We start from the raw sequence: 48,512 nt of genomic DNA, 5'->3' as shown, positions 1-48,512 counted from the left end.
TGAAACCACGGGCTATGTTTGATTATAATTGAATATAAAATAAACAATATTCAAAAAAAGTTCCCGCGCAATTATAACCAAAGACTTTTTCAAATCTTAGAACCTTAGCATCTCAGAATCTCAGAACCTTCAAAAACTGATTGTAAATATCTCATTTTAAGTCCGTATTTTTATATTATCATACAAAACCTGCCAAATTTGTTAAGAAATCCTTTTTTGTTTCATAAAATGCATTATTTTTTTTGGTGCGGTAAAAATAATTTATACATTCGCAGAGAATTTAAATAATAACACAAACAAAATGGCATCTAACCGTTTTTATTTTAGCAACAATTTTTATTTCTTCTTTAGTAGAAGTCAGGATTGTGCTATGGTTATTTGAGAAATATAAAGACAAATAAAACTAATATACAATCCTGATGAAAATCAGGATTTTTTTTTGAATATATGACAACGAAAATTGCAATACAAGGTATAAAAGGTTCTTTTCATCATCAGGTTGTGAAAGAGTATTTCTCTGAAAACGTGGAAATTGATGAATGTCTGTCTTTTGAAGAATTGATTGACAGCCTTATTACCGGAAAATCGGATCAGGCAGTTATGGCGATTGAAAATTCGATAGCAGGACCGATTATTCCGAATTATGCTTTGATTGACAAGAATAATTTGCATATTATTGGCGAGCATTATTTAAGCATCCACCAAAATTTAATGACTTTGAAAGGTCAGAAAATTGAAGACATAAAAGAAGTTCATTCTCACCCAATGGCAATTTTGCAATGTATGGATTTCCTGAAAAAATATCCGAACATTAAATTGGTTGAAGACAAAGATACAGCTGAAACAGCGCGAAGAATTCAGGAAAAACAATTGACAGGAATTGCAGCAATTGCAAGTAAAACAGCTTCTGAAATGTATGATTTAGAAATCATCGCGCCAGAAATTCAAACGATCAAAAACAATATGACTCGTTTTGTGATTATCAAAAAGCAAAATTCATTTTTGCCAGAAAACGAAATCAACAGAGCTTCAATCAAATTTGAATTGGATCATAAAAGAGGAAGTTTAGCGGCGGTTTTAAATGTAATGAGCGACTGCAAATTGAATTTAACAAAAATTCAATCGCTTCCGAAAATTGAAACACCTTGGAAATATTCATTTTTCGTAGACGTGACATTCGAGAAATACGAAGATTTCGCAAAAGCAAAATCGTTATTAAATATAATGGCAGAATATTTAAAAGTTCTGGGAGAATATAAGAATACAAAACCTTTGAGTGAGTCTTAGATTAGTCTTAAAGTTGAAAAGTCGAAAGTCATAAAGTCAAAAAAGCGTAATGCTTAAGGCGTAAAGTCTAGAGCAAAAATAAAAGTAAAAAGAGCATAAAGCTTACGGCCTAAAGCCTAAAGCAAAAAATAGAAAAAAATGATTACAACAGCAAAAAGATTAGATACAGTTGAAGAATACTACTTCTCATCAAAATTGAGAGAAGTTCGTCAACTAATGTCTGAAGGGAAACCGATCATCAATATGGGAATTGGAAGCCCTGATTTGAGTCCGTCAAAAGAAGTTATTGAAGCAGTCGCTGCAGCAATTTTAGATGAAAACGGACATGGTTATCAAAGCTATCAGGGATTACCGGAATTGAGAAAAGGGATGGCCGATTTTTATCAGAATCAATTTGGTGTTGCGTTAAATCCTAATAATGAGATTTTGCCTTTGATGGGTTCGAAAGAAGGAATTATGCACATTTCGTTAGCCTTTTTAAATGAAGGCGATCATGTTTTGATTCCGAATCCAGGTTATCCGACTTATACTTCGGTAACTAATTTGGTTGGAGCAGTTCCGGTTTATTACGATTTGAAAGAAGAAAATAAATGGGAACCGGATTTTGAAGCTTTAGAAAAACTGGATCTTTCGAAAGTAAAAATTATGTGGCTGGGATATCCGCACATGCCGACAGGAGCGAGAGGAAGTTTAGCGTTATTTGAAAAATTGGTTGCTTTTGCTAAAAAACACAATATATTATTGATCAACGACAATCCGTATAGTTTTGTTTTGAATGATAATCCGATGAGTTTATTACAGGTTGAAGGCGCAAAAGAAGTGGCTTTAGAATTGAATTCACTTAGTAAAACGTTCAACATGGCTGGCTGGAGAGTCGGAATGGTTTTAGGAAATCCTGAAATTATCGATGCAGTCCTAAAAGTTAAAAGCAATATGGACAGCGGTATGTTTTACGGAATTCAAAAAGGTGCAATCGCAGCGTTGAATTGTGATAAATCATGGTTCGAAGATCAAAATAAAATTTACAGACGCCGAAGAGAATTAACAGAAAAACTAGCAGAGAAATTAGGATGCGAAGTTTATAAAGAAGGCGTTGGACTTTTTGTCTGGGCGAAACTTCCGGCAGGAATCGAATCTTCAGAAAAATTCATTGACGAAATATTATATGAGAAACACATCTTCATCACGCCGGGAACTATTTTCGGGAGCAACGGTGAAGGATATATCAGATTTTCATTGTGTGTGAAAGAAGAAAAAGTACAGGAAGCTATAGATAGATTTTAGAAGCAAGAGCCAAGACTTTTTTAAAACTTGGATTTAAAAAGATATGAAAGTATACGTAATAGGAATAGGATTAATTGGAGGGTCGATGGTGCTGGACATCAAGGAGAAGCATCCGAAAGCAACTATTTTTGGAATTGACAGTAATGAGAATCATTTGCAGGAAGCAATTGATTTAGGCGTTATCGACGAAGCAGGAAAATTTGAAGATCTTGCAGAAGCCGATTTTGTCATTGTTTCGGTTCCTGTAGATGTGGCGATGACACTTTTGCCAAAAGTTCTTGATGCAGCGGGTGATAAAACAATTGTTTTTGAAGTGGGATCAACCAAAAAACCAATTTGTGAAGCAGTTGCAAGTCATCCGAAAAGGAGAAATTTTATTGCAACACACCCCATTGCGGGAACGGAGTTTTCAGGACCTTCGGCGGCGATAAAAGGTTTGTTTCAAGGGAAAACGAATATTATCTGCGAAGTAGAGAAAACTACCTTTAAACTTCAGGAAAAAGCATTAAAACTTTTCGCAGAAATCGGAATGAGAATTCGATACATGGATCCGACTTCACACGACAAACATATTGCTTACGTTTCGCATTTGTCACACATTAGTTCGTTTATGCTCGGAAAAACAGTCATGAATAAAGAAAAAGACGAACAGGATATTTTTGATATGGCGGGAAGTGGATTTGAAAGTACGGTTCGTCTGGCAAAAAGTTCGCCCGCAATGTGGACACCAATTTTTAAGCAAAACAAAGAGCATGTTATTGAAACATTAGAAGAATACATTTCAAATCTCAGTCGGTTTAGGGATTTGTTGAAAGATGAAAATTACGACGCCATTTTTGAAGAAATGGAAAGTACCAATAAAATTAAGGAAATATTAAACGGATTAACAATTAAAAAGTAAACTATAATAAAGATGGAAAATAAGAAAGAAATGAGAAAGTGGTTAGAAGATTTCAATTTAAATCACCCACTTGTGATAGCTGGACCTTGTAGTGCAGAAACGGAAGATCAAGTATTGAAAATTGCTCACGAATTAAAAGATTCAAAAGTTAGTGTATTCAGAGCTGGAATCTGGAAACCAAGAACGCGTCCGGGAGGATTTGAAGGTGTTGGTGAAATTGGTTTAAAATGGTTGCAAAAAGCAAAAGCAGAAACTGGTTTATTAATGGGTACTGAAGTTGCGACTGCAGCGCACTGTAAACTGGCTTTAGAACATGATATCGACGTTTTATGGGTTGGTGCTCGTACAACTGCAAATCCTTTTGCGGTTCAGGAAATTGCGGACACATTAAAAGGAACTGATAAAATCGTTTTGGTTAAAAACCCTGTAAACCCGGATTTGGCTTTATGGTTAGGCGGTGTTGAGCGTTTACACATGGCTGGAATCGAAAAATTAGGAGTTATTCACAGAGGTTTTTCTACTTACGAAAAAACAAAATACAGAAATATTCCAGAGTGGCAGATTGCTATCGAATTACAAAATAAATTCCCTGATTTACCATTAATTATCGATCCATCTCACATTACAGGAGATCGTAAAATGATTTTTGAAGTAACGCAAGAGGCTTTAGATTTGAACTACGACGGTATGATTATCGAAACGCACTACGATCCGGACAACGCTTGGTCTGATGCTGCGCAGCAAGTTACTCCAGACGTTTTGAAACAAATCATTAAAGATTTGACGATCAGAAAAACAGATGATACTACAGATCAGTACACTCAAAAAATGACTAAACTTAGAGCTAACATCGATGTTTTGGATGCTAACTTATTAGAGTTGTTAGGAAAACGTATGAAAGTGGCTGACGAAATTGGTCAGGTGAAAAAAGATGCAAACGTAGCGATTCTTCAAAACAACCGTTGGAACGAAATCTTAGGGAAAATGATTTTGGAAGGTGAGAAAAAAGGTCTTACTGAAGAGTTTGTTTTGAGAATGTTTAAAGCAATTCACCAGGAAAGTATTGGTCACCAAGAGAAAATTTTCAACGCATAATTTCTTCTAAACCATATAAGTGATATAAGTATTATAAGTTTTCTTTATACGTAGAACTTAAATTTTCTTATATCATTGATGTGATAAAATTTTTAAATCTCCATTGCTGTAAGGCTTTGGAGGTTTTTTTTAAAATAAAGTTTTTTCTTCCCAACCTTTTTGTTTCTTTTGATCTCTATAAAGATATACAATCTTAACTTTCGAGTCATGAAACCAAAAATGTTTAAGCCAGAGAATTTTCAAATCCGTTTGGGATTATTATTTTATGTTCTGCTTTGTTTAGGAACAAAAACTTTTGCACAAAGTCCAGAATTAACCGTAAAAGGTGATCAGGCTGAAAAAGTCAGAATGAGCCAGCTTATTGTTAATGTAAAAGTGGTCGGAAATATTGCTTATACTACTGCCGAAATGCATTTTTTTAATTCTAGTGATCGTCAGATGGAAGCAGAACTTATTTTTCCGCTGCCAGAAAATGTTTCGGTTTCGCGATATGCAATTGATATCAACGGTAAAATGCGAGAAGCTGTTCCTGTAGACAAAAACAAAGGGAAACAGGTTTTTGAAGCTATTGAACATCGTCGTGTTGATCCGGGACTGCTGGAAAAAGTCGACGGGAATAATTTTAGAACGAGAATTTATCCATTATTGCCAAATGGCGAACGTATCGTAATTATTGGTTATGAGGAAGAACTTGGTGCATCTGATAAAAATAATCTGGCGTATCAGTTGGTCAGCCGTTATCCTAAAAAGCTGGATAAATTTGATTTGAATGTTTCGGTTTTGGGAATTCAAGAAAAACCGGCCGTAACGGGTGATTCTGAAAAAGAAATTGTTTTTTCAAAATGGGATCAGACGTTTCAGGCCTCATTAAAAAAAGAAAATTATCAGCCTTCTGAGAAATTACTTTTTAAAATTCCGATACAGCAAAATGTTTCAAGTGTTGTAACTCAGAATGTGGGCGGGCAATATTATTTTTACGGAAATGCTTTTGTGGATGGAGTTAAAACAGCTAAGAAATTACCAAATTCAATTGGTTTGATCTGGGATAATTCATTAAGCTGTCAAACCCGCGATTTGAAAAAGGAATTGGATTTGCTGGATTCCTATCTTCAAAAAATAAAAAATACAAAAGTTACTTTATACTTTCTTAATTACACTTTTCAGAAACAAAGAGAATTTGTGATTGCTGATGGAAATTGGGCCGAATTAAAAGCAGTTTTAGAAAAAGTAAAATACGATGGAGGAACTCGTTTTTCGCAATTGAATTTTGACAATCAAGATGAATATTTATTTTTCACTGATGGATTATCTTCTTTGAGCGAGAATGTTTTACCAAAAACGAAAAGGCCGGTTTATGCCATTACATCTTCGGTTTCTGCAGATTTTGCTTTTCTGAATTTTTCATCAACGAAAACTGGCGGTAATTTTATCAATCTAAATCAGACCAATCCTAAAACCGCTTTGGATAAACTGACAAATACTAATTTGAAATTTTTAGGCATAAAAGAGAATTTAACTGTAACCGATTTGTTTCCGATGGAAGGAAGTTCCGTTTCAGGAAATTTTAGTTTTTCCGGAATTTCATTAAATCCAAAAAATGAAATTACATTGTTATTTGGTTATAATAATGAAGTCGTTTTAGAACGTAAAATCTCTCTGGATGCTGTTTCTCAAAATACAACTGATATCAATATCGAAAAACTTTGGGCACAGAAAAAAATAGCCAATCTGGAATTGCAGTATGATAAAAATGCAGATGAAATTGAAGTTTTAGGAAAGAAATACGGAATCGTAACCAAAAATACTTCGCTGATTGTTTTAGAAAGTCTTCTGGATTATATCTCGTATGACATTGTACCGCCGGCAGAATTAAGAGCAGAGTTTGATCGAATTAGAAAACAAGAACAAGACATTAATCTGGCTAAGCAAACCAATAATTGGGAGAATATTGATAGTTATTTTCAAGAATTAAGCGGATGGTGGAAAAGAAATGTGAAATATGCCGGTCAGAAAATTTCATCTAAATATAAGCACACAAGATACGCTCCGGCGCCACGAGGTAGAGGTGAAGCTGTAGAAACGATTAAAGGAGATCCTGATGCAATTGTAACAGTAGACGTGCTCGTTCATTCAGTAGCAGCGAATATGGTTATGGAAGACAACAATGTATATCAAGAGGCAACACCGCCACAAGCTCCGCAAGCAGATCAGGTTAAATATGTGAAACCTGTAGTGGCTAATTCTTCAGAGAACCAAACTTTTAGAGATGGAGATAAAAAATCTGATGATTTAAAAGAAGTTGTCATCGTAGGATATGCAACAAAAAAACGAGAAGTGCAGACCTCTGCTATGCAGACTATCTCGTCTCGAAGTCTTTCAGAAAAAGAAGATGTATCCCAAGCGCTTAAAGATAAAACTGAAGGTAAAATTGAAAATAAAACTGAAACTGTTTCATTTGGTCGCGATGACGATAGAATGAGTGAAATAATTGTTCGGGCAGAGCATGTTGCAGATACTGTACATGTTGACAATAATGAATCTCAAGCGGAAACGAAAATCTGGAACCCGGACCGATTGTATTTAAAAGCATTAGCCAAAGCTCCAAAAGAAAAACAATATGATTTGTATTTTGAGTTAAGAAAATCACAGGAACAAAATCCTAGTTTTTATTTTGATGTAGCGCACTTTTTCTACAACCAGGGAGATGTGAAAAAAGCATTGCAAATCATTAGTAATATTGCCGATTTGGGATTAGAAAATCACCAGCTTTACAAAACGCTGACTTATACTTTACGTCAATGGAAAAGTTATGAAGATGCATTGTACACAGCAGAACAGGTTGCAAAATGGAGAGCACACGAACCGCAGAGTCTGAGAGATTATGCATTGGCTCTTGAAGATTCTGGAAAACATCAGGAAGCTTTTGATGAGTTAATTGAAGCGCTGGAAGTAAATTATTACGGTGAAATGAGCGGACAGTACGAAGGGGTTGAAGATATTATTTTGATGGATATGAACCGCATTATGGCATCGCACAGCAGTATTAAAACCGGAAAATTAGCCAAAAAATATCTTCAGAAAATGCCAGTTGATATTAGAATTATCCTGAACTGGAATTTGATGGATGTTGATTTAGATCTCCATGTTATTGAGCCAACAGGAGAAGAATGTTATTACAGTCACAAAACAACAAGAGCAGGCGCAAGATTTTCTAAAGATTTTACTGAAGGTTATGGCCCAGAGCAGTATTTAATTCGAAACGCAGTAAAAGGTAAATATTTGATTAAAACCAATTATTTTGGTGAAACCGAATTGACAGAAAGCGGTCCTGCCACATTAATGGTCGAAATTTATACGACCAAAGCAGGTAAAACTTCCAGAATTCTAAAAACAATTCAGTTAGGCAAAATAAAAGAAAATGGAATTTTGGCTCAAATTGTTTGGTAAGGGTAAGAAATTCAAAAGATAGATTTTAATTTTAAAAGGCGAAGTTGCGTTGTTCAATTCTAAAAACGTAATTTTGCCTTTTATTTTTTAGTCTTCTAAAGAATGAGAATCTAATCCCGTACCGAAGCTTCGGTATCGGGACTAAAATCAGAAATCTAAAATTAAAGAATGACAGGACTCGTATATAAATCTACAGGAAGCTGGTACACTGTAAAATCTGAAAAAGGCGATTTTATAGAATGCCGTATGAAAGGGAAGTTTAGGATGAAGGGTATAAAAAGTACCAATCCTATCGCTGTGGGCGATATTGTAGATTACGATTTAGAAGAAACTTCGGATGCTGTTACGGGAACGATTCATACTATTCACGAAAGAAAAAATTACATCGTTCGTAAATCGGTAAATTTATCGCATCAAATGCATATTATTGCTTCCAATATTGATCGCGTTTTTTTATTGATTACAATTAATAATCCTCCAACTACTTTTAATTTTATTGATCGTTTTTTGGTTACTGCCGAAGCTTATAATATTGAAACAATTTTGGTTTTTAATAAAATAGACACTTTTGACGAGCCAACTCTTGAAGATCAGTTGTATATGCAGTATGTATATCAGCAAATTGGTTATAAATGTCTGCGTGTTTCTTCAACAGAAATGAAAGGTGTTGACGAATTAAAAGAAATGATGATCGGAAAAGTAAGTATGTTTTCGGGACATTCTGGTGTTGGTAAATCTACTTTGGTAAATGCCATGGAACCTTCTCTGCATCTTAAAACCAAAAACATTTCAGAAGCCAGCAAGCAAGGTCAGCACACCACCACTTTTGCAGAAATGTATGATTTATCATTTAATGCAAAAATTATCGATACGCCGGGAATCAAAGGTTTCGGAATTGTTGATATGGAAAAAGAAGAAATCAGCGGTTATTTTCCTGAATTCTTTAAACTAAAAGATCAATGTAAATTCAATAACTGCCTCCATAAAGAAGAACCTCACTGTGCCATAAAAGCAGCTTTAGAAAAAGACGAGATCGCTTGGTCGCGATATAACAGTTATTTAAAAATCTTAGAAGGTGATGACGAAAATTACCGTACAGATTCTTACGATGAAGATCGAAAAGCAAGTGATGAAATGAGGAAATAATTGTGAATTGTAAATGGTTAATTGTAAATTATGACTGAGAATGTAATTAAAGTAAAATCGTTCAGTTTTGCATTGCGGATTATCAAATTATTTCAATTTTTAAATGTCGAAAAAAAAGAGTTTATTCTGAGTAAACAATTACTTAGGAGCGGAACAGCAATTGGAGCATTGGTTAGAGAATCGGAACAAGCAGAAAGTAAAAAAGACTTTATTCATAAACTTGCAATTGCTCAAAAAGAAGCTAATGAAACAGATTATTGGTTAGAATTATTATTTCAATCTGATTACTTGAATCAAATCCAGTTTCAATCTATAAAATCTGATATTATAGAAATAAATAAAATTTTGGCATCGATAATAATTACCACAAAGCAAAAACTCGTAGTAAAATAAATTCACAATTCACAATTTACAATTCACCATTACTATGAAAATAGTTCTTCAAAGAGTTTCTCAGGCATCAGTAACAATTGATTTTAAAATTGTTGCAGACATTCAAAAAGGATTATTGGTTTTAGTCGGAATTGAAGATGCCGACACTCCCGAAGATATTGACTGGCTTGTTGGGAAAATCATTAAAATGAGAATTTTTGGTGACGAGAATGATGTTATGAACTGCTCTGTTCAGGATGTCGACGGCGATATTATTGTGGTAAGTCAATTTACACTTCATGCTTCTGCTAAAAAAGGGAATCGTCCGTCTTACCTAAAAGCTTCAAAACCAGAATTTGCAATTCCGATGTATGAGAATTTTGTAAAGTCTTTAGAAAAAGAGTTCAATAAAAAAGTGCAAACTGGAGTTTTTGGTGCGGATATGAAAGTTAATCTGTTAAATGACGGTCCTGTAACAATTTTGATAGACAGCAAAAACAGGGAATAAAATTTAATAAACATTTGTTAAGGATTTCTAAAAATAAATATATATTTGACGAAAATACTTACTAATGAAAAACCTTTACTCTGCGTTATTTTTTCTTTTAATTTCCTTAATTTCTTCCGCTCAAAAAAACAATTATTCGAGTCTTATAATTTCGGACAGCCTTAAAGACAATGCTAATGCTGTAGTTCGTCTCAATCAAATTGATATTGTTATTTCATCTCAGCGAGATATGAATATCAAAACACAACGAGTAGTTACGGTTTTAAATGAAAAAGGAATAGGCGAGATGGATGCTTTTCAGCATTATGATAAAACAACTTCGGTGAGAGGAATTGAGGCTGTTATTTATGACTCCTTTGGAAATGAAATCAAGAAAATCAAAAGAAAAGATTTTAGAGATCAGAGCGCGGTAAGCGGCAGTACACTTTTTTCAGACAATCGTGTTATTTATTTAGATTACACTCCTATTGCATATCCTTTTACAATAGTTTATAATTGCGAAGTTCAAACTTCAAATACAGCATTTATTCCGCAATGGTATCCGTTAAGTGGATATTATTTAAGTGTTGAAAAAAGTGTTTTAAATGTGACTTTCCCAAACAATCTCGGATTCAAAAAGAAAGAATTTCAATTTGCCAATTTCAATATAAAAAGAACATTAGACACAGATACCAAACTCTCTTATGAAGTTTTAAATATTCTGGCACAAAAACAAGAGGATTACAGTCCTTCTTATTCTGATCTTTTTCCGAAAGTAATGATGGGTCTGGAAAGTTTTCATCTTGAAGGCGTTGACGGAACTGCCACAACTTGGGAAGCATTTGGTAAATGGTACGGCGATAAAATATTAACCGGAACTACAATTCTGCCCGAAGAAACCAAAACGAAGATAAAAGCACTTGTAGGAAATGAAAAAGATCCTGTAAAGAAAGCAAAAATCATTTACGATTATGTGCAGAAAAAATCAAGATATGTAAACATTGCTGTGGGTATAGGAGGATGGAAACCTATGCAGGCTTCAGATGTGGATCGTTTGGGGTATGGAGATTGTAAAGCATTATCAAATTATACAAAAGCACTTTTGCAGGCAGTTGATGTTCCTTCTTACAATACTATTTTATACGGAGATCGTTACAAATCGGATATTCAGTCTGATTTTGTTTCCATGCAGGGAAATCATATGATCTTGGCAATACCAACAGGCAATACTTATACATGGCTGGAATGTACAAGTCAAGATGATCCGTTTGGATATCAAGGCACTTTTACAGATGATAGATACGTTTTGGTTGTTAAGCCAGAAGGAGGAGAAATTGTGAGAACAAAGATTTATGAAGATTCTGGAAATACACAAAAAGACAAAGGAGTATACACAATCGACGAAAACGGAAATTTTTCAGGTTCTATAGCCATAATTTCAGAAGGAAGTCAATACAGTTCAAAATCAAGAGTAGAAGCGTTACAGCCAACAGAAAAAGAAACACATTATAAAGAATATTGGGATAATATCAATAATCTTAAACTGGGAAAAATAACCTTTACCAATGACAAAGAGAATGTCCGTTTTACAGAAGAGATTCAGGTTAATGCAATAAATTACGGAACAATTTCGGCCAATAAAATGATTTTTGTATTAGATGCTTTCAATCAAAACAATCAAAGTGCAAAACGTATCAGAAACAGAAAAAATCCATTTCAAATTCAGCGCGGTTATTTGGATACTGATGAAATTGAAATAAATCTGCCGGCAGGTTTTTCAATAGAGTTTCTGCCTTCAAATTTTGAAGTAAAAAACAAGTTTGGAGAATATAAAACAGAAGTCATTAAAAGAGAAAATAATAAACTAACCTATAAGAGATCTATGTTTCTTAATAAAGGAAAATATTCTAATAAAGAATATGATGAATACCGCCTTTTTTTGGAGCAGATTTCTAAAAATGATAACGCCAAAATTATACTAACCAAGAATTAACAAAATGGAAACCATCAAAAATTTTAGCCTGCTAATCCTGCTGTTGCTTGCTTCAGAAATTACAGCTCAGGAATTCAAATTAGGAAAAGTATCTATTGCCGAATTGGAGCAGAAAGTACATCCTAAAGATTCTGCTGCACCCGCGGCAATTTTGTACAAAAAAGGAAAAGCAAAAATCGAATATGATACGAATGATGGCTTTATAACGGTGACAGAAGTAGAAGCCAGAATAAAAATTTACAAGAAAGAAGGTTATAACTGGGCAAACGAAAGAGTTTGGTACTACAGCGCTTCTGGATCTTCTGAGAAAGTTTCGTTTACTGATGCTGTAACCTATAATCTGGTAGATGGTAAAATTGAAAAAACCAAACTGAAATCAGAAGGAACATTTGATGAGGTTATAAGTAAATACAGATCGCAGAAAAAAATCACCATGCCCAATGTAAAAGAAGGTTCTGTGATAGAATTCAGATATATAATCAGAAATCCTAACGGAAATGTAATTAGAGAGTGGGATTTTCAGACCAGTATTCCTGTAAATTATTCAGAATTTAAAACTTATGTTCCAGAATATTATGTCTTTAATCCAAGGCAGAAAGGATATATTTTTCCTAAAATGACCTCAGAAAAAGCAGAAAGATCGATAACATTTACAACCAAAGAACGATCTGGTGGCGGCTGGACATCTAGTCAAACTAGTTACAGTTCAAATAAAGTGGACTATTCTGAAACTCAGACAACCTACGTTGGAGAAAATTTTCCAGCGATGAAAGAAGAAGCGTATGTGAATAATATTGACAATTATACTTCTAGTGTTCAGCATGAGCTGGCAATGGTGAAATTTCCGAATGAGCCGATGAAACCACTTTCTACAGATTGGAATTCTGTAGTTAAAACGATTTATAATTATGAAGATTTTGGTCCGGAATTAAACAAAACAGGCTATTTTGAAAATGATTTAAAAGCTTTGCTGCAAGGTAAAAATTCAGACGACGAGAAAATACTGGCCATTTTAAATCACGTTAAAAATAATGTTAAGTGGAATGATTACACAGGTTACAGCTGCGACAATGGTGTGAAAAAAGCATATAAAGAAAAAACGGGAAATATTGCCGACATTAATTTAATGCTTACTGCAATGCTTCGTTATGCAGGTTTAACTGCAAATCCGGTTTTAGTAAGTACGCGCTCAAACGGAATCGCATTATTCCCTAACAGAACTGCTTTTAATTATGTAATTGCAGCTGTTGAAACTCCTAATGGGAATGTATTATTGGATGCATCAGATAAGTTTTCGTCACCAAATATTCTTCCATTTAGAGCTTTAAACTGGCAGGGAAGACTGATTAGAAAAGACGGAACTTCTGACGAAGTTGATTTGATGCCGAAAAAACTTTCTACAGATACCGTTTTTTTAACCTACAGTATAGATGCTGACGGAAAAGTAAATGGTAAAACCAGAAGACAATGTACAGATTATAATGCCATGATTACCAGAGATAATATTAGTTCTGTTAAAGAAGAAGAGTATCTGGAAAAACTCGAAAACAGAAATAATAAAATAGAAATCAGCGATTATGGCAGAACCAACGAAAAAGATATTTTGCTTCCAATTGTAGAAACGTACTCTTTTACAGGAAGCAATTTATGCGAACTTATTGGCGGAAAGATTTATGTAAATCCGATGTTGTTTTTTACAAACAGTAAAAATCCGTTTACGCAGGATGTTAGAGAATATCCGGTAGATTTTGGTTTTCCATTTTTAGATAAATACAACATTACAATTCAAATTCCTGAAGGGTTTTCTGTAGAAACACTGCCTCAGCCTGCGGTTTTGGTTATGGAGGATAATCTGGGAACATTTAAGTTTAACTGTGCTGCAACCGAAAGTAATCTGCAGATTATTATCAGCCACCAGATAAATGAGGGAATCGTAAATATAAGCCAATACGAAATGCTGAAAGAATATTACAAAACCATGATTGCAAAAGAGACAGAAAAAATAGTTTTAAAGAGGATATAATATGATCTTACGTTCAATTCTGCTTTCTTGTATGCTGGTTTTTACTTTTGTAAAAGCAAATGCTCAAACTTATGAATTAGGAAAGGTAACTGTTGCGGAACTTCAGGAAAAAACGTTTCCGAAAGATACGAGCGCACCGGCTGTTATTCTGTATAAAAAGGGAAGAACTTTTTTTACCTATAACAAAGATGCTGGTTTTGCCGCAAACCATGTTTACGAATTTAAAATTAAAATTTATAAAAAAGAAGGATTGCAGTGGGCCGACCAAAAAGTACGATTTTATGTCGGTTACGAAAATATGAACGAAGAACGTGTAGAGTTTTCTGATGCAGTTACATATAACTTGGAAAATGGTAAAATTATAAAGACAAAACTCGAAAACCAAGGTCTTTTTAAAAAGAAAATAAATAAATACTGGAACGAGAAAGTCATAACGCTGCCCAATGTAAAAGCAGGTTCTATCATTGAATATAAGTATGTTTTAAAGTCTGAAAATCTGGTGCGATTTCCCGATTTTGAAATGCAGTATGCTATACCCGTAAATTATTTTGAATATAAAACAGAGATTCCGGAAGTCTATATTTATAAACCAATACTAATCGGGCAATATCCTATAAGTACAGATGCAAAGTTAGGAAACGGAAGTCAGACCTATGAGAATGAACACAATCAGACTAGTTCCCTTACCTACAGACAGATTAACACGACATACAAAGGAAAAGATATTCCAGCGCTTATAAATGAGCCTTATATAAATAATTTGGATAATTATAAAGGCACAATTCAGCACGAACTCGAAAGAATCCGATATCCAGATAAGCCGGACAAAGATTTTACCATTAGTTGGGAAGGAGTGGCATTTAATATTTTTAAAAGCGAAAAATTCGGAAAAGAACTAAACGAAAAGAATTTTTTACTCGAAGATTTAAGGCTGATTCTTAATAATGTAGAGTCTCAAACTGATCGAATGAATGTTATCTTTAAATTCGTTCAGAATAAAATGAATTGGAATGAAGTAAACGATTGCTACACCGATAAAGGAATTAAAAAAGCATATACAGAACAAACGGGCAATGTCGCAGAAATCAATTTTATTTTAATAAATATGCTGAAGCTTGCCGGAATAGAAGCAAATCCGGTTTTGGTAAGTACTATCGATAATGGAATTCCTGCTTATCCAACAAGAACAGGATTTAACTATGTAATTGCAGCAGTAGAAATTGACGGAAAAGAAATTTTGTTAGATGCATCGCATAAATTTACATCACCTGACGTTCTGCCGCTAAATGTCTTAAACTGGAAAGGCAGATTGATCACAAATATCGGAACTTCAAAAGAAATTGATTTAATGCCAAAAGCGGTATCAAGAGATTATTCAAATTTAATGATCAAAATAGATGCTTTGGGTAAAATGGACGGTCAGGCCAGAATTCAAAAATCATATTATGATGCTTATAGTTTCAGAATCAATAATGCAGGAAAAAATGAAGAGAGCTATCTGGAGAAATTAGAACAGCAGTTAGGAGATTTGAAGATTTCAGATTATCATGTCGAAAACAAAAAAACGAATTTAACCGATCCTATTTTAGAAACATTTTCTTTTAAATCAGAAAATCAATCAGAAATTATTGGAGATAAGATTTTTATAAACCCGTTGTTGTTTTTTACAAGATCAAAGAATCCATTTAATCAGGAAAAACGGCAGAATCCCATTTATTTTGGATATCCGTCACAAGAAAAACACAATATTATAATAGATATTCCCGAAGGATATAAAGTGGAGTCTACTCCAAATCCGATCAAAATAGTATCCGAAAGTAAAGACATAATTTATGTTCTAAATATTGTAAAGGACGAAAACAAAATTCAAATTAGTTGTTCAAGAGAGATTAACAATTGTATTTTTGCGGCAGATCAGTACGGAGGATTAAAAGATCTTTTCCAGAAAGTGATTGCGAGTCAAAACGAAAAAATTGTCCTTAAAAAAATATAATCATGGATTTGAAAAATGCACAGCTGGATGTTGATACCTGGATAAAAGAACACGGAGTTCGTTATTTTAATGAATTAACCAATATGGCACAGCTTACGGAAGAAGTGGGTGAAGTTGCCAGAATTATTGCCCGCCGTTACGGTGAACAGTCTGAAAAAGAAAGTGATAAAAATAAAGATTTGGGTGAAGAACTTGCCGATGTAGTTTTTGTGGTGCTCTGCCTTGCCAACCAAACCGGAATTGATTTACAAGCTGCTTTTGACAAAAAAATGGATTTAAAATCGGTTAGAGATAAAGATCGTCATAAAAACAATGATAAATTGAAATAATTGTGAAATATTAAATGCTGATTTTGAATTATGAATGAGGAGTGGTAAATTGCGCGTTCGAATTATGTTACTCGTAATTTGCAACACATAACTAATATCATGAATTTAAAATTAAGCACGAATTCGCAATACATTATTGATGATTCACAACTAAATATTACAGGATCAAAAAGCGAAACCAATCGTTTATTGTTACTAAAAGCATTATTTCCAAATATTACTTTAGCAAATACTTCAAACTCAGATGACAGCGAAGTCATGCAAAAAGCTCTTGCAGGAAATGACGAAATTGTAGACATACATCATGCGGGAACTGCAATGCGTTTCTTAACAGCTTATTTTGCTGTAAACGAAGGCCGAGATGTTGTTTTGACCGGTTCAAGCAGAATGCAGGAACGTCCGATTAAAATTTTGGTTGAGGCTTTGGCACAATTAGGCATTGAGATTTCATACCAAAAAGAAGAAGGTTATCCTCCTATAAAAATTAAAGGAAAAAAAGTTACGGCTTCAAAAGTAACTTTGGCAGCAAATGTAAGCAGTCAGTATATTTCGGCACTTTTATTAGTGGCTTCAAAACTAGAAAATGGTTTAGAATTGACCTTAGAAGGAGAAATTACTTCAATTCCTTACATTAAAATGACTTTGGCTCTTTTGAAAGATTTAGATATTTCGACAAGTTTTGAAGGAAATGTAATCAAAGTTTATCCAAAAGAAACTGTTGAGTCAAAAGAAATGGTTGTAGAATCAGATTGGAGTTCAGCTTCTTATTTCTTTAGTCTTGTCGCGCTTGCCGATGCAGCAAAAATAACATTGAGCAGTTACAAAGAAAACAGTCTGCAGGGAGATTCAGAATTAGTTTCTCTTTATGAAAAAATGGGAGTGAAAACAATTTTCCAAAACAATAAAATGACTTTGGAAAAACAAGCCGGATTTAAGTATCAGGATGTAAATTTTGAATTGAACAATACGCCGGATATTGCTCAGACCATTGTAGTTACTTGTTTAGGTTTAGGAATTGGATGTCATTTGACGGGACTTCATACTTTAAAAATTAAAGAAACAGACCGATTGGAAGCCTTAAGAATTGAGCTTACAAAATTAGGAGCTAATATTTCGGTAACTAATGACAGCCTGACTTTACTGCCTTCTTCAACTATTAATCACGATGTGCATATCGCTACATACAACGATCATCGTATGGCAATGGCATTTGCGCCTTTGGCAATTAAAGTTCCAATTATTATTGATGATGCCGAAGTAGTTTCAAAATCATACCCAGATTTTTGGAATGACTTAAAAGAATTGAATTTCGAAGTTTCAGAATTATAATTTTTTTTGAAACCATATAAGTTATATAAGTTCATTTAAATAAAATGAGCGTAATTGTATAGCCTCCAGTTTTAACTGGAGGTTTTTTTGTGCTTTTTTTGGCTTTAGCCAAATAAAAACACTATCAATTTTAGAAGAATCCAAATTAAAATGAACTTATATAACTTATATGATGAAAAAAATTGCCCAAACTTCATTTTTAAACAACTCTAAACGTTAGCAAATCAACGACTTTTGAAAATAAACAGCAAAACACTTGACAACGCCTATCTCACAATCGTATATTTGCACACGATTTACAATTTTAGATAAAAAAATCTAAAATTGACATTTTAAAATCTTACACTTCAATATGAAATTATCACACTTCAATTTCAATTTACCGAAAGAACTTTTGGCTGAATTTCCAGCAGAGAACAGAGACGAGTCTCGTTTAATGGTAATTGATCGTCAAAAACAAACTATAGAGCATAAAATGTTTAAAGATGTTATCAACTATTTTGATGACGGAGACGTTTTAATTCTTAACAATACTAAAGTTTTTCCTGCACGTTTGTATGGAAATAAAGAAAAAACAGGAGCAAGAATTGAAGTTTTCTTATTAAGAGAATTAAATTCTGAGCAGCGTCTTTGGGATGTTTTAGTTGATCCGGCTAGAAAAATCCGTATTGGAAATAAACTTTATTTTGGTGATGACGATTCGCTTGTTGCTGAGGTAATTGACAATACAACTTCTCGCGGAAGAACATTACGTTTCTTATACGATGGTTCTTATGAAGAATTCAGAAACAAATTGACAGAACTTGGAGAAACTCCAATTCCTAAATATATCAATAGAGAAGTTACAGCAGAAGATGCTGAAAGATACCAAACTATTTATGCAAAAGAAGAAGGAGCTGTTGCAGCGCCGACTGCTGGTTTACACTTTTCAAAACACCTTTTGAAAAAATTGGAAATCAAAGGAGTGAATTTTGCTGAGGTAACTTTACACGTTGGTTTAGGAACTTTTAACCCTGTTGAGGTTGAGGATTTATCTAAACACAAAATGGATTCTGAAGAATTGATTATCAATCAAGAAGCTTGCGATATCGTAAACGAAGCAAAAGCGAAGAAAAAACGTATTTGTGCAGTAGGAACAACTTCTATGCGTGCAATCGAAAGTTCTGTTTCGTCTCAAAATACTTTGAATCCTTACGAGGGCTGGACAAATAAATTTATTTTTCCTCCTCACGATTTTAGTATTGCAAACTGTATGATCACAAATTTCCACACACCAAAATCAACACTATTAATGATGATTTCTGCTTTCTGTGGTCACGATTTAATGAAAAAAGCATACGATGAAGCGATCAAAGAAGGATACAAATTCTATTCTTACGGAGACGCAATGTTAATTATATAATCTGAATTAATTTTAGATACAAATCCGACAGGTATTAAAATCTGTCGGGTTTTTTGTTTATAATGGTTTCAGGTTTCACGTTTCAGGTTTCAAGTTTCACTTTCGTTGTGAAATTTAAACGCAAAGTTCGCAAGGATTTTTTGCTCGGTTTATGTTTGACAAATCAAAAAGAACACGAAGCTTTGCGAACTTTGCGGTACATCCACAAAGCATATCAACATGAAACTTGAAACCTGAAACATGAAACCTCAAACGTGAAACAAAACAAACAAAATTTGTTATTTTAGCAGACAAAACAAAAACACAATGACTTTTCAAAATACTCGCGAATTTGCGAAACAGCTTGATGCCCAAGATGCATTAAACCATTATCAGGAACAATTTATATTTCCTAAAGTAAATGACAAACGCGTTATTTATTTTACAGGAAATTCTTTAGGATTACAGCCAAAACGTACCAAAGCTTATATTGATGAAGTAATGAACGACTGGGCAGAATTAGCTGTCGAAGGTCATTTTTATGCCGAAAAGCCTTGGTGGGATTATCAGGAAAGATTTGCAGAACCGTTGAGTAAAATTGTCGGAGCACTTCCGTCAGAAGTTACGGTAATGAATACCTTGACCGTAAATCTACATTTATTGATGGTTTCTTTTTATAAGCCTACAAAAACACGTTATAAAATTATCTGCGAAGAAAAAGCTTTTCCGTCAGATCAATATATGTTTCAGAGTCAGGTACATTTTCATGGATTAAAACCAGAAGATGCCATAGTAGAAATCAAAAGAAGAGAAGGTGAGCATAACATTCGTCTAGAAGATGTTTTGGCAAAAATCGAAGAAGTAGGCGAAGAACTGGCTTTGGTTTTAATTGGTGGAGTAAATTATTATACCGGACAGGTTTTCGATATTAGAACCATTACTGCTGCCGGACAAAAAGCAGGAGCAAAAGTAGGCTGGGATTTGGCACACGCCGCCGGCAATATCAAATTAGAACTTCACGACTGGAATGTAGATTTTGCAGCGTGGTGCAGTTATAAATATATGAATTCCGGACCAGGAAATGCTTCGGGATGTTTTGTTCACCAGAAACACCACCACAATTCAGATTTACCAAGATTTGCAGGCTGGTGGGGGCATAATAAAGAACGCCGTTTTAAAATGGAACCCACTTTTGATCCTGTTCATGGAGCAGATGGATGGCAGATTAGTAATTTGCCCGTACTGTCTTTAGCGCCGTATTTGGCTTCTGTAGAAATGTTTGCAGAAGTTGGAATGGATGCTTTAATTGCCAAAAGAGATCATATTACATCTTATTTAGAATTTATTTTACACGAAATTGATCAGGAAGTAAAAGGTTCTTTTGAAATAATTACGCCTTCTAATCCAGCCGAAAGAGCTTCTCAACTTTCTGTTTTTTTGCATGGAGAAGGAAGAAGTTTGTTTGATTTTTTAATGAAAAATGGTGTTATTACCGATTGGCGTGAACCAAACGTAATTCGTCTTGCGCCAGTTCCATTATATTGTTCTTATGAAGATATGTATGACTTTGGTCAAATTCTAAAAAAAGGAATTTTAGAGAAATAAGGGTTAATTAATCTCGCGAAGTTCGAAAACGCAAAATTTTTGTTTCCCACTGATTCTGCAGATTTAGCAAATTTTTTGATAAAGTTTTTCAAAGAATAATCCCCTAAATCTGCAGAGTCAGCGGGAAAAATTTCAACGTATTTTGAAATCTTTTTAATTCTTTAAATCTGTGGCAAATAAACTTTGTGTCTTCGTGACTTTGCGAGATTTAACCATTCAGATTTAAATTAAAAGTCTGCGAGAAAACACAAAATCTTCTAATTTTATAAAATTTTTAAAAAATTCTGTAATAAACAATATAACAGTTATTCCGTATTTTGTAGTGTATAATTTTAAAAACTACAATCATGAAAGGCTTATATATAATATTAGCGGCAATTCTTTTAACTTCTTGTCAAAATCAAAGCAAGGAAGATGTAAATAAAGCCAAACAAGCCACTATTGATTCAATGAAAGTTGAGATTAACAAACAACGTGTAATAGATTCAATGAAAACTGAAATGGCTAAGATAAAAGAGGAGCAAAAAGTTGAATCTCAAAAAGAAAAAGTTGTGGTAGTACATCAGCAGGCTGCAAACGGTACTACTGCGACCACAACGACAACTACCAAAAAGAAAGGCTGGAGCGCAACTGCTAAAGGAGCTGTAATTGGTGCCGGTGTAGGAGCTGCAACTGGAGCAATCATCAGTAAGAAAAAAGGTGAAGGTGCTATAATTGGTGGTTTAGCCGGAGCTGCAGTAGGAACTGGAACAGGTGCTGTTATTGACAGTAAAAAGAAAAAAGAATAGATTTTACTTTATAATATTTAAAAACGCCGATTTAGAATTTCTAAATCGGCGTTTTGTTTTATACTAATTCTAGTGTTGGAATCTGGATCGCATTCAATTCTGATTTATAAAAATCAAATTGATTTTGGATTTTTTCTTCATCACTTTTAAAATAAAGAGTAGAAGAAAACAGATTTTGATAATATTCAATTCCTTGTAAAATATTGGCTTTAAAAGAATTCCACTTCTTTAACTGGCTGGCAGTAACTTCACCAGAGATCGTTTGAATTTCATTTCTAAAATAATCAACATACATTTTTAATTCCTTTACAAATATATTGGGGCGTTCATCTGTTCTTATTATCGATTTTCCGTGATAAATATGATGCAGCATATCTTTTAAAGAAACTTCCTGATCAAAATAAGCCAAATTTGGCCCGGGACAAATTACCACGCCTTGTGCCTGGCCTTTTATTCTAATATTATTTTCCAGATAAGAAGCATTTGCCAAGCCAACACACAAACATGATTTTTCGGTTATTTTAATTTTACTTCTTTCCAATTCGGCATCAGATAAAGTGTTTTTTCTGCTTTCTAATTCTTCCAGCTTTAGGTCTTGATATTTTTTTGAAGCCGTGCAGATTCCGTGAGGATCGTATTCTTTGCTTAAAGCTAAAAACTTCTTCGGACACGAACTTCCTGCTTTATGTTCGTGAATGCGTTTTTGTTTCAAAAATTCGTTTGTAGTACCGCGCAAAGTATTAAAAGGAACTCCCAATGGCGAAATATTACTCAGATAAAAATCATCTTCTTTGGCATTCATTAACAAATTTCGTGTTTCCTGATCTACAGATGTAGCTTCGGGAACCAATAAAAAAGGAGAACCCCATCCGACAGAATCAACTTTATATTCGTCCAATAAAAAATTATGTTCCTCTGCAGTTCCGACGCCGCCCTGAATTGTAATTTTTAATTCTAAAGGACTTTCTGGAAAATGCTGCTTTTTTAGCTGTAGCGCTTTAATCATTAATTCGTGGGCAGATTGTATCAACTGCTCTTTTTTTTCTTTGAATTCCTCTAAAATAGTGCCTATTAAGAGTCCGTCGGTAGCAAAGGCATGACCACCGCAGTTTAATCCCGATTCGATACGGTATTCTGAAACCCAAAGTCCCTTTTTGGCAAGGAAATTTCCCTGAATCATAGCCGATCTAAAATCACTGACTTTTAAGGTTATTTTCTTTTTCAGCTCGTTATTTTCATCTGGAAAAAAGTCTTTAAAATTTTCAAAATAACTGTAAAGTCTTGGATTCATTCCGGCAGAAAGCACAACAGAAGATTGCAGACCGCTGTTTGCAAAACCTCTTAGGGCAGCATGAGCATCATTAAATTCAATAGGAAGCTGTTCTTCTTTAATAAAATTATCCTTGTCCAGTTTTGTCATGATGTTAACATCGATTTCTCCGGGAAAGAGATGCGACTCGATATAATTCTGAATGTTTTCTTTAAAAGTAATTCCGTCGTCTAATAAATTTTGGAACCCTTTTTTTATATCAGAAGTATTGGGCAGCATAGACATAAAGTTTTCTAATGTCGTTTTGCTTTCTGCCAATTCAGTTTTAAAATTTTCGAACTTCTCTTTTACAATTTTATCGACTAGATTTAGGTAAGATGTAATTCTCTGAGCACGATAATCATGAAATTTCTGAGTGATTTCTTCGTAGGGAATATTGAATTTATTACTGTAAAAATTACGCATTTTTTCAATCAAATCATCATCAGCGATGGAAACAACAGACGAAATACCGTACTGTGCCACTCTTATGGGGCTGTCTATGGTGTAAGCAAGTCCCATTACCGGAATATGAAAAGTATGTAAGGGTTTTTTTGTCATTTGTTTTCAGATTAAAATAAAAACAAATGTTGGAAAAATAAATTTCTAAAAAACTGATAATTGTCAGGTTTGGGAATATATGGTTAGAAAAAAGTTTGCCGCGAATTTCACGAATGAGCACGAATTATTTTTAGTTCAATACAGATGAAATATTCGTTTTAGTAACTTGTTTAAAAAAGTTTGCCAAGAATTCCACGAATGTGCACGAATTAATTTTAGTTCAATACAGATGAAATATTCGTTTTAGTAACTTGTTTAAAAAAGTTTGCCGCGAATTCGACGAATGAGCACGAATTGTTTTTCAACGTAATGCAGATAAAAATTAGTGTCAATTCGTGGAATTCGCGGCGAAAAATCTAAATCAAAATCTTCTTCAAAGACTCCGCAATGCTTCGCCATAAAAAATTGTAGAATGATTTTTCCTGAATTCTTTCCAGTTCAACATCAGCATTTTTTGCTTTGTCTTTAGAGTCATTTTTGACAAGTAAATTTGCAATTGCCGATTTAAGTTTGGCTTCTTTTTCGGGATTTTTCTTCTTGTATAATTTAACTTTTAGATCATCATAATCCAAAGAAGCATTTCCTTTTGAAATATTATCATTTCCATAAAAATTAAAACTATATTTATTGAAAACTCCTGTAAACGAAGCTTTCATATACGGTTTGCTGAATCGTCCCATGGCAGCAACATCAAAATTTGAAATTGCGCCCTGAATGTGAAAACCATCATTTTTATCCAAAACATTAAAACTCCAATCTACACTTAAAGGTGAGTTTTTCATGAAAATGCATCTTACTTTAATCTTTACATCAGCAGTTTTTTTCAAACCAAAACCACTTCTGAGATTGGTGGCCTGCAGATTAAATTTATCAAAATTCAGAACTCCGGGTCCTTCAGAAAAATCCTTTTCTTCTTCATAAACCAATTTCGATTTTAAAACCTGCAATGTGTCAATCTGAAGCGGAAATTTAATATTTCGAAGCAGATGATTGTAAAGGTATTTTTTGCTTAAATCGTCTTTTGGCATTTTGCCTCGATAAATATTTGCATTAAAATGATTGATTACTAACGAATTTGCTTTGAAGTAAAAGCGGTCATTTTTAAAACCCCAATCCATTTTTGAGACTTGTGCCGAATCAAATTTTAAAGTATAAATATCTTTTTCTTTGTCTAGTCTTTTAACAAAATTTGGTCTGTCAAATTGAGGAATATTCGAGAAATTATTGATTTTCAGGAAGTTATTTTCAGTGCTAATTTTTCCAATATTAATATGATAGAATGCACTTGGTCTGTAAAATAAGCTGTCAATAACTAAAGCGTAACTTTTATATTGCAGCGGAATTTTTTCTTTTAGAGTAGTATCCGTTATTAAAATACCTTCTAATTTTAAAATGATTTTTTTAATGCTGAAAATAGGCTTTTCGGTATCAAGCGAGACAACATCCACCGTTCCGTCATTTAAATAAATATTAGAAACAGCAATAATTTTTCGGAAAGGATCAACAATTTCATTTTTAATGCTTTTGCTGTCATTGATAAGTTTCTCTCCTTTTTTGTATAAAATAACACGAGGTTTATTGATGATAATACTTTCAGCCTGAATAATATCGCGAAAAGCTAAATCCCAAATATCAAAATGTTTAATTGTAATTGATTCAATTTTAGAAAAGAGTCCGTTTTTACTGTCTTTAGGTTCATTTTTTGGACTTACTAATACTGTTTCGGCATAGATATTTTGAGAAAAAAGTGAAACTTCGATTTTTTCATAATTGATATTATACGCTGTTTTGTTTTTCTCGTGAATAATAATCGGAAGCTGTTTTTTGATCCAGTAATTCAGTCCGATATTGACCAAAATCACAATCATAAACAAAGATATTACCCAAATCGCTATTTTTTTATATATTGACATTTATAGTATATAGTTTAAATACATAAATTTAGACTTTTAATGAGAAGAATTTTTACATTATTCTTCTTATTAGTTATATCATTTAGAAACTTTATTGTTTAAACTTTTTAAGAAAATATGAGAAGATTCAAAAAAATTCTGCTGATTCTGTTTGTGCTTATAGTTGTAATTGGAATAAGTTTATGTGCCTACATTTTTCATCTAAAACCTAAATATGAAGGGGAACTGCAATTAAAAAATTTAGAGAAGCAGACCACGGTTTATTTTGATGAATTTGGAGTTCCGCATATTTATGCCGATTCAGAAAAAGATGCCATGACAGCACTTGGATATGTTCACGCGCAGGAACGATTGTGGCAGATGGAATTGCTTCGCAGAATTGCACCAGGAAGATTGTCTGAAATCTTTGGATCTGTTGCACTTAAAAACGATAAGTTTTTTGCTGGTATTGGTATCGAAGAAGCTTCGGCGAAAGCCATTTCCAAATTAGATAAAAACAGTCCGAGTTATCAATTGACTTTGGCTTATCTGGACGGAATTAATCAATATCTGGATGAAGGTGTTACACCAGTTGAATTTACTTTGGTAGGCGTAAAAAAAGAAAAATTTACTATAAAAGACGTTTACAATATCTTCGGCTACATGTCTTTCAGTTTTGCAATGGCTCAAAAAACAGATCCTTTGCTAACTGATATTAAAAATAAATATGGTGCTGCATACTTAAAAGATTTAGGCATTGAAGGCGAATTTAATACTACGCAAATTAAAAGTTCAAAAGAAAATATTGAAGAATATACGGCTATTTCAAAATCAGTTGCCGCTTTATTAGATAAATCGCCGATTCCGCCGTTTGTTGGAAGCAACAGCTGGGTTGCAGGACCGCACAAAACTAAAAGCGGTAAAGTAATTTTTGCCAATGATCCACATATCGGATTTTCTCAGCCTGCGACTTGGTACGAAGCTCATTTAATAACGCCGAAATATGAATTGTATGGCTGTTATCTGGCAGGAACGCCGTTTCCATTATTGGCACATAATCGTGATTATGCTTATGGTTTAACGATGTTTGAAAATGATGATATTGATTTTTATAAGGAAAAAAATAAAGATGGAGACTCAAATCAATATCAAACGCCGGATGGTTTTGCAAATTATGAAATCAGAAAAAAGACAATCAAAGTCAAAGATACATCAGATGTGGTGATGACAATTAAATCCAGCCGACACGGACCAATTATGAATGATTTATTGGAGCGTTTGGACAGGAAAAATCCAATTGCCATGTCTTGGATTTATACACAGCAGCCAATCAAGATTTTGGATGCGGTTTACGGACTTTCGCATGCAAAAAACAAAGATGATTTTAGGAAAGCAGTACAATTGGTAGCAGCGCCGGGATTGAATGTAATGTACGGCGATGCCAAAGGAAATGTGGCCTGGTGGGCAACAGGAAATCTATACAAACACAATAAAGGCGTGAATTCTCATTTTATTCTTGACGGTTCAAGCGGTAAAGATGATATTGTTGAATATTTAGACTTTTCTAAAAATCCATCTGCAGAAAATCCAAAATGGGGATATGTCTATTCGGCCAATAATCAGCCGGAACCAATTGACGGTTATTTGTATCCGGGCTATTATCTTCCGGAAGATCGTGCAAAAAGAATTTCGGGTTTAATGGATGCAAAATCAGACTGGGATAAAAAAGCGATCAGTAAAATGATTTATGATAATACTTCAGACACTGGAGTTGGAACGGTTCAAAATCTAATTTCGAATATTGATCTCAATTCTATTTCAACAGCAGAAAAAGAAGCCGTAAATATTCTGAAATCTTGGAAAGGGACAACAAATCTGGAAGATGTTGCGCCAACGATTTACAACAAATGGGTTTATCTCTACTTAAAAAATACTTTTGAAGACGAAATGGGCGAAGACAATTTTAATTTGTTTTTAGGAATTTCTGTTGGAAAACAAGTCATTGCCAATCAAATTAAAAATGAAAATTCGGTATGGTGGGATAATATTAAAACTAAAAAGATAAAAGAAACCAGAAAAGATATTGTTTCAAAGTCATTTCATGAAACGGTTGCGGCGCTTCATAAACAATTGGGAGACAATGTTTCAGATTGGACTTGGGGAAAAGTACATACAGTAGAACACGAGCACCCGTTAGGAAAAGTTGCAGCGCTTCGCGGTTTATTTAATGTTGGGCCTTTTGCTTCGCCGGGTTCAAACGAAGTGATTAATAATTTATTCTTTGGTTTAACCAATGAAGGAAAGTACTATGTTAAAGGCGGTCCTTCAACCCGAAGAATTGTAGATTTCTCTGATATCGAAAACAGCTGGAGTATCCTGCCAACCGGACAATCGGGAAATCCGTTTAGTAAACATTACAGCGATCAGGCCGAAATGTATAACGCCGGAAAGTTTAGAAAAATGAAATTGAATAAAGAAGAGATTATAAAAACATCGACAAAATTGATTTTTAAACCGAGAAATTAGTAGTGATTATAGTAATAAAAACTATTTTTGACTATTTTTTAGATCTAACGCTTTTTTAATGTATAAAAAAATAATTACACTTTGTGCTTTAGTGATTTCGCTTTCTGGAATTCTACTTCAATTTTTGGGAAATCTTAATAGAACACTTTTTTTTATATTAGAGCGACTCAAATGTGATATATTACTTATCAATGAAAATCTTTTTTGGATAAGTGCTAATTCTTGGAAATTGCTTTTTAATATCTTGCTTTTCATTGGTGCTGTTGTTTTCTATATCTCTAAAGAAAGAGAAACCCGAATTTTACGTTTTGTTTTCTCCGTTTTATTAGTAGGGAACAGTTATACGATTTTTTTTTACTTTTATTTCTTTTTTCAGCCAGAACAAAAGCTTGGTGTAATGGAATACATCTATGTCTTTGGAACGATAGGACTGCGAATTCTTATGTTTTATTTTTTCTACAAAAGCATTCTTTATTTCAATAAGTTAAAGATAATAGATCATGAAATTCTTGTTTACACAAGAACGACAGAAGTATCTTATTTTAAAGCTGATAAGTGGCAGCGTTTGTTTCATTTGGTTTTTGATTCAATAATTTTTGGAATAATTGGTTTTCAAATCGTATTTATTGGTGCACTTATAAAAGGATTTGAGTCCATTTTTAGAAGTGTCGAATGGCTGATTAATCGACAAACTCTTCCAACAATTCTCGTTGTTTTCTTTGGAACCCTTTTTTATTTTGTATTTGAAAGTCTTTTTCAAGCAACGCCTGGAAAATTTTTGACAGAAAGCAGAGTCACAGATAAAAAAGGATTAAAAGTACCTGCTTCAACTATTTTTAAAAGATCATTGTGCAGAAATATTCCTTTTGATCCGCTTTCGTTTTTAGGAAAAGCAAATTGGCATGATTCTATTTCTAATACTTTCGTTTATAAAGAAAAACAAACTGGAATAAAAGGCAAGTACTATTTTTTATTAATTCCCTTAACAGTCATTGTCTTTACTTCGATGCATTATTTGGAGGTTAAAATAGAAAAAGAGAGGTTTTTAGAATATTCAAATAAAGTTCTGAGAGAAAAAAATAAAAAAATAGTAGAATCTTTAAAAACGATTGATACAAATACGGTATTGCAATTACCAACCAATGCTTTTAATTTTAGGAATATATTTTTAAAAGCAGAGAAAGTAACAGATTCGATTATCGAGTTTTCCGTTTTGTATGTGGAAGAAACAGGAGATGATCTCTATATTGAAAAGGGATATGAAAATGCTAAAGGAAGATTACGAAGAATCCAATTAAAAAGAAGCGATTTGCAAAGGATGATTTTAAGGGATTTTAAACAATCTCCTAATTATGACGAAGACGATAAAAAAACCTTTTTAGGGATATCTGAAATTCCTGCGCTAAAAGGAAAATATATTGATGATGTTTTGGAGTTGAATTCGCCTAATTTAATGGCGTTATTTGAACCAAATTTTACTGATAATGAATTGTTGTTGAACTTGAGATTAATAAACAAAGGCATTCCTGCAGAAGTCGTTTCGATACTGCCAGAAAGCAAAGATGTAAAATGGAATGTGGACGATTTCCCTACGGATTTTGATGATAACTATATAATTTATCTGATCGCAGAAGGAAAAGGAATTGAAAATTATAAATTAAAAGTAATAGTGAATGATAGTTTAAGCAAGCAGTTTATTTACGAAATATCAGGAACAAAAGACCAACATGAAGCCACAGTTATTTTGTTAAAGTAAACTTTGCAAATCTTGTGATATAAAAAAACCTTTATCAAATTGATGTTTGATAAAGGTTTTTTAAATTTTATATGATTTTATTTCTTAGAAATTTCAGCTAATACTTTTTTTCCATTTTCGTTAGAAGGATCGAGCTTTATGGATTGTGTGTAGTTGGCAATGGCTTGTTTTTTATCTCCCTCGGCCAAATAAGCTTCGGCTAAACTATCATAAACATTTCCTGATTTCGGAAAATTTTCTACGTTAATTTTGAAGACTTCAATGGCTTCTTTCTTTTTCCCATCTTGCAAAAGCTGATATCCAACTCGGTTCATATCGTCTTCTTTAATGCCGTAAGTGGGATCGCTTTTAAGTTTTTTATAGGCATCTGTTCCGGCTGTTGTTCCTTTTTCTGCAAAAACATCCAATAAATCCAGCGCCAGCGATTTCTTAGGCTGATTAAAAGGTTTGTTGTATAATATATTATGGATTTCATCGGTCATTTCTCCTAAAACAGTTCCTCCCGTATTGTTCAATAAAACAATTAGATTTTTATCTGTAAGGTCACGAGAAATGATAGTATTAAAGCCATTGATGCCGCCGCCATGTCCAACAGTTTTTAATTTGCCTTTAGCTCCATTATCATTTTCTTCTACAAACCATCCGTAGCCATAAAATGCGCCGCCCGATATTATATAAGGTTTAAATAAGGATTCTATTGATTTTTCAGAAAGCAGCTGAGTCGTATACAAGCTCTGATCCCAAAGATATAAGTCTTCTACTGTAGAATATAGAGATCCTGCAGCATACGGAATACTCATATCAAGGTAAGCAGCATTACTTAATTTTTTGCCTTCTTTTTCATAACCTGCTGCTCTGTTCTTTAATATAATATTGGTATGATCGTAACCTGTATTAACCATTTTTAAAGGCGTAAGAATCGTTTCCTGTAAATATTGTTCGTAGGTCTTACCCGAAATTTTTTCGATAATATAACCCAGCAAAAAATAACCAGAATTACTGTAGTTGAATTTTGAACCCGGCGTAAATTCTAACGGAAGAGTGTTAAACGTTTTTACAAAGTCTGCAGGAGAATATGGATTTCTGGCCTTTTCTCTCATAAAATTTGGAACACTTGTATAATTTGGAATTCCAGATGTATGAGTCAGCAAATTATGAATCGTTATTTTGTCTCCAGTTTCCTTTGGATAATCTGGTAAATAGGTCGTAATCGGAACGTCTAGTTTTAGTTTTCCTTCTTCGGCCAGCTTTACAATTAAAAATGCTGTAAATTGCTTGCTGATAGAACCCAGTCTGAATTTAGTGTCGGGTTGGTTTGGAATATTCCATTCAAAATTAGCAGAACCGAACCCTTTTTTAAAAATGATTTTTCCGTTTTCAGCCACCAAAGCCGAACCGTTAAATTGTCCGTATTCGTTGTATTTGCTTAAAAGCTGTTCGATTTGTTTGGCTTTGTCCTGCGCAAAAATGATTGTAGAAAACTGCAGTATTACGCAGAGCGCAATGAGTTTGATTGATATTCTCATAATGGTTTGATTGCTTTTGGATTAATTAAATGGTTCGTTTTTGATTGATGATTGAAACTTCCTAACAATTAGATATTCAATATTTTGAATCGAAATTACAAATTTTTATCGAATTAAATCTAGCCGTTTAATTGTTAGACGATTGATTTGTGATTTGGTTTCAGTACCATTCAATTTTTTTTCATTTCTTATAAAGTAAAGATCAAAAACTGCATAAAAAGAATCAGTATATCTTAAAAATCTATAATTTTTTATTGGCTTTATTTTGTTTCGATATCGACTATTTTGCTGCCGTTTTCGCCTAAATAATGCACTACTATAGTTTCAAAAATCTTATAACCATCATCAACATTAGTAAAAATTACTAGACCTTGTTTTGTTTTTGGCAGTAAAATAAAAATAGTCTGAACGCCTTTGTCTGCACCGCTGTGAGATAAAGCATAATTTTCATTTCCCAAATCATAAATTTCAAGACCTAAGCCAAAGTATTTCCCTTTTTTAGTTGAAACCTGATGCGAAGTCATATCGTCAAATACTTTTTTGCTTAAACCGTCGCTGTTTAATATACTGCATAAAAAATTGCCGTAATCCTCGATTGTTGTTACTAAATCATCGGCGGCGCTTGCAGTTTTGTTTTTTGTAGGTTCGTAAGCATTTCCTTTATTGTTGTAATTAACGGCATATCGCGAAAGATCAATTTTATCATTCCAAATAAATTGTGTGTCATTCATTTTCAGCGGTTCAAAAATTAATTCATATGCCAGTTGATCTAATGTTTTATGGAATTTTTTCTCTAATGCTTTTTTTAAATATTCAAATCCTTCGCCAGAATATTGATATTTTGTTCCGGGTTTAAATTTAAAATCCAGTTTTCCGGATTCATTCATAAATCTCCAATTCGGAAAACCCGTCTGGTGGCTTAAAATGATTCTTGAGGTCAATAGTTTGGTATTAGGATCATTTGCAATATCCGGATCAGTCCAATATTTATATAATGGTTCGTCTAAATCCCATTTTCCAGAACTTACTAATTTTAAAGTTACAATAGCAGTTACTGGTTTCGTCAAAGAAGCTACATTAAAAATAGTGTTGTACGGAGCCTTAATTCCTTTTTTAATTTCTCCAAAAACTTTCACTTGTTTTAGTTTTCCGTCAGTGATAATACCGATTCCTAAAGTCGGAACATTGTTTTCTTTGAGCCATTTTTCGGTTGTTTCTTCACTATCAAAAAGATTTGATTTGTCTGGACTTGTGCTAATCATTTTATGATCGTAACTAAGCGATCGTGCTAATTTCCATGACTTATTTTGTAACAGCCAGAGATGCGTAAATTTGGCAAAACTTCCTGGTTCTTCTGGTTTTTCGGGAGATTTTTCGTAAAAACGATGCGTGGACATTTGTATCGCGCCATATAAAACACCATGCTTATTGTGCAACGGATAAATCTCAGTACTTCCGTCGACTAATTCCCTGCGGTAATTGTATTTTCTTGTGGGTGAACATATTCCATTTTTCAGATTGTATAAAAACTTGGTTTTGTTTGAAACGCTGTCTTTATCGTGATAAAACTCAAAATCAGCAGTATATAAGTCTTCAAATTGTTTAATATCACAAGTATTAAAACCAATATTAAAAAGAAGGCTGTCTCGGGACATAATAGTTTTGTACAGCTCAGAATTTTTTTGTTCCTGCGAAAATCCAATTTGGATTTGAAAAAGCAATATTCCAATTAAAAAAGCTTTTAAATGGAAAAAAGAGCGATTAGTTTTCATTTGTAATTGATTGATGATTAATGATTTTGCAATAATAGGTCAATCAAAACTCAAAAAATTGTACAAATGCGAATAGTTATCTTTTTTGTGAAAGAAAATACGAATCGGGATTGAACATTTTTGGAGTTGTTTTCGTTACATCTTTAAATTTCTTTATAAAATGGGATTGGTCAAAATATTTGTTGTAAAGCGCAACATCCGTTAATTTAAGTTTTTCTAAATCAGAGTTTACCATTTGATCTACCGATTTTCTGAACTTCAAAATCTGAATGTACTTTTTAATCGTCAAACCTGTTGCAGTTTTAAATTTAATTTGCAGTAATCGCTGCGAAGAGTTTAATGCTGTACTAATTTCTGAAACCGAAATTTCTTCTTCCTTAATTTTGATTATTTCGCAGATTTTTTCAATTGTATTTTGGTCTGAATGCAAAGCTGCTAATTTTTCAAAATACAAATTAATCGTATGTAATAAGGTTTCAATGTCAGATTCAATTTGAATTTTAAAAGGTAATTCAGAAGGATTAATTTTAATAATAGAATCTGTAAAATCGCTCAAATCATAATCTGGAAACAACGAAATTGTCCAGGCTTGAAGCTGTATTATGGTGATTGTAGTTTTTGGCTCAATATTCACCAAAACTTTATTGGTCATTTGCGAACAAAAGTAAATCCCTTTGTTCATTTCGTATTTCTTTTTACTGGTATGAACTTCTATAGCATTGCCGTTTACAATCGCCAGATTAAAACAGCCGTTTGGCAAAACGAGTTTGTTTTCGATCAGGCTTTCGCCGATGCTGTTATCCAGACACCAAATTTTATTGACAAACCTTTCAGCTTTTTGACTTACGTAATGTTCTGAGTAGAGGTTCATTTCGTAGTGTTTATTAGTTTGTTTTATAGAATTCAATTGAAGTTTATTTATAGGTAATGCTGGCGGCATTAATTTTTATTGTATCAACCAATTCTTTAAATGAGCTGAGATATTTATTAAATTCACTATTGTCTTTTGCAGATAAAACGGCAGTAATAATTGTAGTTTTTGATTCGATAACGAGTAAAATTTCTTCTTTAGAATCGGGATATATATAAGATACAATTTTGTAACGGCCCGTTAGGAACTCATCTTTTTTTAAATTTTCAAAATTTAAATGAAGCTCACCGATTTTTACATCTGGAATATTATTTTTTAGTTCTGAACTATTTCCGTTAATCCATAAATCCATATCAGGAGGCGATTGATAATCTAATCCGTAAACATACATGTACGTATTATCGCTGACATTTTTTTCGTTTGGTTTTATTAAAAAAGGAATTTGATCATTTTCTGCCTGAATCCAATTTTTAGGGATATTCAGAGTTATTAAATGCTTTCTTCCAGTTAACATTTTTGCTTGCGCATAAAAATTTACCGAAACTAGAATAAAAAACAGGATTAGATAGATTTTGCTTTTCATGAATTTTTTTGAAAATTTATAGAGCGAATGTATCACTTTTTTTGCTAGAGAATAAATTGACTTTATATAAACTCCTCAAAATAATTTCGTTTAGTATTCTCCCATTCTTCTAAAATTATACTGTAATAAACATCGTCTTTACTATTTCCATCAGAATCGATATAATTATTTCTAAACAGGCCTTCTTTCAAGGCACCTAATTTTTCAATTGCTCTTTGTGATTTTTCGTTTTCAAGATCGGCGCTGAATTGTATTCTTTTAAATTGAATATTTTCGAAACCAAAATTCAGCAATTCATATTTGCAGGCTTTGTTTAAACCAGTTCCCTGAAAATCTTTTCCATACCAAGTCCAGCCAATTTCGCATTTTTGGCTTGCGTGGTTTAAATATCCGTAACGTGTGCTTCCGGAAACTTTATTTGTGGCTTTATCAATAATCAAAAAAGGATAGCAAATTCCGTCTGCCTTTTGTTTTAAAGTGTTTTGAATGTAATTTTCGAAATCCTGATCATTGCGAACATACATTCCCATATATTTCCAGATTTCATCATCAAAAATAATTTCTTTGAGTTCTATGTTTCTTTCGTTCTCAAACGGAATTAATAGTACTTTTTTGTTTTCCAGAATGATTTCCGATTGTAATAGTTGGCTATTCATGGTTCGTGGTTTATTTACTGTAAGATGGTTTTTATTTATGTCACTTCGACGAAGGAGAAATTACTCGGGAGTCGACAAAGATTGGCGATCATTATTGAGGAATTACTAGTGAGATTTCTCTGTTGAAATGACAAACAGTAGGATTAATGATTGTTTTTAAGCGAAAATAAGTCTTTTCCAATTTATAATAAATTTGTAAATATCACAATTTGTTATGAAAACGGGTTTGCATGAGGGATAGAGGCGGTATCTCCCGATTTAGAAAAACAAGGCTTTTAGCCGTAGTTTTTGTTAATTGGGAATAAAGCCGAAAGCCCGACCCCGCTTTTTTCGGCGGGGTCATGCCCAATTAAGTATAACGAAAATGGTTAAATATTTGCTGTATTTTGAAGCTTATGTATATTTATTGTCTATTTTTACGATCTTATATATTAGATTTTTCTTGATGCAAACTCCACTAAAAATTGCTGTTGTTGGTTCTGGATTGGTAGGATCGCTGTTGGCAATTTATCTCAAAAAAGCAGGTCACACCGTTCATGTTTATGATCGCAGTCCTGATATTCGCAAAATCAATTTTTCAGGGCGCTCTATTAATCTGGCAATGTCCAATCGTGGCTGGAAAGCACTCGATGGTGTCGGTGTAGGCGATTCGGTTCGCGAGATCGCAATTCCTATGGATAAACGCGCGATTCATTTGGTTGATAAACTCAATTTTCAGAATTACGGTCAGGAAGGCGAATCGATTTATTCGATTTCGAGAGGCACTTTGAATCGTAAAATGATCGATTTGGCCGAACAAGCCGGAGCAGAATTTTTCTTTGAGCAGAAAATCTGGGATGTAACTTTGAGCGATGCAACGCTGCACATTGGCGAAACAGAAAGAGGAGAGTGGGAGGAGAAAAAATTTGATATGGTTTTTGGTGCAGATGGTGCTTTCTCAAGAATCAGACATAGAATGCAGCGTCAGAGTATGTTTAATTATTCTCAGGAATTCTTAAATATGGGATACAAAGAATTGAATATTCCCGCAAATGCTGATGCCACACATAAATTAGATAAAAATTCTTTTCATATCTGGCCAAGAGGGGAGTATATGTTAATCGCACTTCCTAATCTTGACGGAAGTTTTACGTGTACTTTATTCATGCCTTTTGAAGGCGAAAATTCATTTGCATCGCTTACAGATCGTAAAATGGTGGAGAATTTCTTTGAGAAAAATTTCCCGGATTCTATTGAGGTAATTCCGGAACTGGCCAATGACTTCTTTAAAAATCCAACCAGTACTTTGGTAACAATGAAATGTTTTCCTTGGACTTACGAAGATAAAATTGCTTTAATTGGCGATGCCTGTCATGCCATTGTTCCGTTTTACGGACAAGGAATGAATGCTGGTTTTGAAGATATTACTGTTCTGTATGAAATGATTGAAAAATATGGAGATGACTGGAAAAAAGTTTTCTCAGAATATCAGATTTCAAGGAAGCCAAATACTGATGCTATTGCAGAACTTTCGTATCGTAATTTTATGGAAATGAGCACAAAAACAGCCGATGAGAAATTTTTATTACAAAAGAAAATCGAAAAAGCTTTTTCTGATAAACATCCCGATAAATGGATTCCGCTTTACAGTCGCGTAACCTTTAGCGAACGTCCGTATGCTGAGGCATTGGCAATTGGAGATTTTCAGAACGGAATTATGGAAGAGATTTTACGATTAGATAACATAGAGGCGATTTGGAATACTCCAGAAGTTGAAAATAAAATTCTTGCGCTGCTGGAAAACGTATAATTTTTTTTAAGCCATATAATAATTAACCCCGACAATCCCGAAGCCTCGGGATTGTCGGGGTTTGTGTTTCTAAATTAAATGAACTTATATAACTTATATGGTTTAAATAAGTATGGTTTAAATAAGTTTACTTCTTAAAAATTTTGGTCAAAACGCCAAAAACACCTCTAATAAAAGTAGCGCTTGTAACCACTTTCAAAACAGATTTTGTAACTACTTCTGTTGTACTTGGTTCTGATTTGGATGATTTTGAAGGTGCTTGTTCTTCTTGTTCTGCAGCGGCTTGATTTGCACTTTCTATTTTTTTATTTAAAATTTCGTAGGCACTTTCGCGGTCAATTTCTTCGGCATATTTCTTAACCAATTTCGATTTTCCGTTTATTTCTTCAATTTCTTCGCTAGTTAAAACATCCATTCGGCTCATTGGCGCACGCATCATCGTGGCAACAAGCGGGGTCGGAATCCCTTTTTCATTTAATGCTGTTACCAATGCCTCTCCAATTCCTAAATTTGTAAGCAGTTCATCTGTTTTATAATAGGCAGATGTTGGATAATTGTCGGCTGTTTTTTTAATTGCCTGTCTGTCATTTGCAGTAAAAGCTCTTAAAGCATGCTGAATTTTAAGACCTAATTGTGCTAAAACGCCGCTTGGCACATCCATCGGGTTTTGGGTTACAAAATAGACGCCGATGCCTTTAGATCGAATTAATTTTACAATCGTTTCAATTTGTTCCAAAAGAACTTTGCTTGCTTCGCTGAATATTAAATGTGCTTCATCAATAAAAATCACTAATTCCGGTTGATCTGCATCTCCTTTTTCAGGCATCTGCTGATAAATTTCGGCCAGCAGGCTCAACATAAAAGTGGAGAATAATTTTGGTTTATCCTGAATATCTGTCAAACGGATAATGTTTACATAACCTTTTCCGTTCTCATCGATGCGCATCAGGTCATCAATTTCAAAAGATGTTTCGCCAAAAAATAAATCACCACCCTGTTGTTCTAATTCTATTATTTTTCTAAGAATTGTCCCAGTCGTGGCAGTAGAAATTTTACCATAATTGGCCGTGATTTCTTGTTTTCCTTCTTCTGTAATATAATTGATGACTTTTTTAATATCCTTAAGATCCAACAAAGGCATTTGGTTGTCGTCACAGTATTTAAAGATAACTGCGACAACGCCGGCTTGCGTATCATTTAAATCAAGAATTCTGGAAAATAGAACAGGTCCAAATTCTGAAACCGTTGCACGCAGACGAACTCCGTTTTGTTTGGATAATGACATTAATTCAACAGGAAATGCCATTGTATTATAAGGTATATTTATTTTAGCATGTCGCTCTGTAATAAAACCTTCTTCATTTCCTTCTTTTGCAATACCGCTAAAATCACCTTTAATGTCCATCATCAAAACAGGAATTCCAGCATTTGATAACTGCTCAGAAAAAACCTGAATTGTTTTTGTCTTTCCAGTACCTGTTGCCCCGGCTATAAGTCCGTGGCGGTTTAAGGTTTTTAAGGGAATCTTCACGTGGGCCTCAGCAATAGGCTCTCCGTCTAAAATTGCTCCTCCTAAAATAATAGCATCACCTTTTGATTGATAGCCATTATTTATATCTTGAACGAAATTATCTTTTTTATTCATGTTTTATTTGTAATTTAGATGATTATAAGAGGATTGCTGTAATATTTTAACATATTCATCAAGTTTTTTTTAGTAAGAAAAATTCTTTTTTCATTGAAAATTCGATAAAAAAAAATTTCGCAGCTTTTTAAGAAGATATCAAAGGAATCTTTGAATATTTACTAAAACGTTGTAATTTTCCCATTATTCGTCTCGTTTTTTGTTTTATCAAAAAAATGATGCCGGCAATTTAATGAGATATTTTTTAAATTGACGTTAAATTTCGGTCAATTAAATTAAAAAAAGTTTTTTTATTTAAACTAAACGTATAAATTTGCTCCTCTACAAGTTAAATATAACTAAAAAATAAAAATTATTTAAAACTATTAAAATTAAAAAAAATGGCAAACGTTAAAGTTAAAAAAGAAAGCACTTCAAATGGAGGAGGAATGATCACTGGGATCATTATTGTTGCGTGTGTTTTAGTTGGGGTGTTTATTTGGAAAGTAATCATGGGAGATTCTGCTAACTTCGAGGGCGGTAATCCAGAAACAGGTCATCCGATCAATACATTAGGACAAGTATATAAAGGAGGTTTTATTGTACCAGTATTGTTAGGTATGTTTTTAATGGTTGTTGTTTTTTCTATTGAAAGATTCATTGTTATTGGTAAAGCTGCAGGTAAAGCTAACTTAGATACATTTATGAAAAATGTACAAGCAAGTATTAAAGAAGGAAACATCGAGGCTGCTATCGCTTCATGTGACAAACAACAAGGTTCAGTTGCAAATGCAATTAAATCTGCTTTGGTAAAATACCAAGACGTTAAAAAAGAAGGTTTCAACAGTGAAGAAGCTGCAGAAGTAATCCACAAAGAAATCGAAGAGGCAACTTCATTAGAAATGCCAATGTTAGAAAAAAATATGACTATTATCTCTACTTTAGTATCTTTAGGTACATTAGGAGGATTATTAGGAACTGTATCTGGTATGATTAAAGCGTTTGGTGCGTTAGCTTCTGCTGGTACTCCAGATCAGGCTGCTCTTGCAACAGGTATCTCTGAAGCACTTATTAACACTGCAACAGGTATCTCTACTTCAATATTAGCGATCGTTTCTTATAACTTCTTTACTGCTAAAATTGATGATTTAACTTACTCTATCGATGAGGCTGGTACTACAATTGTAAATACTTACAGAAGATTCAGAGGAAGTTTGAAACAATAATTAATTTTTGATTATTTTTAATTACAATTAATTATATCAAAATAAAATAAAAGATAATGGCTAAAATAAAAATGAAAAAAAAGTCAACATCGACAGATATGACTGCCATGTGCGATGTTGCGTTCCTTTTGCTTACGTTCTTTATTTTGACCGCTACTGCTAAAGTGCCAGAGGCGCTTCCTGTAGATACACCATCTTCTACCGTACAAACTAAATTACCAGATTCTGATTTGGCAATTATTACAGTAGGTAAAGGAAAAGTATTTTTTGACCTAAAGGGGAGAGAGATTCGTAAAAGAACTCTTGAAGGAATGGGCGCTAAATACGGTGTAACTTTTTCTGAAGATGATAAAACTAAATTTGCATTAATGGATGACTTTGGTGTTCCAGTTGCAGGTTTAAAACAAATCATCGGCATGAATTCGGCGGACAGAACTAAAGCAAATCAGCCTGGAATTCCGTTAGATTCGTTAGATAATCAATTAAAAGATTGGCTTTTAGTTTCTAGAAGAGCTGCAATTGATCTTGATGATAAAGAATTGCAGATTGCAATAAAAGGAGATGCTAAAGAAGAATATCCAAAAATTAAAAAAATTATGGATATTTTACAAGATCAGAAAATCAATTCCTTTAACTTAGTTACTGGAACGAGAGGTAAAGACTTTTAATTAAAAAAAATACACTAAAATGGCTGAATTAAATACAGGCGACGGCGGTGGTGGTAAAGGTGGTAAAGTAAGAAGTAAAAAGCAAAACTCGAAAGTCGATTTAACGGCAATGGTGGATTTGGCATTCTTATTGATTACATTCTTTATGTTAACTACTTCGTTGTCAAAACCTCAATCGATGGATTTGTCGTTGCCAAATAAAGATGAAGATCCTAATAAGCCTAAGATAGATACTAAGGTTGATGAGAATCGTACGATGACCGTAATGTTAGGGGACAATAATAAGATGGTTTACTATATGGGTTTATTAGCGACACCTAAGGTGGGTCCTAAAGACATTGCTTATGGTAAAGATGGTATCCGTAGAGAATTGTTAACACAGAAAAAAAATGTTTTAGCTTATTCTGCAGGTAAAGGAAAACCTGACCAAGGAATAATTGTAATCATTAAACCAACTAAAAAATCAAATTACCGTAATTTGATTGATATTTTGGATGAGATGGCAATTTCAGGAGTAGATACTTATGCGATTGTTCCTGAGTTTTCACCAGAGGAAACAAAATTGATAGATAAGCAACCGGAGTAATCTTAGTTTCTTAAACTTAAAAATCAAGAAAAATGAAATTAGATATTATAAAAAATCAGTGGCTTGATATCGTATTCGAAGGGCGTAATAAGATATATGGTGCATATGAGCTTAGAAAATCGAACCGAAGCACTACAGTGAAAGCACTTATTATAGGGTCGATTATTTTTAGCATCGCTGTTGCAGCTCCTCTTATTGCAAGCTTCTTGCCGGATTCTTCTATAGAAGAAGAAAACACAGATATCAAGATTGCAACGGTAAAATTGCCTCCGAAAAAAGAGGAAATAAAACCTAATGAACCACCACCGCCGCCACCACCGCCAAAAGTGGATCAAGTGAAATTTGTGAAACCAGTGGTTGCTAAAGCAGAGGAAGTAACTGAAGATCCACCAAAAATTGTGGATTTGAAGGATAAAAAAGTTGGTACTGAAACTATCAAAGGAGATCCAGATGCAGTGTTAACTGTAGATGAGCCAGTAGGAACTGGACCTGTTTCTCAAGTTGTAGAAGAAGATAACAACGTTTATAACACAGCTGGTATCGAAGTAAAACCAGATTTCCCTGGAGGAATTGAAAAATTCTACAAATTCGTAGGAAATAATTACAAGACTCCAGAAGAAGAAGGTTTAAAAGGTAAAGTTTACGTTACGTTTGTAGTTGAAAAAGACGGTTCATTAACCGACATTAAAGTTTTAAGGGATATCGGTTACGGTACAGGAGCAGAAGCAATTCGTGTTCTTAAAAAATGTCCAAAATGGACTCCCGGCGAGCAAAATGGTAAAAAAGTCAGAGTACTTTACTCTCTGCCTATTACTATTCAATCTGCAGAATAATGTTAAAAGAAAAGCTTAATAATATTCAGAAGAAATCGCTCAAAGAGCGATTTCTTCTTGTTTTAGGAATACTGTTTTTTTTAATTTATCTTGTACTCGGTTTAATGATCATGTTTTGGAAAAAGCTGCCTTTAGACATGGAACCTAAATATAGATACGCTTTCGGCGGATTGCTTATTGTATATTCAGGTATTAGATTTTTAAGATTAATAAATTCAAAAGAAAACTAATTATGTTGAAATATAGTAAAGTTTTAGGTTTGGTAGTTTTTGTCTTTTTGTTTGCCATGTGTAACCAAAAAAGCAAAAGTGAAACTAAAAAAGAAACAATTTTAAAAGGATCTATGGCTATTACAGTTGACGAAACTGTAAAACAAATTATAGATGATCAGGTAGCTGTTTTTGAAGGAACTTACTATGATGCAAAAATTACGGTTAATCCAAAGTCAGAAACTGAAGTGTTTAATGATTTGTTAAATCAAAAAGCTAATGTTGCAATTACGGCTAGAGATTTAACTAAAGAGGAAAGAGCTCGTTTTGAAAAAAATAAAATTAATCCGAGAGTAACTCCTTTTGCACATGATGCTATTGCATTTATTTCAAACAAAGGCAATAATGACACTTTGATTGCGTTGAAAACTGTGATTGATTTTATGCAGGGTAAAGCAGATCCTAAAATTAAAGGTTTAGTGTTTGATAATCCTAATTCAAGTACTGTTCGTTACATTAAAGAATTAGCAAAAGTTAATGAAGTTCCAAAAACAGGAGTTTTCTCTTTAAAAACAAATAATGAAGTAATAAAATTTGTTTCTGAAAACGATGGAATGATTGGAATTGTTGGTGTTAACTGGTTATCACAACCTACTCCGGATATGATAGAAAGTATAAAAAAGATTAATGTTTTGAGTGTAAAAGGTTTAAATAGTGATAAATACTATAGTCCTACTCAAAGTGATCTGGCTTTAGATAAATATCCTTTGGCACGTGATTTGTTTATAATCAACTGTCAGGGTCATTCAGGGTTAGGAATGGGATTTGCCTCATTTATTGCTGGCGATATCGGTCAGCGTATAATTTTGAAGTCTAGTTTACTGCCATACAGAACCCCTGGACGAAAACTTAAAATTAGAAATGAAATTATAAAAGATAAAGAATAAATTAATTACTATAAAGATGAATAAATTTAAAATTTTTAGTGTTGCCTTAGTTGCTGCAACTTCTGTTGCAAAAGCGCAGGACATCAATCAAGCAAAGAAAGCAATAGACGCAGAACAATTTGAGAAAGCGAAAACGTTGCTTAAATCAATTATTAAAGCGAAACCTTCTGATGGAGAAGCTAATTTTGTCTTGGGTAATATTTACTTAAATCAATCTGTTGTTGATTCAGCAAAAATTTACTACCTAAATGGATTAGAAGCTTCAGATAAAAAACATTTAAATTACATTGGTTTGGGTCAGTTAGATCTTGACAGTAAAAATACAGCTGGAGCTCAAGCTAATTTCGGACTTGCTACAAAAGATATTAAGCGTAAAGATGTAAATGAATTTATTTATATTGGTCGTGCTTATATGAATTCTGATAATCCAGATTATAAAAATGCTGTTGCAGTTTTGCAGCGTGCTTTGGCAATAGAACCTCAAAATGCACAAGCTCTTCTTGCAATTGGAGATGCGTACTTTGGAGCAAATAATCAAAATGATGCTTACAAAGCATATCGTGATGCATTTACTGCTGACAATACATTGTTGAGAGCTAAAATGCAATCAGGAGTTTTATTGAAAAATGCTAAATCTTACGATGAAGCAATTAAATCTTTTAATGAAGTTATAGCATTAGATGCAAATTACGGTCCAGTTTACAGAGAGCTTGCAGAAACTTATTACAAATGGGCAAGAAACAAACCATCTACTTCACAAGTTAATTTGCAAAAAGCAATCACAAACTACGAGAAATACTTGAGTTTAACTGATTATTCAATGGATTCAAAAATGCGTCACGCAGATTTCTTGATTTTAGTTAAAGATTATAAAAGTTTAGAGACTGTAGCAAACAAGATGATTGCTCAGGATAAAGTAAATCCAAGAATTTTTAGATATTTAGGATATGCTGCTTATGAAAATGGAAATGTTGATGTGGCTATTAAATCTATTGAAGATTATATTAAAGTGCCATCAAATAAAGTAATTGGCAGAGATTATTTGTATTTAGGATTGTCTAAAATTAAAAAAGGTACTGCTGCTGACGGATCTATTGATCAGGCTGCTTTTGCTGCAGGTTATGCAGACATCAAAAAAGCTGTAGAATTAGAGCCATTAGTTGTGGAAGAACTTGCTGATTTTGGAAAAGCTTTGTTTGGTAAAAAACAATACACACAAGCAGCATCTATTTTTGAGCTTGGTTCTAACAATAAAGACTCTAAAAATTACTTAGATGACAGTGTTTATTATGGTATTTCTGTATACTATGCAAATGTAAATAAAACTACAGGTGCTCCAGATACAGCTGCTTTGGCAAATGCTGATGCGACTTTTGATAAAATTTTAGTTGCTTCTCCAACTTATGATGAAGCTTATTTATACAAAGCAAGAATCAATAGATTGTTAGAGAAAGATGATTTAATGACTAAGAATTATGAAGAGTATGTAAACAAAATTACTGCAAAAGGAGCTGAAGAGCTTGCAAAACCTGCAGTAAAAACTAAGTTTATTGAAGCTTATAATAATATCGCAGCAAGTTATGCTAATACAGATAAAGCAAAAGCAATTGAGTTTTTCAACAAAACTTTAGTTTTAGATCCAGCAAATGCTTACGCTACACAGTCTTTGAAATCGTTAAAATAGTTTAAAGATTTATATAATATACTGAGAACCGGCAGTCGTTAAGACTGCCGGTTTTTTTTGTTACATATTTAATTGACTATCTTTGCACTTTAAAATAAAATAATGTTATCAAAAGAAATACAATTAGAAATAAATAAAGGTGCAATGCTTCCTTTGATGGAAGAATTTTATACCATTCAGGGAGAAGGTTTTCATACCGGAAGAGCTGCCTACTTCATTAGAATTGGAGGCTGTGATGTGGGATGTCACTGGTGCGATGTGAAAGAGAGTTGGAATGCTGAATTGCATCCGCCAACCAGTACAGATGTAATTGTAAAAAATGCAGCAAGTTATGCAGATACTGTTGTAGTAACTGGAGGAGAGCCACTAAGCTGGGATATGACTTTGCTTACACAGCAATTGAAAGAAAGAAATTTAAAAGTTCATATCGAAACTTCAGGTGCATATCCCTTGAGCGGGACTTGGGATTGGATTTGTCTTTCTCCAAAAAAAAATAAGCTGCCCACTCAGACTGTATATGATAATGCACACGAATTAAAAGTTATTATTTACAACAAACATGATTTTATCTTTGCTGAAGAGCAAGCCGAATTAGTAAACAATAATGCTATTTTGTTTTTGCAGCCCGAATGGAGTAAAAAAGAAGAGATGACGCCTTTGATTGTTGATTATGTTATGAATAATCCGAAATGGAGAGTTTCACTTCAAACGCATAAATATTTAAATATTCCTTAAGTATTACAAAATCTCCTCTATTGAGGAGATTTTTGTTAAATACAATCTCAACTTTTAATCGATATTTGATTGATTAAAATTTTATTTAAGCTTTAATTTTAGATAGAAAGTCTGGCCAAATAATCATAATGATCGCCTTCTAAGATTAGTTCGCACTTCAAGCCATTGGCGACAGCAGCGTTTTGTAATGTATTGTAATCTAGATACAGCCAATTAAAAGGTTCTTCTTTTTCGCCTTTATATGAAATATTAAAAACAAGTTCTCCATAATAATCATTATGAGAAGGTATCCATTTTCCGCCGTCTTCATCTTCGTCAAACATGTAAATAATATCAGAGCTGTCTATTAATACTTGCCCTCCCGGATTTAGAAGCGATTTCAATTTTGTTAAATATTGATTACAGTTTTCTAGTTTTCCAAAAATACCAGTTCCATTCATTAATAATAGAATAGTGTCAAATTTTTCTCCTTCAAAATCTAATATGTTTTGAACTTTAGCATTTTTTACACCCCTAAGATTGCAAGTTTCAATTGCTTTCTCGGAAATATCTATCGAAGTAATATTTAATTTCCGGTCATTTTGTAATGATAAACTGTGGCTTCCTGCCCCGCATCCTACATCTAGAGTTTTTCCGAACGCTAATTGAAGAGCTTTTTGTTCCAACTTCGGCATTTCATTGTAGGAGCGGAATAAATAATCAACACTCATTTCGTCTTCTTCAGAAATTGAAGTTTCAGTAAGTATATTTTCGGGCAGATTATTAGTCTGAAAATCATACATTGCTTTTCCAAAAAGATCTTTCATCGTATTTTAGTTCAAAGTTTAAGGTTTCAATATTAAAGTTGTTTAATTTTGCAGCTCAACTTTAAACTTTAAACTTGAAGCATATTTTAAATAACTTAAATAAGTCAGCCAAAGATAAGCATATCGAAAATAAAAAGTATTTCGATAAGCTGAAAAAGAAACAACCTAAAAACTTAGATTATGTAATGCAGGACCTGCATGATGCAGAATTTAAAAAGACAGATTGTTTGCAGTGTGCTAATTGCTGTAAAACAACTGGGCCTTTGTTTACTTTGGCAGATATTGAAAGGATTTCAAAATCTTTTAGGCAGAAACCGCAGCAGTTTATAGAACAATATCTTCGTGTCGATGAAGATAAAGATTATGTTTTAAAAAGCGTTCCATGTACTTTTTTAGACAATGAAAATTATTGTATGATTTATGATGTGCGGCCAAAAGCCTGTCGAGAGTTTCCTCATACAGATAGAAAGAAGTTTTATCAAATTGCAGATCTTACCTTAAAAAATGTTGCAATTTGTCCGGCAGCTTATAATATTGTGGAAGAAATTAAAAAGAAACTCCCTTTATAAAGCTTAAATGTTTTGTACTAACAATTTATTTTCATTTTTTTAAGTGTATTTTTGGCTTAAGTAAACATAACTCAAAGGAAAATCAACATTAGACTCTTATAAATTGAATTTAGAATATTTTATAGCTAAAAGATTAATTACTGCTAAAGATTATAAAAGCAGTATTTCTGCGCCTATTATTAAAATTGCCATTTCTGCTATTGCTATTGGTATTATTATGATGATTGTTTCTGTCGCGACAGGAATTGGATTGCAGCATAAAATACGTGAAAAAGTTTCTGCGTTCAATGGTCAGATTATTATTTCTAATTATGACAATAATAATTCAGAAGTAACATTAGTTCCCATTTCCAAAAATCAAGATTTTTATCCTAATTTTAAATCAGTTCCTAATGTAGTCCATATTCAGGCTGTAGCCAGTAAAGCAGGAATTATTAGGACAGAAAATGCTTTTGAAGGCATAATATTTAAGGGAGTCGGAGCCGATTATGACTGGAATAATATTAAAGAATATTTAGTAGAAGGTAAACTGCCTGATTTTACTAAAACTTTAAACGAAGATGTGTTGATTTCTAAATTTCTTGCAGATCGTCTTGATTTAAAAGTAGGAGATAGTTTTAATACTTTCTTTATTAAAGAAGAACAAGGAAAAATGCCCAATGTTCGTCGATTCAGAATAAGTGGCACCTTTAGTTCGGGTTTTCAAGATTTTGATGCTACCTATATAATAGGAGACATTCGTCACATGCAGAGAATCAATAAATGGAATTCAGATCAAGTTGGTGCTTTTGAAGTTTTTGTAAAAGACTTTAATGATATTAAAAAAACTGGACAAGAAATCTATGACCATACATCGTCAAATCTAGATTCAAAAACCATTATTGAGAAATACAGCTATATTTTTGACTGGTTACTACTCTTTGATTTTAATATCATAGTAATTCTTGCAGTTATGATTCTGGTTGCTACAATAAATATGGTTGTAGCATTATTAGTACTGATATTAGAGCGTACTCAAATGATAGGAATTCTTAAAGCAATGGGAGCTAACAATTGGAGCATTCGCAAAATATTTTTGTATAATGCCTTTTATCTTATAATAAGAGGATTGTTTTGGGGGAATCTAATTGGTATTTCAATATTGCTTCTTCAGCAGCAATTTGGAATCGTTCATTTAAATCCCGAAAACTATTATGTAAGCCAGGCGCCAGTATATTTAAATTGGATGTATATTCTATTGCTTAATATAATGACCATTGTAATTTGCTTTTTAGTATTATTAATTCCATCCTACATAATAACCAAAATCTCTCCAGTTAAAGCCATTCGATTCGATTAGCATAATTCAAAAATTAACCCGGCAGGTTTTCAAAATCGGGTTAATTTTAATACCTATATATTAAGGACAGCTTTTAGAATTTAAATTAGGAGCTATTCCCGCTATCCGTTTCAATCTTTTGCTTTTTAAAGAAAAAAGCAAAAGGATTTCCACTGCTATCGGGGCTGGGTGCAGGTATTAAAAGGCACTTTTGGTTATATTGGTTTTTAAAAGTCTTCAAGTCTTTAAGGTAAAAACCATTAAAACCGGCAAAAGCGGATAGAAAAAGATATGTTTTGGAATATTGAAGAGTTGTTTCAAAAGAAGCAGATAAGATGCGAAGTCTATAAAACGGGACTATTTTTCAGGATCCAGACTGCGGTAAATATATCTATTACAGAAAATTCTCATAAATGATAAAAACTAATAAATTGTAAGGAGTCCGTTATCAGAGAGTTAAGAAATAGTTTTAAAAAAGGTGAAAATTATATAATAAAAAGTCTTGTAAATGTAAATAAAGGTGGTACTTTTGCACCCGCAGAAGCGACAGGCGTTCACTGAAATACTGGCAGGCATTTAAAATCGATTGAAAATTTATTTTCAAAA

38 protein-coding genes are annotated in these 48,512 nt (G+C 33.2%); 29 read left to right on the top strand and 9 right to left on the bottom strand.

The features are described 5' to 3' along the window. The first annotated feature begins 447 nt into the window (after positions 1-447). From B0A68_RS10240 to B0A68_RS10165, 16 genes are all read left to right on the top strand, one after another. Positions 448-1,287: a prephenate dehydratase gene (locus B0A68_RS10240; RefSeq protein ID WP_035681896.1), complete on the top strand. Its 840-nt coding sequence runs from the start codon at positions 448-450 to the stop codon at positions 1,285-1,287. 138 nt (positions 1,288-1,425) lie between these two features. Next, the gene (locus B0A68_RS10235) at positions 1,426-2,571 is read left to right on the top strand and encodes a pyridoxal phosphate-dependent aminotransferase (RefSeq protein WP_035681899.1); all 1,146 of its coding nucleotides are present in this window, start codon (positions 1,426-1,428) and stop codon (positions 2,569-2,571) included. Between the two features lie 43 nt (positions 2,572-2,614). After that, a complete protein-coding gene (locus B0A68_RS10230; protein ID WP_035681902.1) occupies positions 2,615-3,472 on the top strand; it encodes a prephenate dehydrogenase in 858 nt (285 codons plus the stop codon). 12 nt (positions 3,473-3,484) lie between these two features. Continuing rightward, a complete protein-coding gene (locus B0A68_RS10225) occupies positions 3,485-4,567 on the top strand; it encodes a bifunctional 3-deoxy-7-phosphoheptulonate synthase/chorismate mutase type II (protein WP_035681904.1) in 1,083 nt (360 codons plus the stop codon). 207 nt (positions 4,568-4,774) lie between these two features. Then, positions 4,775-8,014 (top strand): VIT domain-containing protein, encoded by a 3,240-nt coding sequence (locus tag B0A68_RS10220; RefSeq protein WP_035681908.1) that lies wholly within the window; start codon positions 4,775-4,777, stop codon positions 8,012-8,014. A 168-nt stretch (positions 8,015-8,182) separates the two neighbouring features. Beyond that, positions 8,183-9,160: a ribosome small subunit-dependent GTPase A gene (gene rsgA / locus B0A68_RS10215; protein ID WP_035681910.1), complete on the top strand. Its 978-nt coding sequence runs from the start codon at positions 8,183-8,185 to the stop codon at positions 9,158-9,160. A gap of 30 nt (positions 9,161-9,190) precedes the next feature. After that, complete coding sequence (locus B0A68_RS10210) at positions 9,191-9,553, top strand: four helix bundle protein (RefSeq protein ID WP_035681913.1); 363 nt, start codon at positions 9,191-9,193, stop codon at positions 9,551-9,553. Positions 9,554-9,587: 34 nt separating this feature from the next. Continuing rightward, positions 9,588-10,040, top strand: coding sequence for a D-aminoacyl-tRNA deacylase (gene dtd, locus B0A68_RS10205; protein ID WP_035681916.1), 453 nt, complete (start codon positions 9,588-9,590; stop codon positions 10,038-10,040). A gap of 64 nt (positions 10,041-10,104) precedes the next feature. Next, on the top strand, positions 10,105-12,012 hold the full coding sequence (locus B0A68_RS10200) for a DUF3857 domain-containing protein (RefSeq protein WP_035681919.1): 1,908 nt from the start codon (positions 10,105-10,107) through the stop codon (positions 12,010-12,012). Positions 12,013-12,016: 4 nt separating this feature from the next. Beyond that, complete coding sequence (locus tag B0A68_RS10195) at positions 12,017-14,035, top strand: transglutaminase domain-containing protein (protein WP_035681921.1); 2,019 nt, start codon at positions 12,017-12,019, stop codon at positions 14,033-14,035. A gap of 1 nt (position 14,036) precedes the next feature. Continuing rightward, positions 14,037-16,028, top strand: coding sequence for a DUF3857 domain-containing protein (locus tag B0A68_RS10190; RefSeq protein ID WP_035681924.1), 1,992 nt, complete (start codon positions 14,037-14,039; stop codon positions 16,026-16,028). A gap of 2 nt (positions 16,029-16,030) precedes the next feature. Further along, complete coding sequence (locus tag B0A68_RS10185) at positions 16,031-16,357, top strand: nucleotide pyrophosphohydrolase (protein ID WP_012022600.1); 327 nt, start codon at positions 16,031-16,033, stop codon at positions 16,355-16,357. 99 nt (positions 16,358-16,456) lie between these two features. After that, the gene (aroA, locus tag B0A68_RS10180) at positions 16,457-17,686 is read left to right on the top strand and encodes a 3-phosphoshikimate 1-carboxyvinyltransferase (RefSeq protein ID WP_035681926.1); all 1,230 of its coding nucleotides are present in this window, start codon (positions 16,457-16,459) and stop codon (positions 17,684-17,686) included. 352 nt (positions 17,687-18,038) lie between these two features. Then, positions 18,039-19,088, top strand: coding sequence for a tRNA preQ1(34) S-adenosylmethionine ribosyltransferase-isomerase QueA (gene queA / locus B0A68_RS10175; RefSeq protein WP_035681928.1), 1,050 nt, complete (start codon positions 18,039-18,041; stop codon positions 19,086-19,088). Between the two features lie 306 nt (positions 19,089-19,394). Beyond that, on the top strand, positions 19,395-20,672 hold the full coding sequence (gene kynU / locus B0A68_RS10170; protein ID WP_035681930.1) for a kynureninase: 1,278 nt from the start codon (positions 19,395-19,397) through the stop codon (positions 20,670-20,672). A 347-nt stretch (positions 20,673-21,019) separates the two neighbouring features. Further along, positions 21,020-21,460: a YMGG-like glycine zipper-containing protein gene (locus B0A68_RS10165; protein ID WP_035681932.1), complete on the top strand. Its 441-nt coding sequence runs from the start codon at positions 21,020-21,022 to the stop codon at positions 21,458-21,460. A gap of 58 nt (positions 21,461-21,518) precedes the next feature. On the opposite strand, the gene B0A68_RS10160 is transcribed toward B0A68_RS10165, so the two are convergent. Together B0A68_RS10160 and B0A68_RS10155 are read right to left on the bottom strand one after the other, a co-directional pair. After that, a complete protein-coding gene (locus B0A68_RS10160) occupies positions 21,519-23,330 on the bottom strand; it encodes a hypothetical protein (protein WP_035681935.1) in 1,812 nt (603 codons plus the stop codon). Between the two features lie 356 nt (positions 23,331-23,686). After that, a complete protein-coding gene (locus B0A68_RS10155) occupies positions 23,687-25,243 on the bottom strand; it encodes a hypothetical protein (RefSeq protein WP_035681937.1) in 1,557 nt (518 codons plus the stop codon). A 117-nt stretch (positions 25,244-25,360) separates the two neighbouring features. On the opposite strand from B0A68_RS10155, the gene B0A68_RS10150 reads away from it, so the two are divergent. Together B0A68_RS10150 and B0A68_RS10145 are read left to right on the top strand one after the other, a co-directional pair. After that, on the top strand, positions 25,361-27,748 hold the full coding sequence (locus tag B0A68_RS10150) for a penicillin acylase family protein (protein ID WP_035681938.1): 2,388 nt from the start codon (positions 25,361-25,363) through the stop codon (positions 27,746-27,748). A gap of 58 nt (positions 27,749-27,806) precedes the next feature. Next, positions 27,807-29,504 carry an RDD family protein gene (locus tag B0A68_RS10145; RefSeq protein ID WP_051892453.1) on the top strand — a complete coding sequence of 566 codons (1,698 nt, stop codon included), beginning with the start codon at positions 27,807-27,809 and terminating at the stop codon, positions 29,502-29,504. Between the two features lie 77 nt (positions 29,505-29,581). Here the strand turns inward: B0A68_RS10145 and B0A68_RS10140 are convergent, their stop codons facing one another. From B0A68_RS10140 to B0A68_RS10120, 5 genes are all read right to left on the bottom strand, one after another. After that, positions 29,582-31,030 carry a serine hydrolase domain-containing protein gene (locus B0A68_RS10140; RefSeq protein ID WP_035681941.1) on the bottom strand — a complete coding sequence of 483 codons (1,449 nt, stop codon included), beginning with the start codon at positions 31,028-31,030 and terminating at the stop codon, positions 29,582-29,584. Positions 31,031-31,290: 260 nt separating this feature from the next. After that, positions 31,291-32,802, bottom strand: coding sequence for a serine hydrolase (locus tag B0A68_RS10135; protein ID WP_035681944.1), 1,512 nt, complete (start codon positions 32,800-32,802; stop codon positions 31,291-31,293). Between the two features lie 76 nt (positions 32,803-32,878). After that, the gene (locus B0A68_RS10130; RefSeq protein WP_035687803.1) at positions 32,879-33,673 is read right to left on the bottom strand and encodes a helix-turn-helix domain-containing protein; all 795 of its coding nucleotides are present in this window, start codon (positions 33,671-33,673) and stop codon (positions 32,879-32,881) included. Positions 33,674-33,716: 43 nt separating this feature from the next. After that, positions 33,717-34,256, bottom strand: a complete 540-nt coding sequence (locus B0A68_RS10125) for a hypothetical protein (protein ID WP_035681947.1) — start codon at positions 34,254-34,256, stop codon at positions 33,717-33,719. Between the two features lie 62 nt (positions 34,257-34,318). Beyond that, positions 34,319-34,912: a GNAT family N-acetyltransferase gene (locus B0A68_RS10120; RefSeq protein WP_035681949.1), complete on the bottom strand. Its 594-nt coding sequence runs from the start codon at positions 34,910-34,912 to the stop codon at positions 34,319-34,321. Between the two features lie 445 nt (positions 34,913-35,357). On the opposite strand from B0A68_RS10120, the gene B0A68_RS10115 reads away from it, so the two are divergent. Next, complete coding sequence (locus B0A68_RS10115) at positions 35,358-36,701, top strand: FAD-dependent oxidoreductase (protein WP_035687805.1); 1,344 nt, start codon at positions 35,358-35,360, stop codon at positions 36,699-36,701. 127 nt (positions 36,702-36,828) lie between these two features. On the opposite strand, the gene B0A68_RS10110 is transcribed toward B0A68_RS10115, so the two are convergent. Further along, positions 36,829-38,346, bottom strand: a complete 1,518-nt coding sequence (locus tag B0A68_RS10110; protein WP_035681950.1) for a helicase HerA-like domain-containing protein — start codon at positions 38,344-38,346, stop codon at positions 36,829-36,831. Between the two features lie 380 nt (positions 38,347-38,726). Here B0A68_RS10110 and B0A68_RS10105 point away from each other — a divergent pair, with 380 nt between their 5' ends. The 8 genes from B0A68_RS10105 (at position 38,727) to B0A68_RS10070 (ending at position 45,213) form a co-directional block, all read left to right on the top strand. Next, positions 38,727-39,551, top strand: a complete 825-nt coding sequence (locus tag B0A68_RS10105; RefSeq protein WP_035681953.1) for a MotA/TolQ/ExbB proton channel family protein — start codon at positions 38,727-38,729, stop codon at positions 39,549-39,551. A gap of 56 nt (positions 39,552-39,607) precedes the next feature. Continuing rightward, on the top strand, positions 39,608-40,219 hold the full coding sequence (locus B0A68_RS10100; protein ID WP_035681955.1) for an ExbD/TolR family protein: 612 nt from the start codon (positions 39,608-39,610) through the stop codon (positions 40,217-40,219). 19 nt (positions 40,220-40,238) lie between these two features. Then, positions 40,239-40,805, top strand: coding sequence for an ExbD/TolR family protein (locus B0A68_RS10095; protein ID WP_035681958.1), 567 nt, complete (start codon positions 40,239-40,241; stop codon positions 40,803-40,805). Positions 40,806-40,837: 32 nt separating this feature from the next. After that, a complete protein-coding gene (locus B0A68_RS10090) occupies positions 40,838-41,638 on the top strand; it encodes an energy transducer TonB (RefSeq protein ID WP_035681961.1) in 801 nt (266 codons plus the stop codon). Continuing rightward, entirely contained in the window at positions 41,638-41,868 is a 231-nt protein-coding gene (locus tag B0A68_RS24690; protein ID WP_035681964.1) for a hypothetical protein, read from the top strand. Before B0A68_RS10090 ends, B0A68_RS24690 begins: the two co-directional genes overlap by 1 nt. 2 nt (positions 41,869-41,870) lie before the next feature. Further along, on the top strand, positions 41,871-42,794 hold the full coding sequence (locus B0A68_RS10080) for a PstS family phosphate ABC transporter substrate-binding protein (protein ID WP_035681967.1): 924 nt from the start codon (positions 41,871-41,873) through the stop codon (positions 42,792-42,794). A 16-nt stretch (positions 42,795-42,810) separates the two neighbouring features. Then, positions 42,811-44,478, top strand: coding sequence for a tetratricopeptide repeat protein (locus B0A68_RS10075; RefSeq protein WP_035681969.1), 1,668 nt, complete (start codon positions 42,811-42,813; stop codon positions 44,476-44,478). Positions 44,479-44,580: 102 nt separating this feature from the next. Then, on the top strand, positions 44,581-45,213 hold the full coding sequence (locus B0A68_RS10070) for a 7-carboxy-7-deazaguanine synthase QueE (protein ID WP_035681973.1): 633 nt from the start codon (positions 44,581-44,583) through the stop codon (positions 45,211-45,213). A gap of 98 nt (positions 45,214-45,311) precedes the next feature. Here B0A68_RS10070 and B0A68_RS10065 read toward each other — a convergent pair whose 3' ends face one another. Further along, entirely contained in the window at positions 45,312-46,019 is a 708-nt protein-coding gene (locus tag B0A68_RS10065; RefSeq protein WP_089069730.1) for a class I SAM-dependent methyltransferase, read from the bottom strand. Positions 46,020-46,093: 74 nt separating this feature from the next. Between B0A68_RS10065 and B0A68_RS10060 the strand changes: the two genes are divergently transcribed. Together B0A68_RS10060 and B0A68_RS10055 are read left to right on the top strand one after the other, a co-directional pair. Continuing rightward, positions 46,094-46,588 carry a YkgJ family cysteine cluster protein gene (locus B0A68_RS10060; protein WP_089069729.1) on the top strand — a complete coding sequence of 165 codons (495 nt, stop codon included), beginning with the start codon at positions 46,094-46,096 and terminating at the stop codon, positions 46,586-46,588. Positions 46,589-46,691: 103 nt separating this feature from the next. Then, positions 46,692-47,927, top strand: a complete 1,236-nt coding sequence (locus tag B0A68_RS10055) for an ABC transporter permease (RefSeq protein ID WP_089069728.1) — start codon at positions 46,692-46,694, stop codon at positions 47,925-47,927. Positions 47,928-48,512: the final 585 nt, after the last annotated feature.

It is taken from the genome of Flavobacterium reichenbachii, assembly GCF_002217435.1.
Classification (GTDB): Bacteria; Bacteroidota; Bacteroidia; order Flavobacteriales; family Flavobacteriaceae; genus Flavobacterium; species Flavobacterium reichenbachii.
This window is presented reverse-complemented; position numbering and strand designations above follow the sequence as displayed.

Bases quoted from the DNA above. Each gene is read 5' to 3' on its own strand.
- B0A68_RS10230 (WP_035681902.1), top strand. From the start codon at position 2,615: ATGAAAGTATACGTAATAGGAATAGGATTAATTGGAGGGTCGATGGTG.
- B0A68_RS10195 (WP_035681921.1), top strand. From the start codon at position 12,017: ATGGAAACCATCAAAAATTTTAGCCTGCTAATCCTGCTGTTGCTTGCT.
- B0A68_RS10150 (WP_035681938.1), top strand. From the start codon at position 25,361: ATGAGAAGATTCAAAAAAATTCTGCTGATTCTGTTTGTGCTTATAGTT.
- B0A68_RS10225 (WP_035681904.1), top strand. From the start codon at position 3,485: ATGGAAAATAAGAAAGAAATGAGAAAGTGGTTAGAAGATTTCAATTTA.
- B0A68_RS10110 (WP_035681950.1), bottom strand. From the start codon at position 38,346: ATGAATAAAAAAGATAATTTCGTTCAAGATATAAATAATGGCTATCAA.
- dtd (WP_035681916.1), top strand. From the start codon at position 9,588: ATGAAAATAGTTCTTCAAAGAGTTTCTCAGGCATCAGTAACAATTGAT.
- B0A68_RS10075 (WP_035681969.1), top strand. From the start codon at position 42,811: ATGAATAAATTTAAAATTTTTAGTGTTGCCTTAGTTGCTGCAACTTCT.
- B0A68_RS10120 (WP_035681949.1), bottom strand. From the start codon at position 34,912: ATGAATAGCCAACTATTACAATCGGAAATCATTCTGGAAAACAAAAAA.
- B0A68_RS10125 (WP_035681947.1), bottom strand. From the start codon at position 34,256: ATGAAAAGCAAAATCTATCTAATCCTGTTTTTTATTCTAGTTTCGGTA.
- B0A68_RS10220 (WP_035681908.1), top strand. From the start codon at position 4,775: ATGAAACCAAAAATGTTTAAGCCAGAGAATTTTCAAATCCGTTTGGGA.
- B0A68_RS24690 (WP_035681964.1), top strand. From the start codon at position 41,638: ATGTTAAAAGAAAAGCTTAATAATATTCAGAAGAAATCGCTCAAAGAG.
- B0A68_RS10155 (WP_035681937.1), bottom strand. From the start codon at position 25,243: ATGTCAATATATAAAAAAATAGCGATTTGGGTAATATCTTTGTTTATG.
- B0A68_RS10070 (WP_035681973.1), top strand. From the start codon at position 44,581: ATGTTATCAAAAGAAATACAATTAGAAATAAATAAAGGTGCAATGCTT.
- B0A68_RS10095 (WP_035681958.1), top strand. From the start codon at position 40,239: ATGGCTGAATTAAATACAGGCGACGGCGGTGGTGGTAAAGGTGGTAAA.
- B0A68_RS10065 (WP_089069730.1), bottom strand. From the start codon at position 46,019: ATGAAAGATCTTTTTGGAAAAGCAATGTATGATTTTCAGACTAATAAT.
- B0A68_RS10185 (WP_012022600.1), top strand. From the start codon at position 16,031: ATGGATTTGAAAAATGCACAGCTGGATGTTGATACCTGGATAAAAGAA.
- rsgA (WP_035681910.1), top strand. From the start codon at position 8,183: ATGACAGGACTCGTATATAAATCTACAGGAAGCTGGTACACTGTAAAA.
- B0A68_RS10165 (WP_035681932.1), top strand. From the start codon at position 21,020: ATGAAAGGCTTATATATAATATTAGCGGCAATTCTTTTAACTTCTTGT.
- B0A68_RS10145 (WP_051892453.1), top strand. From the start codon at position 27,807: ATGTATAAAAAAATAATTACACTTTGTGCTTTAGTGATTTCGCTTTCT.
- B0A68_RS10160 (WP_035681935.1), bottom strand. From the start codon at position 23,330: ATGACAAAAAAACCCTTACATACTTTTCATATTCCGGTAATGGGACTT.
- B0A68_RS10235 (WP_035681899.1), top strand. From the start codon at position 1,426: ATGATTACAACAGCAAAAAGATTAGATACAGTTGAAGAATACTACTTC.
- B0A68_RS10200 (WP_035681919.1), top strand. From the start codon at position 10,105: ATGAAAAACCTTTACTCTGCGTTATTTTTTCTTTTAATTTCCTTAATT.
- B0A68_RS10240 (WP_035681896.1), top strand. From the start codon at position 448: ATGACAACGAAAATTGCAATACAAGGTATAAAAGGTTCTTTTCATCAT.
- B0A68_RS10140 (WP_035681941.1), bottom strand. From the start codon at position 31,030: ATGAGAATATCAATCAAACTCATTGCGCTCTGCGTAATACTGCAGTTT.
- B0A68_RS10130 (WP_035687803.1), bottom strand. From the start codon at position 33,673: ATGAACCTCTACTCAGAACATTACGTAAGTCAAAAAGCTGAAAGGTTT.
- kynU (WP_035681930.1), top strand. From the start codon at position 19,395: ATGACTTTTCAAAATACTCGCGAATTTGCGAAACAGCTTGATGCCCAA.
- B0A68_RS10115 (WP_035687805.1), top strand. From the start codon at position 35,358: ATGCAAACTCCACTAAAAATTGCTGTTGTTGGTTCTGGATTGGTAGGA.
- aroA (WP_035681926.1), top strand. From the start codon at position 16,457: ATGAATTTAAAATTAAGCACGAATTCGCAATACATTATTGATGATTCA.
- queA (WP_035681928.1), top strand. From the start codon at position 18,039: ATGAAATTATCACACTTCAATTTCAATTTACCGAAAGAACTTTTGGCT.
- B0A68_RS10190 (WP_035681924.1), top strand. From the start codon at position 14,037: ATGATCTTACGTTCAATTCTGCTTTCTTGTATGCTGGTTTTTACTTTT.
- B0A68_RS10090 (WP_035681961.1), top strand. From the start codon at position 40,838: ATGAAATTAGATATTATAAAAAATCAGTGGCTTGATATCGTATTCGAA.
- B0A68_RS10100 (WP_035681955.1), top strand. From the start codon at position 39,608: ATGGCTAAAATAAAAATGAAAAAAAAGTCAACATCGACAGATATGACT.
- B0A68_RS10210 (WP_035681913.1), top strand. From the start codon at position 9,191: ATGACTGAGAATGTAATTAAAGTAAAATCGTTCAGTTTTGCATTGCGG.
- B0A68_RS10105 (WP_035681953.1), top strand. From the start codon at position 38,727: ATGGCAAACGTTAAAGTTAAAAAAGAAAGCACTTCAAATGGAGGAGGA.
- B0A68_RS10135 (WP_035681944.1), bottom strand. From the start codon at position 32,802: ATGAAAACTAATCGCTCTTTTTTCCATTTAAAAGCTTTTTTAATTGGA.
- B0A68_RS10080 (WP_035681967.1), top strand. From the start codon at position 41,871: ATGTTGAAATATAGTAAAGTTTTAGGTTTGGTAGTTTTTGTCTTTTTG.